Source organism: Pseudocitrobacter cyperus, assembly GCF_039889165.1.
Lineage (GTDB): Bacteria > Pseudomonadota > Gammaproteobacteria > Enterobacterales > Enterobacteriaceae > Pseudocitrobacter > Pseudocitrobacter cyperus.
The window spans coordinates 287775-345445 of sequence record NZ_JAYMYY010000004.1 but is presented as its reverse complement, the minus strand read 5'-3'; the positions used below and the strand labels follow the sequence as shown (position 1 = coordinate 345445).

Sequence of the window (57671 nt, the reverse complement as noted above, 5' to 3'; positions counted from 1 at the left end):
AGGCTGAGAGTGCTTACCTTTAGCGAGCGCCAGTCAGGGGCATTAAAGCAATACCGGTTGACGATGCGCCTGACCGGCATAATGTGGTTAATGTGGGTACTTACACTGCTAATGCGATAAAACACGCCCCGCAAATTGCGGGGCGCATTTTATCAGGCTTTCTGCACCGTAATACTCCAGGCTGCATCACCCGCCTGCTGAAAGTCGGTGACGATATGCCCCTCTTCCGCCGCCCACTGAGGAATGGCTTCCGTCGCCTGAGTACAGTCGAACTCAATGACGAGTTGATCTCCACTGGCCATTTCTGCCATTGCCGCTTTCGCTTCAATCAGCGGGAACGGGCACACCTGAGTGACCACATCGAGTTTTTTTACCGTCATACTATTACTCCCATTATGCCGTAGCGGCTTTCAGTTTTGCTTTACGCTGCGGACGCACATATAACATCCAGGACGCAGACCACACACCGAGGATCATAAAGACCAGTCCAACCCAGCCCTGCCAGGTCATCATCGCCGTCATCACCAGGCCATTACCAATAGAGCAACCGCCCGCAATGCTGGCGCCAAAGCCCATCAACACGCCGCCGGAGGCGCTGCGCAATGTGGTGCTGGCATCGGCTGCGCGGACGCGGAACTCACGACTGCCTTTAGCGGCGATAAAGGAACCGAGGAAGATCCCCAGTACCAGGAATACGCCCCAGTTAACATATTTGCTTTCGCCAGAAACGAGAAATTGCAGAATATTGGCGGTCGGTGAGGTAATGCCTAAACCGAACATACGCCCGGTGGCTTCGCTCAGCGGCCACGCCAGCAGCGCAATCAGACCAATCAGCACTGCGGTAACGAACGGGTGCCAGCGCTTTTCAAATAGCAGATGCGCCAGACCGGTACGCCGCGGCGGCAGTGAGGCCACTTTGAGCTTAGGCTTACGCAACTCTTTACTGACCAGCCAAACGGTGGCCACCAGCAGCACAGCAATCAGCGGCCATACGGAAATATTGAAGGTTTCCGCGATGCCGTTGTGCGCGGTGGTATGTTGGCCGAGAAACGCATTCAGCCCGGCCGCATGCGGCGAGCGCATCACCGCACTCATCACCATATAAGTGACCAGCGCAATCCAGCTACCAATCAGCCCTTCTCCGGCGCGATACCATGTCCCGGTGGCGCAACCGCCCGCATAGACAATACCAATACCAAAAACAAAACCACCGATAATGGTGCCAAGCCATGGGAACGCCCCTGCGTCGTACTGCACCAGCCCGGTTTGAATCAGGGCAAACACGCCAAGGCTTTGAACCGAAATGGCAATCAGTAAGGCATAAAACATGCGATTGTTTTTCGCGATATACATATCGCGAAAACCGCCGGTCAGGCAGAAGCGACCACGCTGCATCACAAACCCCAACAGCGCCCCGCAAATTATTCCGCTTACCATCATCTGCAACATAAAAATTAATCAACCTGGGAAATATCAATGGGTAAATTATTCCAGCCACTCCGGCCAGGAACCAATAACCAAAAACTCTATGTTATTCCGTTTGGTTATTTATTCGTTGTTTTTAAAACCCACACGAAATTAAGACATAAAAAAAACCGGAGGCATTTGGCCTCCGGTTTTCAGCGTAACGAAATGAATTACGCGATATCTTCGTACTGCGGAACCGGGTTACGGAAACGCTTAGTCACACACGCCAGATAAATCAGGCCGATGGTGCCCCAGATAAGACCCAGGATCATGGAGCTCTGCTCCAGGTTGACCCACAGCGCACCAACGGTCAGCGCGCCACAGCTTGGCAGCACCAGGTAGTTGATATGATCTTTCAGCGTTTTGTTGCGCTTTTCGCGGATCCAGAACTGCGAAATCACGGAAAGGTTAACAAAGGTGAACGCCACCAGCGCACCAAAGTTAATCAGCGCGGTTGCGGTAACCAGGTCGAATTTAATCGCCAGCAGCGCAATTGCACCAACCAGCAGAACGTTGAACGCCGGAGTACGCCATTTCGGGTGAATGTAACCGAAGAAGCTGTTCGGGAATACACCATCACGCCCCATCACATACATCAGACGTGAAACGCCCGCATGTGCTGCCATACCGGAAGCCAAAACGGTCACGCTGGAGAAGATCAGTACGCCCCACTGGAAGGTTTTACCTGCCACATACAGCATGATTTCAGGCTGAGAAGCGTCGGGATCTTTGAAGCGCGAGATGTCCGGGAAGTACAACTGCAGGAAGTAAGATGCACAAATGAACACCATACCGCCAATCAGCGCCGTCAGGAAAATCGCACGCGGGATCACGCGCTCAGCGTCTTTGGTCTCTTCAGAAAGCGAAGAGATGCCGTCGAAGCCGAGGAATGAGAAGCACAGAATCGTCGCACCGGTAATCATCGGTACCACATGTGCGCCCTCAGACCAGAATGGACGAGTGCTGGTCAACGTACCGGCGCCTTCACCGTGCATGACGCCATAGATGATAAGGCCAACGATCACCGCCACAATCCCCATCTGTAGTACCACGATCAGGGTATTGAAGTTCGCTACGGCTTTAATGCTACGCAGGTTGGAGACGGTCATAAAACCAACCAGCGCAACGACAAAGATCCACGACGGAACTGACGGCATCAGTGCTTCAAAGTAAATTTTCGCCAGCAGAATGTTGATCATCGGCATGAACAGATAGTCGAGCAGCGATGACCAGCCCACCATAAAGCCAACAACCGGGCTGATGGATTTCTGAGCGTAGGTATATGCAGAGCCTGCAGACGGGAAACGGCGAACCAGTTTACCGTAGCTCAGCGCTGTAAAAAGAATCGCGATCAGCGCAAAGGCATAAGCCGTTGCAACGTGACCGTCGGTAAGGCCTGATACGATACCGAACGTATCGAACAGCGTCATTGGCTGCATATAGGCAAGGCCCATCATGACAACCGGAATCAACGTAAGCGTTTTACGTAATTCCACGCGAGAGGTGTTTGGAGTAGCGTTATGCGACATGGTTATTCTCCTTACGGGTGAAAACCGTCGCAAAAACAAAAAATTGCCCCATTTTTTTGATTTCCTCAGCGACAACAACTGTCGTTTTTTAAGTAAGTATCTATCCGGTACGAAGCCCGGCCTCTTTTATTGAATGAGTTGTTTGATGCAAAAAAATAACCGACGCGTATTAAAACGTCGGTTAGTATCATTTTTTGCAAGCGGCATATTTTGCATCAAATTGACATAAAAATACAAGAGAATGTGAAGGCGATCGTTAAACTTCTCCATCTAACTGATTGATTATTCAACTGTGGTCGAATTATAGACCGCAGCTATAGCACTATTTGCTAAAACCGCATCTCGCCACCAGGCACTTGCGAGCCCGGCGGTCTGTTCATTCCAGCCAATCCAGACCGATTCGAAAGCGATATGGGCGTCGACGGATTTTTCAACCAGCGCCCCACTGTCGAGGTAGCGCTGCGCCAGATAGCGCGGAATATACCCGCAGCCCAACCCACTAATTTGTAATTCAAGTTTTGTTTTAAAATCAAAAACCGTAATGGCTTGCTGATCGTCAAGAAGTTGCTGAAATGTCGCACATTCCGGGGCCGTATTGTCACCGACAACAATAGCCCGAAAGCGTTTTATGGTACGCCGTGCTAACGGTTCCGGCATTTGCGCCAGTGGATGGTGAGCCGCCACGACAAAAACCTGCTCCAGCCGACCAAGCGGTGTAAAGCCAAAACCACTTAACAGCGGAGGGTCGCGAAGCGCGCCAACGATAATATCGGCTTTGCCCTGGGCCAGCGCCTGCCAGGAGCCGCCCAGTACACCATTAATAAATTTCAGCCGGGTAACGCTGTGATGGTGGTAAAAAGTTTCTATCAGCGGCGCTAATAAAGAGAAAGGGAAGGTATCATCGACGCCGATCACCAGCTCATTTTCCCAGCCCTCATGCAGCTTAATGGCTTGCTGTTCCAGCTCACGCACCGTGTGTAGCACCTCCCTCCCCTTTTCCAGCAGCATCTGTCCGGTACGGGTAAACGTTGCCCGGTGGCCGCTGCGATCGAGAAGTTGAATATTGAGGTCGCTTTCCAGCTTATGAACGGTGTAGCTGAGGGCTGACGGCGTTTTGTAGAGCTTTGCCGACGCCGCGGCAAAGCTCCCTTCTTTATCTAATGCATCAAGAATAATCAGCACATCCAGCAAAGGCTTCATCGTCGTCCCCTTGCATCAGGCTGAACGCCAAGGATGTATTACTCCATCGGCATTAACAGCGGATCAGGATGCTGGTACTCAAAACCCAGCTCATGGCAAATACGGTTGCCATCAATAATTTTGCCCGTGCCGCTGCCCGCATGTTGCGAAAACACCGGCGTCTCCAGACCCAGCTCCCGCGCCATTTGCGGGTAGAAAATTTCACGAGCCGGATGAAGGGGCGCACATATATTATAGATATGTCCGCCCCTGGGAGCCTGCAATAACAGCGTAATGGCGGAAATCACGTCATCCAGATGCACCAGATTCACACCATGCTGGCCGTCCGGCGCTGATTTTCCGGCAAAGAAACGCCCCGGATGACGCCCGGGGCCCACTAGTCCCGCCAGACGCAGGATGTCGACGGACGTGCCCGGCAAATGATGCAGCCAGTCTTCCAGCTCTTTCAGCACTTTCCCGCTGGACGTCACCGGTTCACGCGGGGCGTTCTCTTTCAACGTTCCCTGCGCGTTGCCATATACCGAAGTCGAGCTGGTAAAAATGATGCGCGGTATATGATGCACGAGAGCCGTATCGACAATCTCCTGCACCGCCTGCAGGTAAAAATCCTCACCCTCGCCGCTACGACGTGCCGGTAAGGTAATGACCAGCGCGTCAACATTCATTAAAGCATCTAAATCTTCGGCTTCACACACCAGTTGGGGTTCAAGGCGTAGCGGGTAGCCGTCAACCCCACACATCCGCGCCGCCTCCACCCCATCCTGCGTCGTTTTGCTGCCGGTGACCTGCCAGCCGCGCGCCGTCAGCGCCAACGCCAGTGGCATTCCTAACCAACCTAATCCGACAATCGCGACCTTCTTCATGCCTGCTCTCCTGGTTTCTGGCTATCCTTCTGCTATAAGGCTACGCCAGCCCGCGGAAACTGACAATTTATAGTGTGAATATGAAATGATTTAAAGTTTGAAAAAACCCCTTGCCTTCAAGGGCAAAAGTGGGCTAGGTTAAAAGACATCAAGTGAATACTCATTCAACGAGAAATTTATTATGTGCGTTCAATTTAAACACCACCATCATCACCATCATCCTGACTAGTCTTTCAGGCGATGTGTGCTGGGAGACATTTAGATCTTCCAGTGGTGCATGAACGCAAGAGAGCCCCCGGAAGATTTCTTCCGGGGGCTTTTTTTTGGACAAAATTCAGCACGGTAAGAGGAAATCAGAATGTTAGATAACAGCCGTTTACGCATAGCTATGCAGAAATCAGGTCGCCTGAGCGATGATTCACGTGAATTACTCGCCCGTTGCGGCATCAAGATCAATCTCCACACCCAGCGCCTGATTGCGATGGCGGAGAACATGCCCATCGATATTCTGCGCGTGCGTGACGACGATATTCCGGGGCTGATTATGGATGGCGTGGTCGACCTCGGCATCATCGGTGAAAACGTCCTGGAAGAGGAACTGTTGAGCCGCCGCGCACAGGGCGAAGATCCGCGCTACTTCACTCTGCGTCGTCTGGACTTCGGCGGCTGCCGCCTGTCGCTGGCCACCGCCGTGGATGAAGCCTGGGACGGCCCGGCCGGTCTGGACGGCAAACGCATCGCCACCTCTTATCCACACCTGCTCAAGCGTTACCTCGACCAGAAAGGCATCGCCTTTAAATCCTGTCTGCTGAACGGTTCCGTAGAAGTCGCCCCGCGTGCTGGCCTCGCCGATGCCATTTGCGACCTGGTCTCTACCGGCGCGACGCTTGAAGCGAACGGCCTGCGTGAAGTGGAAGTGATTTATCGCTCCAAAGCGTGCCTGATCCAGCGCGACGGCGAGATGAGCGACGCCAAACAGCAGTTGATTGATCGCCTGCTGACTCGTATTCAGGGCGTCATTCAGGCGCGTGAATCGAAATACATCATGATGCACGCGCCAACTGAACGTCTGGACGAAGTGATCGCCCTGCTGCCGGGCGCTGAGCGCCCCACTATTCTGCCGCTGGCGGGCGACCAACAGCGCGTGGCGATGCACATGGTCAGCAGCGAAACCCTGTTCTGGGAAACCATGGAAAAACTGAAAGCGCTGGGCGCCAGCTCGATTCTGGTGCTACCGATTGAGAAGATGATGGAGTAACGACCATGAGCTTTAACACCCTGATCGACTGGAATGGTTGTAATAAGGAAGAGCAGCAGGCGCTGCTGATGCGTCCGGCGATTTCAGCATCCGACAGCATTACGTGCACCGTCGCGGAGATCCTGGATAACGTTAAGCAAAACGGCGACCGCGCCCTGCGTGAATACAGCGCGAAGTTTGATAAAACGGAAGTGACGGCGCTGAAAGTCACCGAAGAGGAAATAGCCGAGGCCAGCCGCCGCCTGAGCGATGAACTGAAAGCCGCGATGAACGTCGCGGTGAAAAATATCGACACCTTCCACAGCGCGCAAATTTTGCCGGGTGTGGATGTTGAAACCCAGCCGGGCGTGCGCTGCCAGCAGGTAACACGTCCTATCGCCTCGGTGGGCCTCTATATTCCGGGCGGCTCCGCGCCGCTCTTCTCGACCGTATTAATGCTGGCAACACCGGCGCGCATTGCCGGTTGCCAGAAAGTGGTGCTCTGTTCCCCGCCGCCAATTGCTGATGAAATTCTTTATGCCGCACAGCTTTGCGGCGTGAAAGAGGTGTTTAAAGTGGGTGGTGCGCAGGCCATCGCCGCGCTCGCGCTTGGTACCGAGTCAGTTCCGAAGGTGGATAAAATCTTTGGCCCTGGCAACGCTTTTGTCACTGAAGCCAAACGCCAGGTTAGCCAGCGTCTGGACGGTGCCGCTATCGATATGCCTGCCGGCCCGTCTGAAGTGCTGGTGATTGCCGACAGCGGCGCGACGCCGGACTTTATCGCTGCCGATTTACTTTCGCAGGCGGAACACGGCCCGGACTCTCAGGTGATCCTGCTGACGCCGGATGCCGACATCGCGCGTGGCGTGGCGGAAGCCGTGGAACGTCAGCTTGCTTGTCTCTCGCGTGCCGACACCGCGCGCCAGGCGCTTTCCGCCAGCCGTTTGATTGTCGCCCGCGACATTGCCCAGTGCGTGGAGATTTCCAATGCCTACGGCCCGGAGCACCTGATCATTCAGACCCGCAACGCCCGTGAACTGGTGGACAACATCACCAGCGCAGGCTCCGTTTTCCTCGGCGACTGGTCACCGGAATCAGCAGGTGATTACGCCTCCGGCACCAACCACGTGCTGCCAACCTACGGCTATACGTCGACCTGCTCCAGCCTGGGGCTGGCGGATTTCCAGAAACGGATGACCGTACAGGAACTCTCCCGCGACGGTTTCGCCTCTCTCGCCGCCACAATTGAAACCCTGGCGGCAGCCGAGCGGCTGACCGCCCACAAAAATGCCGTCACCCTGCGCGTAAACGCCCTGAAGGAGCAAGCATGAGCATTGAAGAGTTAGCCCGCGAGAATGTGCGTAATCTGACGCCTTACCAGTCCGCTCGCCGCCTGGGCGGCAAAGGCGATGTCTGGCTCAATGCCAACGAATTTCCGACGCCGGTCGAATTTCAGCTTACCGCGCAAACGCTGAACCGCTACCCGGAATGCCAGCCGAAAGCGGTGATTGAAAACTACGCCGCCTATGCAGGCGTGAAGCCGGAACAGGTGCTGGTCAGCCGCGGCGCAGATGAAGGCATCGAACTGCTGGTGCGCGCGTTTTGTGAACCGGGTAAAGACGCGATTCTTTACTGCCCGCCAACCTACGGCATGTACAGCGTGAGTGCGGAAACCATCGGCGTAGAGTGCCGCACCGTCCCGACGCTTGCAAACTGGCAACTCGACCTTCCGGCGATTGCCGACAAGCTCGACGGCGTGAAAGTGGTTTACGTTTGCAGCCCTAATAACCCCACCGGGCAACTGATTAACCCGCAGGATTTCCGCACGCTGCTGGAGATGACGCGCGGTAAAGCGCTGGTGGTTGCCGATGAAGCCTACATCGAGTTTTGCCCGCAGGCGACGCTGGCGGGCTGGCTGAGCGAATACCCGAATCTGGTGATTTTGCGCACGCTTTCCAAAGCCTTTGCCCTCGCCGGCCTTCGTTGTGGTTTTACCCTGGCGAATGAAGAGGTTATCGCCCTCCTGTTGAAAGTGATTGCCCCTTATCCGCTTTCTACACCGGTTGCCGATATCGCCGCACAGGCGCTGGCGCCACAGGGCATCACCGCGATGCGCGAACGCGTGGCGCAAATTCTGGCGGAGCGTCAGTATCTGGTGGCGAACCTTGACGGCATCCCGTGCGTGGAGCAGGTCTTCGACTCTGAAACCAATTACATTCTCGTGCGCATTAAAGCCTCCAGCGCAGTGTTTAAATCTTTGTGGGATCAGGGCATTATCTTACGAGACCAGAATAAACAACCTTCTTTAAGCGGCTGTTTGCGTATCACCATCGGCACCCGCGAAGAGAGCCAGCGCGTTATTGACGCTTTGAATGCGGAGAATGTATGACCCAGAAGTTTCTCTTTATTGACCGCGACGGCACCCTGATTGCAGAGCCGCCGAGCGATTTCCAGGTTGACCGTTTCGAGAAGCTGGAATTTGAGCCGGACGTGATCCCGACGCTGCTGACGCTGCAAAAAGCGGGCTATAAGCTGGTGATGGTCACCAATCAGGATGGGCTGGGCACGGATAGCTATCCGCAGGCCGACTTTGACGGCCCGCATAATCTGATGATGCAGATTTTCACTTCGCAAGGCGTTAACTTCGAGGATGTGCTGATTTGCCCGCACTTCCCGGCGGACGACTGCGACTGCCGCAAGCCGAAAACGAAGCTGGTCACTGCCTGGCTGGCCGATGGAGTGATGGATAAAGCCAACAGTTACGTGATTGGCGATCGCGCCACCGATATCCAGTTGGCAGAAAACATGGATATCATCGGCCTGCGCTATAACCGCGAAACGCTGAACTGGGCGACGATTGGCGAACAACTGACCCGCCGCGACCGCTACGCCCACGTTGAGCGGAAAACCAAAGAAACCCAGATCGACGTCAAAGTATGGCTGGATCGCGAAGGCGGCAGCAAAATCAGCACCGGTGTCGGTTTCTTCGACCACATGCTGGATCAAATCGCCACCCACGGCGGCTTTCGCATGGAGATTGCCGTACAGGGCGACCTGTATATCGACGATCACCACACGGTGGAAGACACCGGGCTGGCGCTGGGCGAAGCGTTGAAACTGGCGCTGGGCGACAAACGCGGCATCAACCGTTTCGGCTTTGTGCTACCGATGGACGAATGCCTGGCGCGCTGCGCGCTGGATATCTCCGGGCGTCCGCACCTCGAATATAAAGCCGAATACACCTATCAGCGCGTCGGCGACCTGAGCACCGAGATGATCGAGCACTTCTTCCGCTCGCTCTCCTACACCATGGGCGTGACGCTGCACCTGAAAACCAAAGGCAAAAACGACCACCACCGCGTGGAAAGCCTGTTCAAAGTCTTTGGCCGCACCCTGCGCCAGGCGATCCGCGTGGAAGGCGATACCCTTCCCTCCTCAAAAGGAGTGCTGTGATGAACGTCGTCATCCTTGATACCGGCTGCGCCAACCTGAACTCGGTGAAGTCCGCCATCAGTCGTCATGGTTATGACCCGGTGGTCAGCCGTGACCCGGACGTGGTGCTGCGTGCCGACAAACTGTTTCTGCCAGGTGTGGGTACCGCACAGGCGGCGATGGATCAGATCCGCGAGCGTGAACTGGTCGAGCTGATTAAAGCCTGCACCCAACCGGTGCTGGGTATTTGCCTCGGGATGCAAATCCTCGGCAGCCGCAGCGCGGAAAGCAACGGCGTCGACCTGCTGGGCATCATCGACCAGGATGTGCCAAAAATGACTGACTTCGGTCTGCCTCTGCCGCACATGGGCTGGAACCGCGTCTACCCGAAAGCGGGCGACCGACTGTTCCGGGGCATCGAAGATGGCGCGTACTTCTATTTCGTCCACAGCTACGCCATGCCGGTGAACCCGTACACTATCGCGCAGTGTCACTACGGCGAACCGTTTACCGCGGCGGTGCAGAAAGATAACTTTTACGGCGTGCAGTTTCATCCGGAACGTTCGGGTGCGGCCGGGGCGCAACTGCTGAAAAACTTCCTGGAGATGTAATGATCATTCCAGCTTTAGATTTAATTAATGGCACGGTAGTGCGTTTGCATCAGGGCGATTACGCCCAACAGCGCGATTACGGCAACGACCCGCTGCCGCGTTTACAGGATTACGCCTCTCAGGGCGCGCAAGTGCTGCACCTGGTCGATTTAACCGGCGCGAAAGACCCGGCACTGCGCCAGATCCCGTTGCTGAAACAACTGGTGGCGGGCGTGAATGTTCCGGTACAGGTTGGCGGCGGCGTGCGCAGCGAAGATGATGTGGCGGCACTGCTGGAAGCGGGCGTTGAACGTGTGGTTGTGGGCTCGACGGCGGTAAAATCCCCGGAGGTCGTCAAAGGCTGGTTTACCCGCTTTGGCGCGGAGCACCTGGTGCTGGCGCTGGACGTGCGCATCGACGAACAAGGTACAAAGCAAGTCGCGGTTAGCGGCTGGCAGGAAAACTCCGGCGTCACGCTGGAAGAACTGGTCGAAACCTATCTGCCGGTTGGCCTGCAACACGTACTGTGCACCGATATTTCGCGTGACGGCACGCTGGCGGGTTCCAATATCTCGCTGTATGAAGAAGTCTGCGCCCGCTACCCGCAGGTGGCATTTCAGTCTTCCGGCGGCATCGGCTCGCTGGCGGACATCGCCGCCCTGCGCGGCACCGGCGTGCGTGGCGTGATTGTCGGCCGCGCACTGCTGGAAGATAAATTCACCGTAACGGAGGCCATCCAATGCTGGCAAAACGGATAATCCCCTGCCTGGACGTGCGTGATGGCCAGGTCGTTAAGGGCGTGCAGTTTCGCAATCACGAAATCATCGGCGACATCGTGCCGCTGGCAAAACGCTATGCCGACGAAGGCGCAGATGAATTAGTGTTTTACGATATCACCGCCTCCAGCGATGGCCGCGTGGTTGATAAAAGCTGGGTCTCACGCGTCGCAGAAGTGATCGATATCCCCTTCTGCGTCGCCGGTGGTATCAAATCCATCGACGACGCGGCGAAGATCCTCTCTTTCGGCGCAGATAAAATTTCCATCAACTCCCCGGCGCTGGCCGACCCGGAGCTGATTACCCGCCTGGCGGATCGCTTTGGCGTGCAGTGCATCGTGGTCGGCATCGACACCTGGTTTGACGCCGACAGCGGCAAATATCACGTCAATCAATACACCGGCGACGAAAGCCGCACCCGCGTCACCCAGTGGGAAACGCTCGACTGGGTGCAGGAAGTGCAAAAGCGTGGCGCGGGGGAAATCGTCCTCAACATGATGAACCAGGACGGTGTACGTAACGGCTACGACCTGGAACAACTGAAAAAAGTCCGTGACGTCTGCCATGTTCCGCTGATTGCCTCGGGCGGCGCGGGCACGATGGAACACTTCCTCGAAGCCTTCCGTGATGCGGATGTCGATGGCGCGCTGGCCGCCTCGGTATTCCACAAGCAAATTATTAATATTGGTGAATTAAAAGCGTACCTGGCCGCACAGGGCGTGGAGATACGGGTATGTTAACTGAACAACTGGACTGGGAAAAAACCGACGGACTGATGCCCGCCATCGTACAACACGCGGTCTCCGGCGAAGTCTTAATGCTGGGCTATATGAATCAAGAGGCGCTGGCACAGACACAGTCGTCCGGGAAAGTGACGTTTTACTCGCGCACCAAAGAACGGTTGTGGACTAAAGGTGAAACCTCCGGCCACTTCCTGAACGTGGTCAGCATCACGCCCGACTGTGATAATGACACCCTGCTGGTGCTGGTTAACCCGATTGGCCCGACCTGCCACAAAGGCACCTCCAGTTGCTTCGGCGACGCCAGCCACCAGTGGCTGTTCCTCTACCAACTGGAACAACTGCTGGCCGAGCGTAAAACCGCAGACCCGGAAAGTTCTTACACCGCGCGCCTGTATGCCAGCGGCACCAAACGCATCGCGCAGAAAGTGGGTGAAGAAGGCGTTGAGACGGCGCTTGCCGCCACGGTGAAAGACCGCTTTGAGCTGACGAACGAAGCGTCGGATTTGATGTATCACCTGCTGGTGCTGTTGCAGGATCAGGAACTGGATTTAACTACGGTGATTGAGAACCTGCGGAAACGTCACCAGTAAGTTTTCATCAGGCGTAAAAAAACCGGGCGAGCCCGGTTTTTTCTTATCTGGCGTAAGCGTTATGCTTTGGCTTTATAGTTACGCAGCGCGTTGCGGCCCAGCACAACACCAGCGCCAATCATCCCGCCCAGCAGCACAGCCAGAACCAGCGTCAGGCCACGTTTCGGGCTGTCGCGACGGATTGGCAACGTTGGCTTCATCACGTAGCGATAGACGTGGATAGTTTTCGGGTCAACTTTCAGCTTTTCGATATCGAGCAGATTTTTCTTCAGCGCGTAGTAACCTGCGCCAAAAGTCAGCGGACGGCTGGCTTCATTGGCAACCATTGAGCCCAGTGCTTCAGTGCCCAGCAGGAACATGGTCTCCTGGGTCACATCTTGCGTCTGCTGAAGCTGCGGTTTAGTGACGTTACTTTTTTGCGCATATTTCAGGGATTCGGTGATCTGCTTAATACGCAGGTCTTTTTGTTCCTGAGCAACGGTTTCCTGGTTTTCCAGGTCGTCCTTAATGTTCATCACACGTAATTTGACGGTGTCATTAAGGTCAAGCTCCAGCTCGTCCGCGATTTGCTCGTCGATTTTCTGGATGTATTCGGCAATGCCACGCTGGGCGGATTGGGCGGAGTCACTGACGTAAGTTACAGTTAGAGGCAGAGACTGGCCCTTAACCGCTGGCTCAATAGTCAGTTTTTCAGGTTCTTCCTGATTATCCAGCGCTTCTGTCAAAGCGATAAAAGCAGAATTAAAGCGGTTAATGACCTGGTTTTGAACATCAGACAAGGTTACCGATGAATCCAGGGTATTTACGGCATTGTGGTAGGTCGCAATCTGTGCCGCATCGGGGCGCGTGATAGTCGCGGTTGAAGTCCACTTCTCTTTCGCCAAAAAGACATAAGCCAGAGCAATTGCTATTGCGATGATAACACACACGATGATAGTCAACTTGCCACGCCAGAGCTGCATTAACAGATCGATGAGGTCGATCTGCTCCGACTCCCTGTCATACCCGCTACGCCCATTATTATTATCTTGAATCATAAAAACCTTATGTGACATCCAAACAAAAACCCCACGAAGGCACAAGTTTACCTACCGCATCCGGAATTTCTATAGGATTTTCACCAAAAACAGAGAAACCTGAAAAGAATCAGTAAAAAGTCTGAATGCCAGTTGCGAAGGCATTCAGATTGTCAATAATTTTAGTTAATCGTTGCCAAAAAGATCGCGGGTGTAAACTTTCTCAGCAACATCTGCTAACTCTTCCGCCATCCTGTTGGAGACGATAACATCCACCTCCTGTTTGAACGCATCAAGGTCACGCACCACCCGAGAGTTGAAGAACTCATCTTCTTTCATCACCGGTTCGTACACAATCACCGTTATCCCCTTCGCCTTCAGGCGTTTCATAATGCCCTGTACGGAGGACGCACGGAAGTTATCGGAACCGCTTTTCATGATCAGCCGATAGATACCAACAACTTTCGGCTTCCGCGCCAGAATGGCATCGGCCACGAAATCTTTTCTCGTGCGGTTAGCGTCAACAATTGCCGAGATAATGTTGTTTGGTACCGACTGGTAGTTGGCCAGCAACTGCTTAGTATCTTTCGGCAGGCAATAGCCGCCGTAGCCAAATGACGGGTTGTTATAGTGATTGCCAATACGCGGGTCGAGGCATACACCTTCGATTATCTGACGAGAGTTCAGCCCCAGCGTTTCAGCGTAACTATCTAATTCATTGAAGTAAGCGACGCGCATCGCAAGGTAAGTGTTGGCAAAAAGCTTAATAGCTTCCGCTTCAGTAGAATCAGTAAATAATGTAGGAATATTCTGCTTGATTGCACCTTGCTGTAGCAGTGAGGCGAATTTTTCGGCGCGGTCAGAACGCTCCCCGATAACAATTCTGGACGGATGGAGGTTATCGTAAAGGGCTTTACCTTCACGTAAGAATTCTGGTGAAAAAATGAGATTCTTGATTCCCAGTTTCTCTTTTATCGACTGTGTAAACCCAACGGGAATGGTCGATTTAATGATCATTACAGCATGGGGGTTAATATCAGTAACATCACGAATGACGGACTCTACACTAGAAGTATTGAAATAATTAGTTTTAGGATCATAATCAGTCGGTGTCGCAATTATGACATAGTCAGCATTCTGATAGGCATCATGCTTATCAGTGGTTGCACGAAAGTTGAGATCTTTCGTTGCCAGATACTCTTCAATCTCTTTATCGACGATAGGAGAACGCTTCTGATTAAGCATATCAACTTTAGCCTGCACGATATCAAGAGCAACCACTTCATGATTTTGCGCAATCAGAATGCCGTTCGAGAGACCTACATAACCTGTTCCTGAAATCGTTATTTTCATTAGCTCTGACTTCTATTAGTTAAACGTTTGCGGGATGACTCACCGACATAAAATACAATACCGGGTTTTTTTAACCCTTATATCTCCAGGCTGTCAAGAAATGTGTCGGTCAGAAAGGTCGAAATCCGTAGCCTGTAAACTGATTAAATTACACGTTTGCGCGGTGAACGCCCCATATTTAGTAATAAAAAAGCCCGGAAGAATGTCCCGGGCTTAAATTTTAGTTGACCATCAAATCAGACTAATCCAACCATTCGGTATGGAATACACCTTCTTTATCAGTACGCTTATACGTATGCGCACCGAAGTAGTCACGCTGAGCCTGAATCAGGTTAGCCGGCAACACCGCTGAACGGTAGCTGTCGTAATAGGCAACCGCTGCGCCAAATGTCGGAACCGGGATACCATTTTGTACAGCGTAGGCAACCACGTCACGCAATGCCTGCTGATACTCATCAGCGATATTTTTAAAGTACGGCGCCAGGAGCAGGTTAGCAATGCCCGCATTTTCCGCATAGGCATCAGTAATTTTCTGCAGGAATTGCGCACGAATGATACAACCGGCACGGAAGATCTTAGCGATTTCACCGTAGTTCAGATCCCAGTTGTATTCATCAGACGCGGCACGAAGCTGAGAGAAGCCCTGCGCGTAAGAAACGATTTTACCGAGGTACAGCGCACGGCGTACTTTCTCAACGAAAGCTGCTTTGTCGCCAGCCAGCTCCGCTTTCGGGCCAGAAAGCACTTTAGAGGCAGCAACACGCTGATCTTTCAGAGAGGAGATGTAACGCGCAAATACGGACTCGGTGATCAGAGACAGCGGTTCGCCGAGATCCAGAGAGCTCTGGCTGGTCCACTTACCGGTACCTTTGTTTGCCGCTTCATCCAGGATCACATCCACCAGGTAGTTACCGTCTTCATCTTTTTTGGTGAAGATGTCTTTGGTGATGTCGATCAGGTAGCTACTCAGCTCGCCTTCGTTCCACTCGGTGAAGGTTTTCGCCAACTCGTCGTTTGACAGGTTCAGGCCACCTTTCAGCAGAGAGTACGCTTCTGCGATCAGCTGCATATCGCCGTATTCGATACCGTTGTGAACCATTTTCACATAATGGCCAGCACCATCAGCACCAATGTAGGTCACGCACGGCTCACCATCTTCTGCAACCGCAGCAATTTTGGTCAGAATTGGGGCAACCAGTTCATAGGCTTCTTTCTGACCACCAGGCATAATGGATGGGCCTTTCAGAGCGCCCTCTTCACCACCGGAAACACCGGTACCGATGAAGTTGAAACCTTCAGCAGACAGCTCACGGTTACGACGAATAGTGTCCTGGAAGAAGGTGTTACCACCATCAATGATGATGTCGCCTTTATCGAGATACGGTTTCAGGGAATCAATCGCGGCATCAGTGCCTGCGCCTGCTTTCACCATCAACAGGATACGACGAGGTGTTTCAAGAGATTCGACGAACTCCTGTACCGTGTAGTAAGGAACCAGTTTTTTGCCTGGATTTTCGGCAACAACTTCTTCAGTTTTTTCACGGGAGCGGTTAAAGATGGAGACGGTATAACCACGGCTTTCGATGTTGAGCGCCAGGTTGCGCCCCATCACTGCCATACCGACTACGCCGATCTGTTGCTTAGACATTATGTACTCCTGTCAGGTGTGGTCACCACGGTTATGCCGTGGCTAAAATGTATTGAGATATTAACCCAAGAATAACAAACGTGTGTAGTCAATAAATGTGCTTATATTTCAGTGTTGACATGGCGTAGAAGAGCAAGATGAGCGTTAATTGAGCAAATTTTATTTCGTTTTATTATGCTTTTTATAGGCTTTCACCAAGTAAAAACTAAAATAATAAGCAGATTTAAATAGACTATATTTAAGATAGTCTCGATAAAACCCCCATTGGGACTTAAGAATTTTTAACTTGTTCGACGAGAGAGATTCATGCCCCTCTCTGTAATACGCAAGTACATCATTAAGGCACCAGGCATAGTCTATTTTTTCTAAAATTAGTAACCACAGAGCCATGTCTTGTCGTTTGCGGATGACTGGCATATATATTTTCCCAAGAAGTTCCGTATCGTATATAGCTGTTAAACAACCGATTACATTCGACTTAAGTAGATCGGAATAACACGTACGCATTGGAGGATAGATACTCCCCTTAAGATTATTATTACCGTCAATTTTCCGATACGCGGTATAAGTCAATGCATACTTATTGTCAAGCATAAACTTTATCTGCTTTTGCAGTTTTTTTGGATGCCATTCATCGTCACTATCCAAAAAAGCAATATATCTTCCACTTGCATGATATATTGAGTTATTCCTTGCTACTCCTGCGCCTCCATTTTCATTAAGTACAAATACTTTAATTCTTTCGTCCATTTCAGCATAATTTTTCAGGAGTGAAAGCGTATCGTCAGAAGATTTATCATCAGTAACAAGCAACTCCCAGTTATCATACGATTGTGCAATTATCGAATCAATACTGCGTCTAATTGTCTTTGAACTATTATAAGAAGGCATGATAATTGAAACAAGAGGTCTAAGTCGCATAAAATCTCACAAAAATATTTTACGGAAGTTTTTTACACAAAAAGCAATAAAAACTATAGGTGCTTGATAAAAGGGATAAACTCTTTTAAAACATATCCATCTAGTCAGTAATGCATACCGTGACTTCAAGGACTTACCTGAGGAAATACGGGGATGAATGCATAATGTCAAAGGAACATGATATCCAGCATTTTTTTTATCTTTTAACTTATTTATTATATTGGATAAATATACTGGCTCATCACAACAATATAACTTCTTCCCTGCACCCATATCCTCAGGGAAATTTACACCCCGGCATATGTCCATATTAACCGCGACCTCAATAGTCCCGACCTTCATTATACTAAATTTTGAGTGTCTGATAACAGTTTGAGGATATTGCTTCAGATTAATACCATTTTCATCTATGACGTTATATGTAAGAAAGGCGGCATCTGGGTTTTCTTCAAAAGAGGAAATTACCTTTGCCAAAGAACCTGGAACATATTGTATATCGTCATCACAGAATAAAGCATAAGGTGTGGTACAAGAATTGATACCAATATTTCGACTCGAGGTGACACCAACAGTGTTACTATATAATATTCTGGATCCATATGATTTTGAAAGGGATTGTAAATATTTTTTTATATCACCATCACAATGTCCTTGAACAATAATTATTGTATAACACGCAATGTCTACCGAGTCGAGTACGCTCTTTAGCCCGTAAACTCTGCTAGCTAAAGTGGATATCAGAATCGTAAGCTTCACATTATTTTCCCTTAGTATAATAGTAAGCCGCCCTCAAAATAACTTTATTATATAATTTACTTTTGAAGCAATAAAAAATAAAAGTAAACGCATTTATTTTTTTCTTAAGTAACAAATGTGAGAAAACACATGACTTACGAAGTTTCAATATTTTTGATTTTGCTTTTTTACTATTAAATTTACTTTTTAAAAAATAACCATCCCGCGTGATAGATTTAAAATATCTGGAACGACGGTACATTAATCGAGCATACATTTTCAAACATTTTCTACCAGAGATTGTAACTCCAGAAGTACGTCTGTATTTGACTAAAGGCTCCTCATAAAAGATAACTTTACCGATAAGCGCACCACGAAGACTAAGAGACTTATCTTCGCTAAAAGCAACTACCGCCAGAGAAAAATCGGAGATCAACTTGGTACGATATGCGGCCGAAGCGCCAAGCACACCAGCCTCATCATAGAGGCAACTTGTAATAGATATACCACCTAACCTCATATTTCTTTTATTGATAGTGTATCCATAATCACTACCCAGGCTGTTCCCAGCATCATCAATATCATACGTTGCGCTAAAACAAGCAGACACCTCATTGTTATCAAAAATTCTTTTAGTGACGGAAACTCTGTTAGCTAGTGATATATCATCACCAGCTTGAGTAATAAAAAAATCACCCACTACATATTGTAATGCCCTATTAAAGTTACCAACAATACCTATATTTACCTTATTTTCAAGAAAGATTACCTCAATATTATCCTTAATATTTTGCTTCAATACTTCTCGGATAATTATGTTCGTACCATCTGTACTCCCATCGTCACAAATTACTAAACGAAAATTATCGCAGTCCTGCTCAATCGCAGATTGTATTGACTCTCGGATAGTATCTGCTTGATTAAAACTAATAATAATAAAAGTACAAGTCATATCATTCATCTTTTAACCGCCAATACATTAAGAGCGGCCATAATGATAAAAATTGGTATCATAGCAAAACAAATATAATGCAGAAAGTATTTCAATGTTAAAATCTCAGCAAGAGAACGATTTACTGGATAAAAAGAAAAGAAAGAGATCGCAAGACTCGTAAATAAAATATGTCCATATTTTTTCATTCGCTCAAAACAATACATTTGAAGCCAAAATATTAATGCGCAAATGATAGGCGAAACGATCATTCCTGCCCAACCAAAGAAAGACCATGCATCACCAACGATAAACGTATTAACATTCACTAACGTTGCATTCCCCCAATAGTATGGAATGAAATCAATCACTCGTATATTAGGTGGTAGAATAGCTACACTATCTAGAGAGGAAAAATAGAAGTTATAAAAAAATCCATCAGTAGTAGGCGAAAGGAATTCTAGCATGTAATACATCCCTTGATTTTGCCCAAATATGACACGATCAAAAATACTTACGAATGAATCAAAAGGATTATCACTTCCAGTGATGAACACTACACACAAAGTTAATCCAGCAATCAATATAATACTAAAGGCCAATACCTTTATGTTAACCTTGTGATAATATACATAAATCAACAACATATTAATTAACATTAGAAAAACAGGTGCTTTTTGCAAATCTAAAGTGAGTGATATTGCACAGGCCATAAAGGCGATAATAAATTGTATAATGCAGATTCTGAATCTTAGAAAGATGATGAAATAGTAGTAAACGCAAACAATAGAAAAGCTTTTGAATACAGCACCGATATATGGAAAATCGATATTGTTCTCTTTTAACTGCGTCATTTGCCTGAGTCTTGCCGCCTGCAAAAGATCACCTTGCAATGCTGCAAAAAGAGGTGTCAACTTATAGAATGCGATCATGCGTAAGACAAGATAGCATAGCGACAATACAAATAGTACAGTCACTACAGTTTTCTCACGAATATCAATTCCATTATTTCTGGTATTGCTTTTACGACTAAATATAAACGGGACTAGTAAAATAAGTATCGAATATACTGTAAACAAAGTTATTAAGATTGAAGTTTGTAAGGAAATCCCTTCAAATCGAGGGCTGACGGTCAGAAAAAAAGGAGCAAAAATTACACCACTTAAAGTGCCAAACAAAAGCGTGTATACAAGATACGCATGATATTCAACCGGTTGTTTTTTTATTAGCCTTATTATAATTAGACTTATTACAACTAATGAAAAAAAAGCAAAAACACCATAAAAATACAGCATTAAAAGTTCCTTAATATATGCTCGCGTATTTTTTAAACATATTTATTAAAACCAAATCTAACCGCAACAAAATATAAAATATACGTGGCAGCATAAGCATAGTTGGCCCCCTCTATTCCATAATAATGTATGCACAAGTAAGAAACCAAAACAAAAATGAAAGCGAATGAAAGCTCAATTACTATAAATAGCTTAGTCATACCTTTTGCGAGTAGTACGTACGAATATAGCCATGCAAGCACTTTTATTACATCACCCACTAACTGAATTAAAAAAAGACGTCTAGCCTCTTTAAATTCTTCGGTAAACAGTACCTGTATGATAATATCTTTTAGAATAAATATTATAATCGCCATTAAGACTACAAGCGGGAAAACAAACATCAAATTATTTCTTACTTCCTTTTCAATTAATTTTTTGTCTGTAAGCTTTGAAATGGTCGGGAGATAATAAGTAGCTAAAGCCATAGTAATTATAGCAAGGTAGGCTTCAGATATTTTCCAAACCGCCTGCCATTCTCCCGTATCTTGCCAGCCACAATCGGCTATCATTATTTTCCGAATAAATACTAAGGCTGCAGGTAAAGCAAACGCACTAACTAACGCCATGAGCACATAATTTTTTATATCAATAAAATGATGTTTTTCAATCCGTCCCCATAGCAAAGTCACTTTTAGCCATCTCTGCTTTAATGACAAAAATATTATAACAACTCCAATTACTCCCAACTGTATTGAGGTTGCAATCAACGCACCTAAAATCCCTAACTTAAATGTTAGTACAATCATTACCAGACTTGAGACGAATACGGATGCAAAACCTATAGCTATATATTGCTTGTAATGCTGAAAACCATTTATGACAGAAGTTATAAATGTACCTATCCCACTTAAAGGTAATAACAACGAAATTACTATAATAAAATTCTTGTATTTGCTTTCTGAAAAAAGATACATGGATATATCTTCGGAAAACATTACAGTTAGGGGGATAATAATACTACATAATGCTAACAGCCAAACAAGCCCTGCTCGCCACCAATATGCACACATCGATATACCTTGAGCACTTTTTTCGGAGGTATATTTTACAATGCCTGGGCCTACAGGGGAGTTTGTTATTCCTGTTAATATACTAGCAATTCCTTGCAACTGTCCTATTACTGCCAAGCCTCCAGGGCCGGCATATATAGCAACAACTTTACCAATTGCAAACCCAGCCCCCATTTTGAAAAGAGTCAACAATCCAGTGAAAAAGGAAACGCTTACTATCTTCCTCATGGCTTAAATTCATTTATTGCAGTAATTACTTTATCAATTTGTTGCTTCTCTAAAGTAGGGTCCATCGGTATTGAAAGTACTTGCTCATGAATTTCCTCGGTAACAGGGAATTTAAACGTATTATATTCAGCATACGCTTCCTGCTTATGAGGAGGTAATGGGTAGTGTATTAAAGTACTAATCCCATTAGTCTGAAGATGCTGTTGCAAAAGAGACCTGTGCTTCGTCTTAATAACAAATAAATGCCAAACATGCGCATTTTCTCCGCCTTTTATTGAAGGCAGGGTTACAAAACTATTAGTAATTTCATCTAAATATCTATTTGCAATCTCACGCCTACGCTTTGTGTCCTCGTCAAGATATTTTAATTTTACACTAAGTATGGCAGCTTGTATTTCATCTAAACGACTATTAACACCCACATAGATATTTTTATATTTCTCTTTGGAACCATAATTTCGCAGCGCCATCAAAGCATCAGCTAATTCATCATCGTTAGTTGCTATCGCACCAGCATCCCCCATAGCACCTAGGTTTTTACCTGGGTAAAACGAGAAACCAGCAGCGTGTCCCCAGGCCCCGGCTTTAATACCATTCAAAGAACTACCATGAGATTGCGCAGCATCTTCCAAAATTAAAAGATTATTTTTTTCCGCAAATTTTACTATTTCAGCCATTTCACAGATCTGCCCATAGAGATGGACCGGTAAAATGGCCTTCACTCTCGTATCATAAACAGACTCAATAGATGTTACATTTATATTGAATGTATATGGATCTGGTTCACAAAAGATTGGTATTAAATTATTCTCTGATATGGCCAGCACAGAAGCAATATATGTATTAGCAGGGACAATTACACCATCACCATCTTTAAGTTTACCCTGAAGTTTCCATGCCTTTAATACTAAGTTCAATGCATCTAATCCATTAGCAACACCAATTACATGTTTAACATTACAGTATGCAGCAAAATCTTTTTCAAAATTTTTCAGCTCTTCTCCGAGAATATACCAGCCGGATTCAATGACACGCTTGCATGCAACTTCAATCTCTGAACTTAATCGAGAATTGATTTTTTTTAAATTTAGAAACTCAATCATCTTTGTTAACTCTTTTAATGAAAATAGCTGGATTACCAAAAACTAAAGTATACGGTTCAACATCCTTTGTAACTACCGCCCCTGCACCGACCATAGCTCCCTCGCCAATAGTGATCCCCGGGAGAATGGTAGCATTAGCGCCTATTGAAGCCCTACTTTCAATTATAATCTTGGTATATTCGGAAGGATAGTGTTTTGATTTTGGATATTTATCATTACAAAAAGTCGCATTTGGGCCAATAAACACATCGTCATGGACAGTAATTTCGTCCCATAAGAATACACCACTTTTTACAGTCACTCTATCGCCTAAAATAACTTTATTTTCAATTAGGCTATGAGCACAAATATTACAATCTCGACCAATAATGGCTCCCGGCATGATGACTGCATATTGCCATATTCTTGTTCCATCACCAATCTGAGTGCTTTTAACATCACTTAATTCATGAATCATCATAGTTCGGAAACCAATTTTAAAAAATCATCATAATTACGAATATAATCGTTTTCATCATAGTGGGAGTCAGCTAATACTACCAAAACACAATCGTCTGAGAAATCATACATCTCTCTCCAGATTAATGAATCAAGCAATAAACCTTGTGCTGGGTTATCTAATACAACTTCCACCCTTTCCTTTCCATCGTCTAATACAAATCGACATGTTCCTTTTAAAGCAATTACTAATTGCTTAAGTTTTTTATGAGCATGGAATCCTCTACGCGTGTCATTTCTAGTGTCATACATGTAGTACACACGTTTAATTGAGAATGGGATATTATTGGTTTCTTCAAGCGATACGAGATTACCTCTATCATCACCATGTGTTTGTAATGGTATAATATTAATATTCATTATTGCCTCTGAGACCGTTTAATAATTTGAAGAGGTATTTTCCATAATCATTTTTCTTTAACAGTTCACCTCTCAAAGCTAACTCTTCGTCTGATACCCATCCATTTCTCCATGCAATTTCTTCTGGGCAGGCCACCATCATCCCTTGACGTTTTTGCACAGTTTCAACGAAGCTACTAGCTTCAATAAGACTGTCATGAGTACCTGTATCCAACCATGCAAAGCCGCGTCCAAGCAATTCAACCCTCAATAAGCCTTTAGATAAGTAGAATTCATTTATTGATGTTATTTCTAACTCACCTCGTGCTGATGGTTGTATTTGCTTTGCTACATCTATAACTGTATTATCGTAAAAATAAAGTCCGGTGACAGCCCAACTGGATTTCGGTTCCGTAGGCTTCTCTTCAATACTGATTGCAGTATGGTTTTTATCAAATTCTACAACACCAAATCTTTCAGGATCCATTACCTGATAACCAAATACTGTTGCTCCTCTAACACCAATTGCCGCAGATTTAAGTTTGGGTGTGAAACCTTGGCCATAAAATATATTATCCCCCAGAACCAAACACACTGAATCTTTGCCAATGAATTTTTCACCAATAATAAATGCCTGGGCTAATCCATCAGGTGATGGTTGAACTGCATATTCAATACTGACTCCTAAATGGCTGCCATTACCTAATATGCGTATAAATCCTGCCTGATCTTCTGGAGTTGTAATAATTAGTATCTCATTTATGCCTGCTAGCATAAGTACCGATAAAGGGTAATAAATCATTGGCTTATCATATATAGGCAACAATTGCTTCGAGATACCCAAAGTAATCGGATAGAGTCTAGTGCCAGAACCACCAGCCAATATAATTCCTTTCATTTAACTATCCTCTCTTGCTCACGCCAATAGCTTCCATTTTGTACTCGTGTATACCACGGTTTATTATTTAAATACCACTGGATTGTTTTTTTAATACCACTCTCGAACGTCTCTTTGGGTTTCCACATCAGCTCTGCTTCAATCTTATCCGCATTTATAGCGTAACGACGATCATGTCCAGGTCGATCTGCTACAAAAGTAATTTGCTCTCGATAAGATTTTTCTTTTGGAACCAGTTCATCCAGTATGTCACAAATTGTCTCGACTACTTCTAGATTACGTTTTTCGTTATGTCCGCCGATATTGTAGGTACTTCCAATCTTACCATAATTAACTACTGTATATAAGGCGTTAGCATGATCCTCTACATACAGCCAATCTCGGATCTGATCGCCTTTACCATAAATTGGTAACTCCATCCCTTGTAAAGCATTTATTATTACGAGAGGAATCAGTTTTTCGGGAAAATGATAAGGTCCATAGTTATTTGAACAATTAGTTACGATTGTTGGTAGACCATAAGTTCTCATCCAAGACCTGACAAGGTGATCGCTAGATGCTTTTGACGCGGAATAAGGGCTACTAGGTGAATATGCCGTAGACTCTGTGAATAAAGGAAGATTAGTTCTTTCTTGACTATCATCAGGATGAAGAAGATCTCCATAGACTTCATCGGTTGAGATGTGATGAAACCGAAATTTCATTTTTTTTTCTTCATATAGTTGTGACCAGTACGCTCGCGCAGATTCCAACAAAACATATGTTCCCACTATGTTTGTTTGAATGAACGCTGCAGGACCAGTGATCGAACGATCGACATGGCTTTCTGCGGCCAGATGCATTACCACATCAGGCTTATGATGTTCAAAAATAGCATTGAGTGAACCTGCATCACAAATATCTGCTTGTTCAAAGTGATACCTAGAACTGTTAGAAACCTCGCTAAGTGAATCTAAATTTCCCGCGTAGGTTAATTTATCAACATTCACAACTGAATCTTCAGTATTGTTTATGATGTGTCGTACTAAAGCAGACCCAATAAATCCTGCTCCACCAGTAACAAGTATTTTCACGCTTCTATTCCGCTTTATTAAAACTTACTTTGAGCACCTGAAAAATGGTTTAATTGATGAGTAAAACTCACGCTACCGCCCCTGGCTCTACAGCTACCAGTGCACTAGAAAAACAGTTTTAAATGCATGCATGTGGCACAAAATTTAGATTCTACTGTCACAAGCTGTACAACGATTCTCTTTTTCAAGAGAATCGTTGTACAGGTAAACTAATCTAAATCATACGAGCCAAATTATTAAACATAAGCAATAGTTCACTATAAAACCTACAACTGAGTGTTTACCAAGTATGGTCAAGACAATCTAATGCCTTGATCAATCAAAAATTTTAGTTGTCAAGCAACTTTTCAATCCCTTTACGGAACTTCGCCCCTTCTTTCAGGTTACGAAGCCCGTACTGGACAAACGCCTGCATATATCCCATTTTCTTACCGCAGTCGTAGCTGTCGCCGCTCATCAGCATCGCGTCAACGGACTGTTTTTTCGCCAGCTCGGCGATAGCATCCGTCAACTGAATACGCCCCCAGGCACCCGGCGCGGTTTTTTCCAGTTCGGCCCAGATATCAGCAGAAAGAACATAGCGTCCCACGGCCATCAAGTCGGAATCCAGGGTTTGCGGTTGATCCGGTTTTTCGATGAACTCAACGATACGGCTCACCTTACCTTCGACTGTCAGCGGCTCTTTGGTCTGGATAACGGAGTATTCAGAGAGATCGCCCGGCATACGTTTCGCCAGCACCTGGCTACGCCCCGTTTCGTTGAAACGTGCCACCATTGCAGCAAGATTATAACGCAGTGGATCAGCGGTCGCCCCGTCAAGAATGATATCAGGCAGCACAACCACAAACGGATTATCTCCAACGATTGGGCGTGCACATAAAATTGAATGCCCGAGGCCCAGCGGCTGTGCCTGACGCACGTTCATGATGGTTACGCCCGGTGGGCAAATAGACTGAACTTCCGCCAGTAGCTGACGTTTAACGCGTTGCTCCAGCAGGGCTTCCAGTTCGTAGGAGGTGTCGAAGTGGTTTTCCACAGCATTCTTCGAAGCATGCGTAACGAGAACGATCTCTTTGATGCCCGCGGCGACGATTTCGTCGACGATATACTGAATCATCGGCTTATCTACAATCGGTAGCATTTCTTTAGGAATCGCTTTAGTGGCTGGCAGCATGTGCATGCCCAATCCTGCTACCGGGATAACTGCTTTCAAGTTCATTATAATATCGTCCACCTATAAGTAGTTGATGAAGTATAGACTTTCACAATGTGATAGTCAGCATTTCCTTCGCTTATCCTTGAGTGCCCAAAAGCATCTGGGACACGAATTTTACTACTACACTTCATCATCTCGCTATGTAGTCTCAGAAGATTCGGAAAGTGTCTTCATCGAGCGATTTTCACGTCCTCTTTCCGAATTTTCGCAACACTGCAAATTTTCGGGGAATTACTCGCTAACGAAAGTGATATCGTCCTTCTTATCGTGAACGAACTCGTACTTAAGCGTGCGATCCAAACCTTGAGAGAGTGAATACGGCGCGACAAAACCAGATGAATGGACTTTCGAAGCATCGAACTGCGTAGTTGCACAGAATTTTTTAACACGTACAGAGCTGATCGCAAATTTTTTGCCCGTGACCTTGCTCAGGATATCGAAGCAATATCCACCCAACATCCCCAATGCATAAGGCAAATGGGTGGACGGAATCTTTTTATTAAGGCTTTTTTCAACTTCTGAAACGAGTTCGTTCATGCTCAGATCTGGCTTGTCAACGTAGTTGTAAACTTCATAACCAGCATTCACATTCAGCAGCTTGTATTTTATGAACTCGACAATATTGCCAACATAAGCCATTGATTTATAGTTTGTCCCAGCACCAACCATCGCAAACTTACCACCTGCGATTTGTTTCAGTAAATTATAGACATTGCCGCGGTTACGCTCACCAAAGATAACGGTTGGACGAACGATTGTCAGGGAACGATCGGTTGGTGACTTATTAAACCATTCGCGTAAAACTTCCTCAGCCTGCCACTTGCTTTTACCATAGTGGTTAAAAGGAGCGTGAGGATGATTTTCGTCTGGGTTAGTCTTGTTCAAACCATACACTGCGACAGAACTAGTAAAGATGATGTTTTTGACACCATTTTTTTCCATTGCAGCAAGCACATTTTTTGTGCCCTGTACATTGACATCGTAGTAGAGCGAAACAGGGCTGACATCATCACGGTGCTCTGCAGCAAGCAGTACAACAGTATCGTAACCGGTCAATGCAGCGTCCAGAGACTCCTGATTACGAACATCACCAAGTTCAGTGATTTCAGGATGGAAGTGACTTTGTTGCTTATCGAGATTCTTTATTGAAAACTCGTTTTTAGCTGTCTCGATGAGTCGAGTTCCTACGAAACCAGATGCGCCAATAAAGCAAACTTTGTTGTTCATAATCATTTAATAAGTTTGATGCTATATGAATGTAGATAGATACCATCCCTGGGGAGAGACTATCGCCGGTGGACACAACGCTCATGACGGATTATAAGCTTTTGGCACGCGATATCCAGTAAGAAATTGGCAGGCATCCAGATGGACTTAGGCATGTCGGCATGCCCAATAGTCATCTCTTAGGTAGCGCAAAATTTAGACGCTCCGAATTTATAACCTCCTGATCTAAAAGGTCAATATCAACTGATTGCTCACCTTTTTCATTTGTTGCATTGACTGAGGCTAACGAAAGAAGTGTATCTTTTCGCGCCATGAACTTGCCACGAACATCTTTTCTCAGATCGAAATTTAATGTCAAAGCAGGCCCTCTTGTTGCATCCTGTATAATGTTGATATTACGCAGAAAAAGATGCTGTGGCTTGTTGTGAAGTTCAAGAGATGCTTGCTGTAGGTCGAGGTTAGTGAGCGACACAAACGACGGCGCATTGCCCGATGAGATCTGTATCCCCCGCAGCTTTTGCGTTAATTGGCGATTATCCATCCGCACATTATTTACTCTGAAATTCTGCGGTATCGACAGATATTTCCCTTTGATAACACCATAGCCAATTAACATACCCGCGCTATTAACCATGTCGACATTATCAATAACGAAGTTATCACATCCATATATTGCTACCGTTGCGTTATCAATTCCCGCTTTTTTGCTGTATGCCGGGGTGATATTTCTGGCTTTGATATTACGGATAATAAAGTGTTTTCCGTTTTCCACATGCACCAACTGGCGGCAATGGCTGCCGGTTATATTGGCGACGACAAAGTTCTTTACCGCCTGGTGCTCCGGGTAGTCGTTATCGTAAGTGCTTCCTGCCAGGCCAATACCAATCCCCCAGTTCGTCTTTCCATTGGTACAGTCGATATGGTCGATAACGTGATCGGATATCAGGATATTCTTGTCGTTAATCGCGACGTTCCACTCAATTGCGTCTCCCTGCAGATAGCTAAACTGACTGTCAGTGATTTTCACGCCATCGAGTTGATTATGAAATCCCTGCCGCAGGATACCGTAGTTTGCTTTCGTGACGGTGATACCGGTAATGGTTAAATTACGCATCATCCGCTTTTGTTTACCACCGATATAAATCTGCGTTACCGGGCCATATCCGCTCATCGTCAGACCTTCAATCGTGCAGTCAGAACCACGCACATCGAGCATAATATTGTTGAGGCTCCCCTGCCCCACCACTTTGCAGCCGTCCTGTAGCGCGAAACGTCCCCGACCACTACCTTTCAGGGCACCATTAACCTGTAACGTTTTTCCTGGCGGCATAATAATGCCGGTATTGATATTGTCGCAAACCACGCCTTTCGGCACTTCTATAATGTCAGCATCAGCGAAAGCCTGGCGGAATGCGCGTATCCAGTCCCCTCCCACCAGATAATTACGAATATCGACGGAGGTATTGCGCCCCAGCGCAAACGCGCCGGGGCTATGTAGCAGGGATGTCGCGGCAAGGGCAGAGCCTGCCGTTAAGAAATTTCGTCGGGAGATACGTTGTTTATCCATGCAACCTCATTAGCAAAGGGTTTGCAGCAGGCTGGCAAGCTGACGGTTGATCACCTGCTGGTTGAAATCGGTTTCGACTTTTTCGCGGGCACGCCTGAGCACCGGGCGCAGCGTCTGTTCATCGAGATGGCGCAGTTCGCTCAATTTCCCCGCCAGCGCCGGGGCATCGTTTTCAGCCACCAGCCAGCCGGAGGCATTTGCCTCAATCAGTTCAGGAATGCCGCTGTGTTCGGTCGACAGCACCGGAATACCGACCGCCATCGCTTCCATCAGCGCGACAGGGATGCCTTCCATATCGCCATCCGCGCCAGTAATAGAGGGGAGCAGAAAAATATCCGCCTCATCCAGCATCGCTTTGACCTCGTGGCTGGGCTTGAAGCCTGGCATCTCCACGTAGCCCTCCAGTTGATACTGTTCGATAAGCGTCCGCAGGCGTCGTTCCCACGGGCCAATGCCGAGGATGCGATAATGAAATGCCACACCGCGCTCTTTAAGCTGGCGGCAGGCTTCTATCGCTACATGCAGCCCTTTTTTCTCGGTCAGGCGGGCGACGGAGATAATTTGCAGGGTCTCACCGGGCGCTTTGGTTGGGCGCAGGGCGAAACGTTCCATATTCACGCCCATTCTTGAGACGACGATTTTTGCCCTCGGGCAGCCCATTCCCTGCAAGCGTTTTGCCCATAAATCACTGATGGGCAGCATCAGATCGCCGCGGTGGAACAGTTGTTGGTACTCCGGGGTGTAGTGGTTCAGCACGTCCCGGCTGGAGATATCGATGCCGTGAAAGACGGTGGCAATTTTACCGCGAATAACGCCTAACTCGCGCAATTTCGCGGCGGTTACGCCTGCCGGCCCGAAGTGAGCGATAAACACGTCCGCGCTGAATGGCCGTGCGTTATTGCCACAAATGGCGGAGAGGATCAGATTGCGCGCCTCATGACCATAGCGCTTCATATTCAGCGCCTGCCAGGTGGCCGGGCGATGTAATCCACGCAGGGTGCTAACGGCGCGATAGCGAAATTTTGCCCCGGCGCCTGAAGGTTCATCCTGCAACCAGCGGGTTTTCTCCGCCAGGTTGTACTGGGTATATGCCGCATGGGTATTGGTCATATCACCCTTTTGCAGGGCGATAATCTCCACATCGTGACCCATTTCGATAAAAGCCACAATCTGGTTAAGCACGAAGGTCTCAGACGAGAGCGGAAATTTCAGTAAGAAGAACCCAACCTTCATTTCCCCTCCCCGATACGCGTTAATACCGACTCGACCATCGCAAGCCCCGCCGCGCGTTCGCGCGCCACCGCTTCATTCAGGCGTGGTACCAGCGTGGAAAGCTGGCCCAGCGTATCTGCCGCCATCGCTTCCAGATCGCCGTTGAGCAGATGGCGAATATCCACTGCCATCTCTGGCATGCCAAGCTGCTGCATAATGCCTGCTGATTTGTGTTCGTAGTTAATCGCAATGGCCGGTGTACCGAAGTTCATCGAGATGATCGCCGAGTGAAGACGCGTACCGACCGTCAGGTCGCAGGCGCCCAGCAGTTTGCCCATTTCCAGATCGTTGAGTTCGTCCATCACCACGTGGTAGCGCGACGGATCCTGAATATATTTACGCAGGTTAAGTGCCACCATGCGGTCATCTTTGTTGTAGCTATCGATACCCGTACAGGTAGACAACGCCATCACCTGCCAGCCGCTGGCGATAATGCGGTTTACCACGCCCGCAAAAGCTTTTTCATAGGCTTCCTGCGTGGTGCCGAGGCGCTTGTCGAACGGTGCCAGTTCGCGCAGAGTAATCGCGACGGTATTCTGCTGTTTCGCGATATTAAGCCAGTGCGCAACGGCATAACTTGCCTCGAAGCTCGCATCGTGATGATCCACAAGCCAGGCCGTATCGACACCCTTTTCAACTTTGGAAGTGTCGATATCGCTGCGTTTCATCAGGTCGAGACTGACGGACTCACGCAGGAACAGCGCGTCGCAGTGGCCAAAAACGTAGTTCGCCATCTGATTAAACGCTGGCGCCTGGAATGGGCCGACGCTATGGCCAACCATGTAAATCGGTTTTTTCGCCATAAAGGTACAGAGCGCATGCTCAAACTGGGTCACGCCATATAAATCAACGAAGAAAGAGCCCCCGACCTGAATAATCGCGTCATACCCTGACAGCAGGCGCACAAAATCGGTAAAGCCCTGGGCTATGGCGATATTGCGCAGCTTGCCGCTATCGGTGACGCGAGAGAGCAACACCTGGTGCTGGTAGCGTCGGCGCAGCACTTTTTTTACTCGCCCGACCATTCCCGGCGCGTTGTTGTGTTCTTTCATCTGCAAATAGAGCGGGTCGCCCATCACCGGGCGATTCAATAGCCAGGAGGAGCTCACCGGGTAGCGGCTCATCACATCCACTTCAGCATCAGGCGAGAGCGTGTTGATGGCATCTAAAAGCCCGCGCAGAATGGCGCTATCGCCACGGTTGCCGCAGGTGTGGTTGCCAAGAATCAATAATTTCATAATGACCTCAAAAAATTAGCCTGCGCGAAGCAGCGTTTTCATTTTCTCGTTACGGCAGAGCTGACGCTTCATCTCCACCACCAGCGGGTGGCGGGAGAGCACAATCATCGCGCCAAATGCCAGTACGCCTGCGGCAATCTGCACCGCCAGCAGCAGTGCCAGCGACAAATGACCGCGCAGCACCCACCCCAGGCCATAGCTCATCACGAGCGTTGGAAGGGAGAGATAAAACGGCAGCCACAGGCTGAGAATATATTCACGGTAGCTGGAGCCCAGAATGGGTTTAATCAGCACGAAATAGCTCAGAATGGTGTTGATAATCTGCACCAGCAGGAAGCCCAGCGTAACGCCAATAGCGCCGCCCAACTGGCCGCCGACGATGATCGCCGGAATAAACAGACAGGTTTTAAATACGTTGAATTTAAAGCTAATATCGACGCGCGCCTTCGCCATCAGCAGCGAGCCTATCGGGTTACCGACCGAACGCAGCAGGCCCACTACGCACAGCAGTTGCAGCACCGGAATAATGCTCGCCCACTTGTCGCCAAACACCAGCGGCACAAAGTTGTTGCTCACCACCATCAGCCCCAGCAGCGCCGGGAAGTTGATAATACCCACCACGGAAAGCAGCTTGTAGAAGTTCACCCGCAGCTTGCTGGTGTCGTCCTGAATTTTGGCGAACGCCGGGAACAGCACGCGGGTGATTATCGGGTTGAGCTTCATCGGCGGTACCACCGCCACGTTGTAGGCCAGGTTGTAGCCCCCCGCTACGCCGGCGCCGAGAATACGTGCCAGCACCAGCGTTGAGAGGTTGGTGTTCACATAGTTGATGACGCTGTCTGCCGTCAGCCATGCGCCAAAACGCAGATTAGACGACACGCTCTTCAGTGAGAAATGCAGCCCCGGTCGATAAATTTTACGGCCGAAATAGCCAAACAGCAGAGTGCGAACCGCGCTGTTGACCAGATAACCAAGGATCGCGGTCATCGCCAGCGGCCAGAAGTGCGCCGACACCACCGTGAAGGTGAACCCCGCCAGCACCGAGCTGGTTTCAATCAGGCCAATCTTGTTGAACTCCAGCTCTTTTTGCATCAGCGCGCGGAACTGCTGCCCATGGGGGATAACAATAAACGCCAGTGACAGGGTCTGCATCAGCGGCCGTAAATCCGGGTTATGCAACACATCCGCAATGGCACCGCTCAGGGCAAAAACCGCCGCGCACACCACCACGCCAAGCCCAACATTCAACCAGTACAGGGTGGTCAGTTCGAGGTGACTAATCTCTTTGCGCTGAATAATTGAGTTGGCGATACCAAAATCGGACAGCGTATCGGCCAGCGCAATAATCACCAGTGAAACGGTCAACAGACCAAACTGGTGATTATCGATAATGCGCGCCAGCACTGTCATCTGCACCAGCCCAAGGCCGATAATGATGACGGTGGCCAGCGCCGACCACTTCGCGCCGCTGATGGTTTTTTCTCTCAGGCTCATACCCGTTCCTCAATACGCCGTTTTGCTGACGAAGCCTTTGAACACCGTCAGGAAAACAATTTTGATATCGAACCACAGGCTCCATTCGCGAATGTATTCCAGGTCGAACTCAACGCGTTTTTCCATTTTTTCCAGCGTATCCGTCTCGCCGCGCCAGCCGTTAATCTGAGCCCAACCGGTAATGCCCGGTTTCACTTTGTGGCGCAGCATGTAGCCTTCGATTAACTGACGATACTGTTCGTTATGCGCCACCGCATGGGGACGTGGGCCGACAATCGACATGCCGCCGGTCAGCACGTTGATAAACTGCGGCAGTTCATCGAGCGAGGTGCGGCGCAGAAAGTTGCCCACCGGCGTAACGCGCGGATCGTTCTGCGTGGCCTGCGTCACCACCGCATCGTTTTCCATGACTTTCATGGAGCGGAATTTCCACACTTTGATAGGCTTACCGTCCATGCCATACCGGGTCTGACGAAAAATGACGGGGCCGGCGGAGGTCAGTTTCACCGCCAGAGCGATACAGCACAGCGCGGGGGAAATCAGCAGCAGGATCATGCTGGCCAGCACGATATCTTCCAGCCGTTTGATGATGCGGTTAACGCCAGAAAGCGGCGTGTCATACAGCGGTACCACCGGCACACCGTTCACTTCTTCGATGCGGGAATGGAGAATATTAAAGGTGAAGACGTCCGGGATAATCAGCACCGAGCAGGTGGTATCCGCCAGTTCGCGCATCAGCTTTTTAATCAGGCGCTCTTCCTGCATCGACATCGCGATATAGACGTTATGGATTTTTCCCGCTCGCGCATCATCCAGCAGTTGCTGAATATTCCCCGCCCAGTCGGCGCTAACGCCCCCCGGTTTAGCATCGTGATAGGTTCCGACCACGTCATAACCCAGCCAGGGCTGATTACGGAAGCTCTCCAGCAGTGCCTGCCCCTGCGGGAGATCGCCCGCAACGGCGACATAACGGGTGTTATAACCGTGATTACGCAGCACCCCCGCCCCATAACGAATAAACGCCCGGCTGGCTAACATGCCGCAGCTTGACAGCAGATACCAGGCGAGCCAGACGCTAACATGGGTGCTGAAATCATCATCAAATGCCAGCAACCCGGCGCTGAACACCAGGCTCAGAGTCCAGTTTTGCAATAACAGCAACAGTTCGGTTGTAATGCGCACACCGCGCCATGAACGATAGAAATCAGTAATACCGCCAATCATCTGGAAAACGACCAGCGTCACCAGCGCCATCAGCAGATGGAGATAAAGAAATGGCAAAGCGGCGGCCTTACACACCAGCCATAGCCCGCCAAGCATAATGGTGATATCAGAAAAACGCTGCACCATTGAGATTAACGATGCATTCGTTTTGGCTCGTTCGCGCTTTTTTAGAGTCGTCATCGTTGTTCCTTTTTCATCGACAGTCACCCTCACCCTAACCCTCTCCCTCAGGAAGAGGGAACCGATCGCGCCATGGGTTAAGTGTGTGCGGTTTTCTCCCTCTCCCTGGGGGAGAGGGCGGGGTGAGGGAGTGCCCTTACTGCTTAAGCAGCGCCAGAATATCCTGCGTTCGCGCCTGCATCAGCGACGTATCGCCGCGAGACTCCACGTTCAAACGCACCACCGGTTCGGTATTGGATGAGCGCAGATTAAAGCGCCAGTCGGCAAACGCCAGGCTGATACCATCGGTACGGTCGATCTCCAGCGCCTCGTGGGCAAAATGCTGTTCGACACGGGCAATCGCGCGGGCAGGCTCTGCCAGCTTGCTGTTGATCTCCCCGCTTGCCGGGAAGGCCGCCATGCGGTCACGCACCAGTTCACCCAGCGATTTTCCTTTCAGGCACAGCAGTTCACTCACCAGCAGCCACGGGATCATTCCACTGTCGCAGTAGGCAAAATCGCGGAAGTAGTGATGGGCGCTCATCTCCCCGCCATAAATGGCGTCGTCTTTGCGCATGCGCTCTTTGATAAAAGCGTGACCGGTTTTTGACATCACCGGCGTGCCGCCCGCCGCCGTCACCACATCGACCGTGTTCCAGGAAAGACGCGGGTCGTGGATAATTTTGGCGCCCGGATTTTTCTCCAGGAACGCTTCCGCCAGCAGGCCGACAATGTAGTAGCCCTCAATAAACTGGCCGCTTTCATCGAACAGGAAGCAGCGGTCAAAATCGCCGTCAAAAGCGATGCCCATATCCGCACCGTGTTCAATCACCGCGTTGCGAGTGTCATCGCGGCATTCAGGTAACAGCGGGTTGGGAATACCGTTGGGGAAATTGCCGTCCGGGGTGTTGTGCACTTTAATCAGCGTCACCGGCACGTTCAGCGTCTTAAAGCGAGCTTCCAGCGCATCGATCACCGGCCCTGCTGCGCCGTTACCAGCGTTGATCACAAGCTTGAGCGGCGTCAGGTTTTTCACGTTGATGTACTGCAACAGATGGTCAATATAGGCATCACGCAGGTCGATTCTCTGGTAGCTGCCGCGCTTTGATTCCTCTACCGGCGGGAAATCATTGGCTTCAGCCAGGCGCTGCACATCGCGCAGGCCGGTGTCGCCGCTGATCGGACGCGCGCCTTCACGCACCAGCTTCATACCGTTGTAATCCATCGGATTATGACTGGCAGTCACTTCGATACCGCCGTCAATACCGAGGTGGAAAGTGGCAAAATAGATCTCTTCGGTGCCGGAAAGGCCGATATCAAGTACATCAACGCCCGCATCGCGCAGGCCACGCGCCAGCGCCAGCTTCAACGCTTCGCTGGTCAGACGCACATCGCCGCCCAGCACAATGGTTTTCGGCTGCAAAAACTCGCCATAGGCGCGGCCAATACGCCACGCAATATCTTCATTCAGCTCTTCGCCTAATTTGCCGCGAATATCATAGGCTTTGAAACAGGTTAATTTTTTCATGTTTTACCCTTCTTCAGGCAACAGTGAGCCCTGGCCTGTGATGGCCAATATTTTCATTGTTTTATTAGCGGATGGCTTATACGCGCCCGTAACGATCCGCGAAACGCACCACGTCGTCCTCTTCCAGATAGGAGCCGGAGCGAACTTCAATTAAATCGAGCGGGATCTTGCCGGGGTTTTCCAGGCTGTGGGTCGCGCCGAGCGGGATATAAATAGATTCGTTTTCACCCAGCAGTTTGACCTCATCATTGATGGTCACTTTGGCGGTGCCCGCGACCACAATCCAGTGCTCAGCCCGGTGATGATGCATCTGCAACGACAGCCCTTCGCCCGGCTTAACGGTGATCCGTTTCACCTGATAGCGCTCGCCTTCATCAATCGAGTCATATTTCCCCCACGGGCGATACACTTCCCGGTGGATATGGTGCTCGTGACGACCATCGGCTTTAATCTGCTCGACCACTTTTTTGACGTCCTGCACCGAACCGCGATCGGCTATCAGCACCGCGTCTTTGGTCTGCACCACAACAAGATCCTTTACGCCCACAGTCGTCACCAGCCCGGATTCCGCATAGACGTAGCTGTTCTCGGTTTTATGGCTGATGACATCACCGTGATGCACGTTGCCTTCCGGCGTATGCTTGCTGATTTCCCACAGCGAGGACCAGGAGCCCACATCGCTCCAGCCTGCGTCCATCGGCACCACCACCGCATCGGCGGTCTGCTCCATCACCGCGTAGTCAACAGACTCTTCCGGGCAGGCGAGGAACGCCGCTTCATCAACGCGAATAAAATCGAGATCCGGGTCGGTAACGTTCATCGCCTTCTCGCAGGCCTCGAGAATATCCGGGCGATACTTTTTCAGCTCTTCCAGGAAGCGCCCGGCGCGGAACAGGAACATGCCGCTGTTCCAGTAGTATTCACCGCTGGAGACATACGCCTGGGCTGTTTCCAGATTGGGTTTTTCGACAAACTGCGCCACATCGAAGGCCACGGCGTCTTTTTCACCGGGGCTCACCTCGCCACGGCGAATATAGCCATAGCCGGTTTCCGGCAGGTCGGGCACGATACCAAATGTCACCAGCTTTCCGCTTTCGGCGTAAGGCGTGGCGTTGCGTACCGCCTCGCGGAACGCCTCTTCATTCTGAATGACGTGGTCAGCCGCCAGCACCAGCATCAGCGGGTCACACCCGGTGTCGCGACGCACGGCGGCCAGCGCCGCGAGGGCAATGGCGGGCGCGGTATTACGCCCGACAGGTTCGAGAATGATATTTTCGGTCAGCTTATTCATCTGGCGCAGTTGTTCGGCGACGATAAAGCGGTGTTGTTCATTACAGATAACCACCGGGCTTTCGCACTGGACGCCGTTCAGGCGGTTGACCGTCGCCTGCAACATGGTCAGTTCCCCTTTCAGACACAGGAACTGTTTGGGATAAAGCACTCGGGACAGCGGCCACAAACGGCTGCCGGAGCCACCGGCCATCACTACCGGAAAAAGTGTTGATTGACTCATCGTTTAACCCCGAATATCAGCAATAAATTGACTCAGCACGTTCTCTTTATCGAGCGTGCGTTCCGCGTAGGCCAGCGCCTGCGCGTTGCGTTTTGGCATCGCTAATGCCTGTTCAATACCTTCCATCAGCGCCGGAACCGATTCCGGCTCCACGCAAACGGCGATCCCCGGGTCGTTCTGGCACAGTTGCCCCAGTTCGGTTTCCGCTTCGGCGGTGATCACCGCATTGCCGCCAACCGCGAGGATATTGGTCAGTTTGGACGGCAGAACCGCATCTGCCGCGCCGCGTTTTTGAATAACCAGATGGCAATCGGCCATGGATAACAGCGCCGGCAGCGCGTCGTAAGATTGCAGCGGGAAGAAGCGCACATTGTCTAAACCGCGCTCAAGCGCCTGTTTTTCCAGCCGGGCTTTACCGCCCCCCTGGCCGACAATCACAAACAGCCACGGCTTATCGCGCAACTGTTCAGCCGCTTCAATCACGCTCTCCAGCCCCTGCTTTTCGCCGATGTTGCCAGAGTAGAGGATCAGTTTACGATCGTCCGGCAGGCCGAGCTGTTCGCGCAGAACAGCAACATGCGTGCTGTTCACCTCGCGAAAACGTTCCACTTCCGACCAGTTGGGGAAGAAAATGACCTTCTCCGGCGCAACCCCCTTCTCGCAGGCTTTTTTCATCATTGAGCGTGAGATGGTTGAAACGTTGTCGACGTTGTGCAGGCCGCTGCGCTCAAAGGCGCTGGCGAGTTTCGCCACTTTGCCAGGCTTGCCTTTGCCCGCCATCCCCAGACCGAGCATGGCGTCTACTTCATAATCCTGAATATGCAACAGGGTGCGCGCACCGGAGAGTTTTGCCAGCAGGCGCATCCCCGGCGTGCAGAACAGCGTTGGCACCACGCCGATGATGCGATCCGGCTTCCAGCGACGCTGGGCCAGCAGCGGGAAAAAGCTGCTGGCGGCAAAACTGCCTAAATGGATCAGGCGCTTGAGCGTAGAAGGCTGTTTCGGAACGTACAGCGGGCAGCGCCAGACGGTCGCCGCGCCCTCTTCCCGGCGGTAGCGCCAGGCCGAGTAATGCTCGCCCACCTGCCATTGCGGGTAGTACGGCGGTGCGGTGATCACCCGCACCTCATGGCCCTGGCGCGCCATCCACTCCACCATCTCACCGGTGTATTTGCCGATGCCCGTCAGTTCCGGTGAATAATTGATGCCATAAACCAGTATTTTCATAATCCCGGAACCCCGGCACGCCGCGCATCCTGGAAGTAAGCACGGCTGTTATCGTGCACATTGTCAGCCGCCAGCAGCGCGGAAGGCGTCCACCAGCGGTATTCATTGTGTTGTTCATCCGACAGCGCCAGCGCGCTTTCCTCTACGCGCAGACGAAAAGCGAGCACGATGTAATGGGTGGAAAAATCCTCTCCCGAGAAATTATCGGCATAGAAATGCTGCCAGACGCCATCGAACTGGCCTGCCGTTATCGGCAGACTCAGCCCGAGCTCCGCCTGCGTTAAGCGGGCGAAGGCATCGGCAAGCGTTTCATCTTTCTGCACGCGACCGCCGGGAACAAACCAGAACCCTTGCGCCGGGCGGTTGGTGCGTTTGCCAAGCAGATATTCGCCCTGCGCGTTCTCGACGATCAAATCGATAGAGCTAAGCGGCGTCGAACGCACTACGGTGGCAAAATCCTGCGTGCTCAGAAACATGCTCTACCCCCGGAAATGGTGCTGGTTTTCAAGAAACCACTGGTAAGTGCTGGCAAGGCCAGCTTCCAGAGTGATTTCGTGATACCAGCCCAGTTGATGCAGGCGGGAGACGTCGAGCAGTTTGCGCGGCGTACCATCCGGTTTTGACGCATCGAACACGACGCGACCTTTAAAGCCGACAACCTTCGCCAGCGTCTGCGCCAGTTCGCGAATGGTGCAATCAATGCCGGTTCCAACGTTGATGTGCGACAGCATCGGCTGGGTATTCTCCAGCCACACATCGCGATCCAGCTCCATCACGTGGATGCTGGCAGCCGCCATATCGTCCACGTGGAGGAACTCGCGCATCGGCGTACCGCTGCCCCAGACAACCACGTCCGACGCATTCTGCTGCGCAGCTTCATAGAAGCGGCGCAGCAGCGCCGGGATCACATGCGAGTTACTCGGGTGGAAGTTGTCATTCGGCCCGTACAGATTGGTCGGCATCACCGAGCGATAATCCCGGCCATACTGGCGGTTATAGGATTCGCACAGCTTGATCCCGGCAATTTTGGCGATGGCGTAAGGCTCGTTAGTCTCTTCCAGCGTGCCCTGCAGCAGCTCACTTTCAGCCATTGGCTGCTTCGCCAGCTTCGGGTAAATGCAGGATGACCCGAGGAACAGCAGCTTATTCACGTTGTGCACATGCGCGGCGTGAATAATGTTGCTTTCCATCATCATGTTTTCGTAGATGAAATCCGCCGGGTAAGTGTTATTCGCCACAATACCGCCGACTTTCGCCGCCGCCAGATAAACCTGGTCTATCTGCTCGGTGGCAAAAAATTCATCCACCGCCTGGCTGTCCAGCAGGTTGAGCTCGTCACGGGTACGCAGAATCAGATCCACGTTTTCTCGCTGCTCAAGCTGGCGGACAATGGCCGAACCGACCATTCCCCGGTGGCCCGCCACAAAAATACGTTGTCTGCTCATACTCAGGACTCCAGCGCGATCGCCACATCGTAACCGTGTGATTTCAACAGCGAGTGTTTCTTCGCCGCTTCCAGGTCTTTGGCAACCATTTCAGAGACCATCTCCTGCAAGGTGGTTTCCGGTTTCCAGCCCAGGGTTTCGTGCGCTTTGGTCGGGTCGCCCAGCAGGGTTTCCACTTCCGCCGGACGGAAGTAGCGCGGGTCAACGGCGATAATCACATCACCCGGTTTCACACCCGGCGCATCGTGCCCGGTAACGGAAACGACAATGCCCTTCTCTTCCACGCCTGTGCCTTCAAAGCGCAGTTTGATACCCAGTTGCGCAGCCGCCATTTCGACAAACTGACGCACGGAATACTGCACGCCGGTGGCGATGACGAAATCTTCCGGTTTGTCCTGTTGCAGCATCATCCACTGCATTTTTACGTAATCTTTGGCATGGCCCCAGTCACGCAGGGAGTCCATGTTGCCGAGATACAGGCACGACTCCAGCCCCTGGGCAATGTTGGCAATCGCGCGGGTAATTTTACGGGTGACGAAGGTTTCGCCACGACGCGGGGATTCGTGGTTGAACAGAATGCCGTTACAGGCGTACATGCCATAGGATTCGCGATAGTTTACGGTAATCCAGTAAGCGTAAAGCTTGGCCACCGCATACGGAGAGCGCGGGTAGAACGGCGTGGTCTCTTTCTGCGGAATTTCCTGCACCAGGCCATACAGCTCGGAAGTCGAGGCCTGATAGAAGCGAGTTTTCTTCTCAAGACCCAGGAAGCGGATCGCTTCCAGCAGACGCAGCGTCCCCATCGCATCAACGTCGGCGGTGTATTCCGGCGATTCGAAGGAGACCGCAACGTGGCTCATCGCCCCCAGGTTATAGACCTCATCCGGCTGCACTTCCTGCAGGATGCGGGTCAGGTTGGAGCTGTCGGTCAGGTCACCGTAGTGCAGGTGGAATTTAGGGTTGCTGGTGTGCGGATCCTGGTAGATATGGTCAACACGTTCCGTGTTAAAGGAGGATGCGCGACGTTTAATACCGTGAACTTCATAGCCTTTTTCCAGCAGAAGCTCTGCAAGGTAAGAACCGTCCTGCCCGGTTACGCCGGTGATGAGAGCGACTTTTGACATGTTTATATCCTCTGTACTTATCAGAAATTATTCAGTTTCAACGCGTTCGCGTATCACCACTGCGGGGTTGCCACGGCAAATCGTGTTTGCCGGAAGCGATTTAAAAACACTGCTTCGCGCACCGACTACGGTGCCGTCGCCAATCGTGATGCCGGGTGCGACAAAAACATCCGTCGCCAGCCAGCATTTCTCGCCAATCACAATCGGTGTGGCGGTAATATCGAAATATTGACTCTGGAAGTCGTGGCTTCCGGTACATAAATAACACTTTTGCGATACCACTGAATTTTCACCAATGGTGATATCACCTAATGTATATAAAACAGCGTCATCACCGACCCAGGCGTTATCACCGAGGGTCAATTTCCACGGATAGGTAATTTTTACCGACGGGCGAATGACTACGTTTTTTCCTATTTTTGCGCCAAACAGACGTAATAAAAATGCACGCCAACGGTAGAGTATTTGCGGAGACCAGGCAAACAGTGTTGATTGCACCGCCCACCATAATTGCACTTTAAACCCTCCCGCTCCGCGGAAATTTTTCGGCACGGAGAAGCCAGATAAATCCTGCATACTTTTCCCTTATATTTAAGATTTGTTATATAAGGCTTTGGTTTTCCCGGTGGTACGTAACCGTAATAAATAAGACAATTCTGTCAGCAGCTTTGGCATGCGTAATATTTCTCGCTGAACATTTTTTGCATCCTGACACAACTGTAAATTATTGGTGGTTGACACGCCGCCCATCGAAAATTCAGAAACGATCCCTTTAATACGCTTAAAGGCATAACCTGATTTATACAATTTTGCCGCCAGCGCATAATCCGATGACACACGATATTGCATATCATAAGGATTTTGTTGCAACCCTGCGCATGGGAAAAAGATAGCCTGATGGCTGGCCGGTAAACTGTGATAAATATACCACCCCCTTTTCGCCCGACGCGTCAGTTGTGTGCCGTCACCAAAATCAAGGATGGCATCACCAAGGTACATAGCATCATCTTTTTTATTGCGTAATTGACGCACAAATTGTGATACATCCTGGTGAAAAACATCACCCGAATTGAGGAACAGCGCGAACCGGCCTTGCGCCATAGCGATACCTTTATTCATGGCATCATACAGGCCATTATCTGGCTCGCTGACATAGCGTAAGTTATACTGGCCATTACGTTTTTGCAGAAACTCCGCCGTACCGTCAGCCGACCCGCCGTCGACCACAATCCACTCAAACTGGATGCCAGGATCGTTCGCCAGATGCGCCAGTGAACGCCAGGTTTTGACCACACCGTCGTGGTTGCGAAAAGCTACGGTAATCACACTCAGCAGCATTGTTTTTCCACCTTATCAGCTATCTGTAATATTTAGTGCTTTACGCAGAATAAATGGACAGACAATTAAAAACGCATATTCCGGGCTAAATATCGAACCGGTAAAAAACAGCGATATCGGCGTAAAAAGAAACAACTGAACTCTGAAGTTACGATTATTCCCAAAAGCGTTTATTGTCATCTTTCCGACATTAAACAGATACCAGGCCGTCAATATCACTGCGAACCAGGAAAAATAAATAATTAGCAGATACAACCCATTGTCTATTGTTTTTCCGACGTCCGCACCGTTAAAGATTCCGAATGATGCCACATATTCGTAAAGAGAACCGAAGCGAACCACACCATCAATATTGGTCAGGGAGTAACCGACCATCACGAGCGGGCCGATAATACGGTAATAAGATGACGAACCTTCCGTCCCCAAATCGCCCAGACGCTCAGAAATATACGGAAATGCAAATATCAGGCCGACTAAAAAAACGGCCAAAGAGATAATCGCTAACGGCAGTTTTTTCCGAATTGCTTCTTTGTTCAGGTACTGGAAAGCCCATTCCAGTAAATAGAACAAAATAAACGTCATGACTCCGGAAAATGATCCTGAAAGAATTATCCCTGCCAGAATCATAGCATCTGCCTTAGGGGTTTTGATACCAAACTGTTTGATACAAAGCCAAATTGAGATTAACGCCAGAGCGAAAAACGCTGGTTCAAAATAGAGTGCAGTGGTTCGCTTACCGCCGAACTTGATAAAGTTCAGAACATAACTGTTGCTGTATATCAGATATTTCGAAATTATCTCCATCAGGCTACTGCCGCCAGAGACAATAATTTGCAGCATCTCAACGGCCGCCAGCATGACAATCACGCCGATCACCATATAAAAGCCACGCAGGATCTTCCGATGGTTGTGTGGAGAAATAACTTTGAAGCGAATACTCCACACCATGCCGACGATAATCACGATATAGACAAACAGCATCGTCGAGGTGACGTACTTGCTGGCGTCATAAGACTGACCGAAGAGATAGTTAAAAAGCGTCAGCCCTACCCCCGCACCGAGGGCAATCATCAGTTTTTTAAGGTTAATCAGGTCAACGTAGAGTAAAAGCAGCAACGGCAAAAAGGTCACGATAGTTATCGGGAAGCTCTCGCCGAGCTGGGCAATTTTTACGTTAACCAGCAGATAGATTAACGGTAGCAGCAGATAGCTACAGATTCTGATAGAACGAGACATACTCCTCCAGCATCTGTTGACCACTGTAGGCCTGACGACTGCGGGCGCTGAACTGTGCAAGCGTGGTGCCAAAAATCGCCTGTGCAATCTCCTCTTTTGGCCGTTGCGCCAGCGCCAGCACTTCGCCATCATCAACCGTGCGGCCGCCCGATTTATTCAGCACTTCCTGCGCCGCTTCGCTATGGGTGGCAATGACCGGCACACCTATCGACAGCGCTTCGCAAAGAATTAACGGATAGTTATCCACGCGAGAACTGAAAAGCAGCGCATCCATGGCATTGAGCTTGCCCATCAACTGGCGTTTGTCGGTAAGAAAGCCGTGGTTGACCACGTTGTCGGCGCTGAAGGGGGAGAATTTGCCAAACGTATGCACTTCAACCTTATCGCCCAGCGCGATAAGGTCACGCACCAGTTGCTGGTTAGTTTTGCCGTCGTAGCGCAGATCGTGCGCCACAACGGCTATTTTCGGGCGCTGCGTGCTGACACTCATCGGCGCAAGATCCGCCAGAATAGTCTCTGTCGCCACGTCAATGCCGTTATTAATCACCCGGCAACGCCCCTGCCCGTACAGACTGTTGAAAGCATCAGCGACATGATGACTTGGCGAAATGAAATGGCAGCCCAGCGCCAGCATCTGGCGAAACAGCGCGCGCTTTTCATCAAGCTGTTGATGGGCGCGGTCGACCTTCACCGGCGGATAGTTACTGAGCGTCGGGCACTGCGCGCAGCCTCGCTTCCAGCCTTCGCAGCCGTCGAGAAAGGCGCAACGTCCGGTGACGCTCCAGTGATCGTGCAGCGTCCAGACAAAAGTGACGTCACGTTTATCAGCCCTGACGCGCTCGCAAAATTTCACCACTTCCGCCAGATTCAGCCAGTAGCTGTGCATCACATGAAAGTGCAGCACCACCGGGCCGGACGTCCGGCTAACCGTGCGGAAAAGACCGTTCAGGTTGCCGAAGAGATCCCGGTTGAAGAGACGAAACAGCGCCAGATTGGCGATGGAGGTAACGCGCGGCGTATGTTTAATGACGTTCGGGTAGCGGTCATGGCTTTCGCTCTTTTTGCCGCCTTTACCGTAGCCATAGACAAACTGCGACTTCAGCCCCTGCTGTAGCGCTCGCTGATGTAAATCAAGCGCCACGCCTGCCGCCCCGCCTTCTGCGAGACGCACGTTAAATTGCATAATATTCATTTCAGTACCTTCACCCGCGCTTTCTCACCCACGACCAGCGCATGGTCAGGAATGTTATCCAGCACAATGCTGCCTGCGCCGATAGTGACCTGATTACCGATAGTGATATCGCCGATAATCACCACGTTGGCGCCGAGTTCCACCCCGTTGCCAATGACCGGACACGCCAGGCTGCCGGGCCCGCGATTGCCGATGGTCACACCATGGCGAATAGTAAAATCATCCCCCGCCACCACATTTTTGTTGATGACCACCGCATAGCCGTGGTGGATGGTGAAGCGACGCCCAATGGTGGCGGCGGCCTGAATTTCGTAACCAAACAGGCATTCGGTAACAAAGCGATAGAGCAGCAGCAGCGGCGCGGCCCACAGATTATTCAGCACATTTTTTTTGCGCCAGACGGAACAAAAATGCGCGATGCGGTAGGCCATCACCATGCAGCACGGACGCAGGCTCCAGCTATTGGCGCGTAAATCTTCCAGCATGGTTATTTCCCTCGCAGCCCATCAGCCAGGCGTTTGCCGTTGCGGATGGAAAACAGCGTCCACAGCGTCCGCCAGTTCATGCGTTTATTGCGGATCTGATACAGGGTGAAGAGTTGGTATTTCTTGCTCGCCCGGTCAAATTTGTCTTTGTGTTTACGGTAAAAATGGAAGTAGCCGGAAAACTTTTTCGGCGAATTGGTGATTTGCATCTCGCCGTGGTTGATGTGCAGGATCTGCGTAGCTTCTTCGATTTTCCACGGTTCGCCCCAGGCCACCACCATGCGCAGGAAGATGTCATAGTCCTGAGCCGCCTTCAGTTGCGTATCAAACAGGCACTCTTTAAACCGCCACGCCGAGGTAAATACCTGGTTGCCGACAATGTTGCGCTTATAGAACAACTTGCGGGAAAACGGCGACTTCGGGTAAAGCGGCAGGCTCGCTGGCTGCGAGTACACTTCGCCCTGACACAGATAGTCATTGGCGTAAAGAAACGCGTGAGTCACCAGTTGGTGCTTCTGTTCAAGAAACACCGATAAACGGTTAGGTGTCCACTCGTCATCGTCATCGATACCAGTGATGAACTGGCCTTTTGACTGCCTGATGGCCTGGTTACGCACCGCGCATGCCCCGGAATTGACGTCGTTATGGATGTAACACACACGCGGGTCATTCAGTTCGGCGATAAATTGCGCAAGCTGTTCGTAAGATTCGGAGCAGTCATCAACGATGATCATCTCCCAGTTCGGGTAATCCTGGCGCAGCACCGATTTAATGGCGCGGATGGCCAACTGTTGCCGATTCCAGGTCGGCATATAAATAGAGATCAATGGATTTTCTGTAGTCATGAGGATCTCCCGAAGAAGTAAAGTCCTGGCATTTTTCTCCCCTTCCCTCAGCCCTCTCCCTGAGGGAGAGGGTTAGGGTGAGGGCAAACACACCTTATTTAGAATCAGATTTATATTCGTATTCGTAGTAGCCATAATCCTGATAGCCCGTCGCGCGACGGAAGATAGAGTTCAGGATCACCCCTTTCACTTCGATACCGTTTTGCTCAAAGCGGCCGAGGCTGGTTTCCACTTCTTTAAGGGTATTCACCGCGTAGCGTGCGACCATCAGCGTGGTTCCCGCATGGCGGCCGACAATTGCCGCATCCGTAACGGCCAGAATCGGCGGGGTATCAATCAGGATCAGGTCATAGTTGGCGCTGGCCCAGGCCATCAGTTCGCTGAATCGTTCGCTCATCAGTAGCTCGGAAGGATTCGGCGGCACCTGACCGCGCGGCACCAGGTCAAAGTTGTTGATAGACGTGGGCTTCGCACAGGAGGCGATATCCGCTTTACCCACCAGCACTTCCGACAGCCCGTTATCATTGCTGGTGCCCAGCAGCTCGTGGGAGTACCCCTTACGCATATCGCAGTCGATCATCAGCACCCGCTTCCCGGTCTGGCTGATCACCGCCGCCAGGTTGGCGCAGACGAAGGTTTTACCGATCGATGGGCTGACACCGGTCATCATCAGCACTTTATTACCGGCCTGCATCATGGCGAAGTGCAGGCTGGTACGCAGACTGCGCACCGCTTCAATCGCGAGATCGGTCGGGTTGCCCACCGCCAGCAACTGGCTCTGCTTATAGCGCTTAACGCCTTTAACGGTTTTGACGCTGTCGCGCGCTTTTTGCCACTCAGAGAGCGGAATGCTGGCATAGACGTTGATCCCATGCTCTTCCAGCACCTGCGGGCTTTCGATACCGCGGTTGAATAGCGAGCGCAGCAGCACGCCAACGATAGAAAGCATCAGGCCAAGGATCAGGCTGCCGAGAATAATCAGCGCTTTCTTCGGCTTCACCACGCCCGGTTGGGCAATCGCCGGGTCGACGATGCGCACATCGCCCACGGTACTGGCTTCGGTTATCTTCAGCTCCTGCTGTTTATTCAGCAGTTGCATATAGACCTGTTGACCCGATTCCACATCGCGCGTTAATCGCAGGATCTCCTGCTGCGTTTTCGGCATCGCCGTCACGCGTTTTGACAGACGTCCCTTCTCCTCTTCCAGCGCCCGGCGTTTTTCAAGCAGCGTGCGGTAGGCCGGGTGAATGCGGGTGTAGAGTTTAGAGATTTCCGCTTCTTTGAAGGTCAGTTCATTAAGCTGGGCGTCGATGTTCACCATCGAATCGAGCACCGATTTCGCTTCCAGCGGCAGGTCGACAGAGTCTTTCTGCTGGCGATAGGCGTTGAGATTATTTTCGGCAACGTCAAGATTGTGGCGAACTACCGGCAGTTGTTTATCGAGGAAGGCCAGGCTTTTCGCCGCTTCTTCCGATTTACGCGCCACGTTCTGTTCAAGGTAGTTCCGCGCAATACTGTCGAGTATTTTGCGGATCTGCTCTTTGTCTTCCCCGGTAATGCTCAGGGTCAACACGCCGGAATCTTTCCCATCCTCAGTGACGCTGAGGCTGTTTTGCAGGGAATTAATCATACCCAGCGTCGAGTAACGGGTGACGGTAAAAGAGGCGCCTTCATGCGCGGCAATAGATGTCACCAGCAGGGACACGCCGTTTTTCTCCAGCGGTTTACCCACTTCACCCTGCGCACTGAAACCATCGTCATTGCTGAACTGGTAGCGTGTCGGGCTGAGAACTTCCAGCGTAAAGGTGCTTTCTCCCATGGATGACGGACGGTTAAAAGTCGTTACCTTTACCGTTTCGTTTTTGCGCCCCATCAGGCGATCCCACCCGGCACCTATCAGCGGAATGTTGTTCTTCTCCACCGCGATGTCGAGGTCAAGATCGTCCACGGTTTTACCCAGCACCAGACGCGAGGTGATCATTCTGATCTCCGCATCGGAAGCCGGGGGCTTATTACTCAGGGCGCTGCTGATGTCCTGCACCAGCGCACTCCCCTGATTCTGTTCAATGCGCACCAACGCATCGGCGCTGTAAATTGGCGTGGCAAACAGGGTGTAGACAATTCCCACCAGCGCAAACAGCGCAGTGATGCCGAGCACCCACCATTTCGCTTCAATAACCGTGCCAACCAGGCGGCCGATATCAATTTCATCACCGCCCGTGGCCTGCGGGGCTATCTGTTTTACTTTTTCTGTCATTGTTATCCCTGCTGAGCTTTCAGTGCCTGCGCCCACTGTTGAGCAGACCGGTCGAGTAACTGATACACCGCTTCAAAGGCTTCGCGGCTTTTGCGATAAGGGTCAGGGATGTCGCGTTCATTATCCCAGTGCCCAAACAACATCACCTTGCCGCGCATTTCCGGCGCGATATCATGCAGTTTCGAAATGTGACGGCGCTCCATTGCCAGAATCAGGTCATATTCCCGGCACATCGCACCGGAGATTTGCCGGGCGCAGTGCCCGTCGAGGGAAATCTGATGATCTGCCGCCACGCTTATCGCGCTGGCATCCGCCCCCTTCCCGACCAGCGCGCCCAACCCGGCGGACGCGATGGTCAGCGTTGGCAGATGACTTTTCAGCAGACGCTCACCCGTAGGGGAACGGCAAATGTTCCCCACGCATACCACAAGAATTTTGTTAAACATGTCGGCTTACCACGTATGAACATCTTTTGCCGTGTCCGTCATGTAGCGAACGCCACTGATGGTCGGCAACAGTTGGTTGATCAGGCGGTTCCAGCGAGTCACCGGCGCGGTCGTCACGTAGACAACGTCATAAGGTTGCAGCACAAAGTTGGTCGCCATAACCAGCGAGGTCGCATCAGACATATCAAGCTGATAAATATTGGCCATCTTGCCGTTGTTGCCCTCTTTGGTCGGTCGAATGACGAAGATACCGCTGGCATCCGACGACGTGAGATCCAGCCCTTCCGCCTGGCCGAGCGCTTCGGTGAGCGTCATGCCGCTGAAGTCCATTTTGAGGGTGCTCTGTTTCTTCACTTCGCCCATGACGAACACTTTCAGGTCGTCGTTACGCGGTACAAAGAGGATATCGCCCGGATAAAGCAGTCGGTTCTGTTTGAGGTCGCCGTTTTGCATCAGCGCCTGAATGGAGATTCGTTCTTCACGACCATTGTGGGTCAGCACAACGTTGCGCCAGTCGGCCATATCGGTCAGGCCGCCTGCGGCGTTGATAGCATCCAGAATCGTCAGCGGCACGTTGGTGATAGCCTGTTGCCCGGATTTATTCACCTGCCCTGAGACGTAAACTTTCTGCGAGCGGAAAGCCGCGACGTTGACATCCACCTGTGGGTCAGTGATGTAGGCTGCCAGGCGCTGGCTGACAATCTGGCGAATTTCCGAGAGGGTTTTGCCCTTCACATCCACTTTACCAACGTAGGGGTAGAATATAGTACCGTCAGGCTGCACCCAGTTCCCCGTGTCGCTGGAGCTACGGTACTGGCCTGCCGGAGTGGTGAGTTCCGGGTGATCCCAGACGGTGACGTTCAGCACGTCGCCTGGCCCCACGCGATACTGGTAATTGCTTAACTCCTGATCCAGCGATGTGTTCGGTTGCGCGACATTCGGTCGCGGACGCAATTGTTCAATCAGTCGCGGGGTCAGCGGATAAACATTCACCATCCGGTCGATATCAAAGTCAGCATCTTGCTGCTTAATGACATCTTTTCCATAGGTAGACATATTGCTGCCGGGAAGGACGGTGCAACCACTCATAAAGGTTACAGACACCAATAATGGCATCAATTTTAGTTTGGATTTCATCATTGATTATTTATCACTTTGGCAGAGAAATTGTCCTGTGCGAATTAAATAAATCCGAACATCTCCATTACCTGAACATTCAGAATGCATTTAATCATTCGTGAATATAACTGGCATATATCCTAAAAAAGATCGTATTCATCCGCAGGCTATTGACAGAATAATCCAGGCTGATTATCACGCTTCAGGCACGCTACCGCCCTTGGTCTTTAGCTACCAATTCACCTAAAATTCAGAATGTTAGAAAGAGGCTTTCGTTTATTGCAATGAATAAAGAATATTCCTGGCGCAATACTCATCTGACGTTAAATTTCGTGCCAATGGGTATATTTGCTATTTATCATTCAATGCCGGAAGAATTGTTACAGCAATGCAAACAGCAGGCAAGGTAACGACGGCTTAAAAATAGTTTTTAAGAATAATATTAAGCGCCACAAAAACGATATTTTAGGATTTTATTTATATTGACAGAATGACATTATCTGTCGCCCGAGAATTAATTCTCCCATCGGCTATTGGCTCCTCTTATAATAAACGCGAGAAACAATAGGGGTTTCTTGTTGTTGATAATTCTGTTTTGGTCGGACAAATCTCAGTGAAACATTGCAATTTGCCCCAGCTTTATCCATGATCGAAGTGTGACAAATGTCATATGACTTAAGGTATTAAACTACGTATGGAATGGATTGCCGATCCCTCAATCTGGGCGGGTCTTATCACACTTGTCGTCATCGAGCTCGTTCTCGGGATTGATAACCTGGTGTTTATCGCTATTCTGGCCGAAAAGCTGCCTCCCGCGCAGCGTGACCGTGCTCGCGTCACTGGCCTGATTCTGGCAATGTTGATGCGTCTGGTGTTGCTGGCCTCAATCTCCTGGCTGGTCACGCTCACTAAGCCACTTTTTGTCTTCCGCGATTTAAGCTTTAGCGCCCGTGACCTCATTATGCTCTTCGGGGGTCTCTTCCTTCTCTTTAAGGCAACCGTCGAACTTAACGAACGGCTGGAAGGCAAAGACAGCGATAACCCCACTCAGCGCCGCGGCGCGCGTTTCTGGGGCGTGGTTGCGCAGATTGTGGTACTGGACGCAGTCTTCTCGCTGGACTCGGTAATCACAGCGGTAGGGATGGTGGATCATCTGGCGGTGATGATGGCGGCCGTGATTATCGCTATCAGCTTGATGCTGCTGGCCAGTAAAGCCCTCACCCGTTTTGTGAACAGCCATCCAACGATTGTGATCCTCTGCCTCAGCTTCCTGCTGATGATTGGTTTCAGCCTGGTGGCAGAAGGTTTTGGTTTCGCCATTCCAAAAGGCTATCTGTACGCCGCAATTGGCTTCTCTGTGATGATCGAATCACTCAACCAGTTGGCTATCTTTAACCGCCGTCGTTTTCTGTCGGCCAATCTGACGCTGCGCCAGCGCACGACTGAAACCGTCATGCGCTTGCTGAGCGGGCAGAAAGAGGATGCAGAGCTCGACGCTAACAGCGCCTCCATGATTGCCGATCACAATGACGATCAAATCTTTGAGCCGCAGGAGCGGTTGATGATTGAGCGGGTGCTCAATCTGAATCAGCGTAGCGTCAGCAGTATTATGACCTCGCGGCATGATATTGAGCACATCGATCTGAGCGCCCCGGAAAGCGAAATACGCGCATTGCTGGAGAAAAATCAGCACACGCGGCTGGTCATTACCGGCGGCGATGATGAAGAAGAGTTGTTGGGGGTGGTGCACGTTATCGACCTGCTGCAACAGTCTCTGCGCGGCGAAACGCTGGATATTCGCGCCTTAATCCGCCAGCCGCTGGTGTTCCCGGAAACGCTGCCGCTGCTTTCGGCGCTGGAACAGTTCCGCAACGCACGTACCCACTTTGCCTTTGTGGTGGATGAATTTGGCTCTGTCGAAGGGATTGTCACCCTCAGTGACGTGATGGAAACCATCGCCGGTAATCTGCCTAATGAAGTGGAAGGGATTGATGCCCGTCACGATATTCAGCGTAATCCGGACGGTTCCTGGACCGCTAACGGCCATATGCCGCTGGAAGATCTGGTGCAGTACATTCCACTGCCGCTGGATGACAAGCGCGAGTATCACACCATTGCCGGGCTGCTGATGGAACATTTGCAGCGCGTACCGAAAGCCGGCGAAGAGGTGCAGATTGGCCCGTGGACGCTGAAAACGTTACAGGTTGAAAGTCACCGCGTACAAAAAGTACAAATCATCCCGCCCGTTCAGGAGCAGGATGAACTCGATTACGAAGTGTAATTATCGGGGGCTGATTCCTGTCAGCCCCTAATCTTGTTTTCTATCAATTTTCCCGCACATTTCTTCCCTCCTTCCCGGCGCATTTGCCCTACGCTTATCAATGACACTTTTTTCAGTGTTTGCGATCACCGCGTTTATTGATGAGACAACATTATGGAATTAAAGGATTACTACACGATTCTGGGGGTTAAACCAACGGACGATCTGAAGACTATCAAGACCGCCTACCGCCGCCTGGCGCGTAAATACCACCCCGATGTCAGTAAAGAAAACGATGCTGAAGCCCGCTTTAAAGACCTCGCCGAAGCCTGGGAAGTGTTGAAGGACGACGAGAAACGCGCCGAGTACGATGAACTTTGGGCGCATCGTAACGATCCGCAATTTGGCCGTCAGCAAAAGGGCCATGCACAGAACCATAGTCAGCAGGATTTCGATGATATCTTCTCATCGATGTTTGGCCAGCAGGCCCATCATGCCCGACGCCAGCGCGCATCGCGGGGTCAGGATCTGGAAATTGAAGTAGCGGTGTTCCTTGAGGAGACGCTGGCTGAGCAGCCGCGCACCATCAGCTATAAAGTCCCTGTGTATAACGTCTTCGGTATGGTTGAACAGGAGATCCCAAAAACGCTGAACGTGAAGATCCCCGCAGGCGTCAGCGATGGGCAACGTATTCGCCTGAAAGGCCAGGGGGCGCCTGGCGAAAACGGTGGGCCAAATGGCGATCTGTGGATGATTATTCACATCGCGCCGCACCCGCTGTTTGATATCGTGGGCCACAATCTGGAGATAGTCCTTCCGTTAGCTCCATGGGAAGCCGCGCTGGGCACCAAAGTCGAAGTACCGACGCTTAAAGAGAATATTCTGCTGACTATTCCGCCGGGTTGTCAGGCTGGGCAGCGCCTGCGTATTAAGGGTAAAGGGCTGGTCAGCAAAACCGTCACCGGCGACCTGTTTGCGGTGATTAAAATCGTGATGCCGCCAAAAGCGGATGAGAAAATCAGTGCGCTGTGGCAGCAACTGGCCGAGAGTCAGGCCAGCTTCAACCCGCGTAAAAACTGGGGGAAAGCATAATGACTACCGTTACCGTAACATTGACCGTAACCGAGTTTTGTCTGCGCACAGGCGTGTCGTCTGATGAGCTGGATGAAATTGTGGGGCTGGGAATGATTGAACCGCACCTCTCCCAGGCGCAGGAGTGGCTGTTTGATGACCATGCGGCGGTGGTGGTGCATCGCGCCATGCGTTTGCGTCATGAGCTGGAACTGGACTGGCCGGGGATCGCCGTGGCGTTAACGCTGTTGGATGAAAATGCGCGACTGGCGCGGGAAAATGAACGGCTGAGGCAAAGGCTGGAGCGGTGGTAGTCCGAACCCCTCACCCTAACCCTCTCCCCAAAGGGGAGAGGGAACCGCTCGCGCAGCGATTAAAGAACTGCGCTGGTTTTCACCCTCGCCCCTTCGGGGAGAGGGCCGGGGATCGCCGTAGCGTTAACGCTGTTGGATGAAAATGCGCGACTGGCGCGGGAAAATGAACGGCTGAGGCAAAGGCTGGAACGGTAGTAGTCCGAACCCCTCACCCTAACCCTCTCCCCAAAGGGGAGAGGGAACCGCTCGCGCAGTGATTAAAGAACTGCGCTGGTTTTCACCCTCGCCCCTTCGGGGAGAGGGCCGGGGATCGCCGTAGCGTTAACGCTGTTGGCTGTTGGATGAAAATGCGCGACTGGCGCGGGAAAATGAACGGCTGAGGCAAAGGCTGGAACGGTGGTAGTCCGAACCCCTCACCCTAACCCTCTCCCCAAAGGGGAGAGGGAACCGCTCGCGCAGCGATTAAAGAACTGCGCTGGTTTTCACCCTCGCCCCTTCGGGGAGAGGGCCGGGGTGAGGGGGGACATGTTTTAATGACTCTCTAAAAACTGCTTCACATCCTTCCCGGACTGCCTGTCTTTATTCTTATCCGCCCACTCATTGAGACGACGGCGCGCTTCGCTTTGCAGATGTTTGCGTAGCGCCTGATCCACCTGAAGGCTGTAGTTGAGCGCCTGCCATTTGCCATATACGCGCAGCGGAATGGCGGTTTGTTTGAGGATCTCAACCAGCGAGCTCTGCCCCTGCCAGCCATCCACCACGCGGACGTTAAACTGCATATCGCCCTCTTCCGCGACCAGATCCAGCGAACCTTTACCGTCAACGGCCAGCAGTGGCGATTCACCCTGCAGGTCAGTAAGCATCAGTTTGCCATGGTCGAGATTAAACGCCGTGGTCAGATTATCCAGTCGCGTTGCGCTGTCGTAGCTCTCTTTGGCTTTGACATCGGCGCTGCGCTCAACTGCCTGTTGAACCAGTTGCTGGAAGTTCAACCCTTCAGCGCGGACGTCTTTCAGAGAGAGAGAAGCCTGCCCTTCCCAGTTGCGGCGGAAACTTTCCGCATCAATCGCTGAACCGGAGAACTCGCCTCCGAGCGTTAAGCGCCCGGTCAGCTCAATAGGATAGTTAAAGGCTTTCAGCAGGCTGCCAATCTGCACGTTTTCAAGCTGCGGATGGAACGCTGCCCGAGGGACAGATTCCCGCGCATCAAGCTGGCCTGGCAAGGCGATTTTGCCGCCATCCAGCGTACCTTCCAGTTGCGTAATGTCGAGCAAACCGCGTTCATTACGAGCCTTGTGCAGCACATCGGTAAAATTCAATCCGCGCCAGATGACCTGCTTTGCCGCCATGGACAGAGAACCGTCAAAACTCTTCAGGCCGCTGTACTGCGGAAGGCTATCGCTATTGGCAATTACCGGACGCGTCTGCTTCGGGGCGCTCTGCGCTTGCTGGGCACCGTTCGCATCGGTCATTGCCGCACTGCGGGTTAACAGATTGTCGAGATTGAGCTTATCGGAGCTTAAATCAAGCGCCCATATAGGGTGATCGCTCAGCACCACGCTGCCGGAGCCGCGCAGAGAGCTGTCGTTAGCGGTAAAGTTGATATCGCTGAAGCTCAGGGTTTTCTGTTCTTCCTGCCAGCGCGCATTCACGCTGCCCGTCCCGCTTATCCCCTGCGAAGGAAGATCGGCGCCCTGAAGCTGCCAGTTAATTTGTGAAAGTTGCGCATCCAGGCGGTGCGGGTAATCCCCGGCTTGCACCTGCGCGGAAAAACGTAAGGCTAAATCACGCTGGTCGCGATTCACGCGCCCGGAAAAATCGACGGTCGCCAGATGGTGATCGTCCTGTTCCATATCAAGGCGAATATCGCGCACGGTAACCTGTTCATCATCAGCGTGCTGGAAAACCAGTACGCTATCCGCCACCTTCAGTTGTGCGATATCAAACGACCAGCCACGGTCTTCCGGCACCAGCGGCAAGGTATTCTCTTTCGGCGCGACAGGCGCGCTATCGTTTCGCACGGCTTCGCTCTGAGGCGTCAGTTGGATCACCGCCCCTTTCAGCATCACCTGGCGAACCTGCAACTGATGTGAGAGCAGCGGCAGAAGCGCCACGTCCAGACGCATGTTGTCAGCGCGTACCAGCGGCTCTGTGGCACCCGGGGCAGTCAATCGCATTCTGCCGGACAAAATGCTCAACTGCGGCCAGACATGCCAGCGCAGCGGGCCATCAAGCTGAAGCTGATAACCGCTACGCGCCTCGACCTGCCGCACCATATAACTGCGGAAGTCGTTGGGGTTGACTAATAAAACCAACGCAGAGAGGCCGGCGATAAGCACCACCAGCAGAATCATCAGCGTCGTTAGTATACGTCTCATGGTATCCTCACCAGACCAGCGACAACTCAGTCTTTATCGATACGACTGGCAACCGCGCCCTGCTGGTCACGGTATTTCGCATCTTCACGACGGTTGTAGGGACGCGCCGCCGGGCCGGAAAGCGGCTCGAAGCTCAGTGCGCCAATTAGCATCCCCGGACGCAGCGCCAACGGCAGCTTTCCTGAGTTATAAAATTCAAGCACGATGCAGCCAGACCAGCCCGGGTCGATACGGTGCGCGGTCACGTGAACCATCAGGCCCAGACGCGCCAGTGAAGAGCGCCCATCAAGCCAACCGACCAGATCCGATGGCAGCGTAACGGACTCCAGCGTCACCGCCAGCGCCAGTTCACCCGGATGCAGATAAAAGGCATCGCCTTCATTAAGCACGATTTCTTCGCTCATTACCCGATCGAGCGCTGCGCTCACTTCTGCTTTCGGGCCGCTTAAATCAATATAGGCGGCAGTATGACCGCTGAAGGTACGAAATTTATTGCCAAGGCGTACATCAACCGTCGCGCCATTGATACGCTCAACGGGAGGGCGTGGGTTTATCGCCAGTCGGCCGTCATCCAGCCAGGCTTCAATATCTCGGTCACACAGACGCATGCCATTCTCCTTATGCTACAAACCTGCCCCCATAGACAGATGCTCTGGGGCGATTACTGCACGTTACACAATTCGCGTGAGTTATTCAAAAAACTGACTAATTTTCGCTTTCAGGATATCAATCGCAATACGGTTTTTTCCGCCTCGCGGCACAATGATGTCGGCATACTGTTTAGAAGGGTCGATAAACTGCAGGAACATCGGACGTACCGTTTTCTGATACTGCGCCATTACCGAATCCATCGAACGGCCACGCTCGTTAACATCACGCTTGATACGACGCATCAGGCAGATATCCAGCGGAGTGTCGACGAAAATCGAAAAACTCATCTCTTCGCGCAAACGCGCTTCCGTCAACAGCAAAATACCTT

The 57671-nt window shown here is 50.6% G+C and carries 56 protein-coding genes, 2 pseudogenes and 1 other annotated feature (2 of these 59 cut by a window edge); of the genes and pseudogenes, 14 read left to right on the top strand and 44 right to left on the bottom strand.

All coding sequences use genetic code 11. From position 1 onward, the window contains the following. Window positions 1–120, top strand: partial view of a hypothetical protein gene (locus tag VSR74_RS15450; RefSeq protein ID WP_347795533.1) — the end only. Its footprint begins 129 nt before the window's first position; only the last 120 of its 249 coding nucleotides appear in the window; the start codon falls outside the window, past its left edge; its stop codon occupies window positions 118–120. Between the two features lie 32 nt (window positions 121–152). On the opposite strand, the gene tsuB is transcribed toward VSR74_RS15450, so the two are convergent. The 6 genes and pseudogenes from tsuB to VSR74_RS15425 all read right to left on the bottom strand — a co-directional run bounded on the left by tsuB (window position 153) and on the right by VSR74_RS15425 (window position 5059). Then, complete coding sequence (tsuB, locus tag VSR74_RS15445) at window positions 153–380, bottom strand: thiosulfate utilization sulfurtransferase TsuB/YeeD (RefSeq protein ID WP_108475163.1); 228 nt, start codon at window positions 378–380, stop codon at window positions 153–155. A 13-nt stretch (window positions 381–393) separates the two neighbouring features. Beyond that, window positions 394–1449 carry a thiosulfate utilization transporter TsuA/YeeE gene (tsuA, locus tag VSR74_RS15440; RefSeq protein ID WP_347795532.1) on the bottom strand — a complete coding sequence of 352 codons (1056 nt, stop codon included), beginning with the start codon at window positions 1447–1449 and terminating at the stop codon, window positions 394–396. Between the two features lie 188 nt (window positions 1450–1637). Next, a complete protein-coding gene (locus tag VSR74_RS15435) occupies window positions 1638–2996 on the bottom strand; it encodes an APC family permease (protein WP_347795531.1) in 1359 nt (452 codons plus the stop codon). Continuing rightward, the gene (gene yoeI, locus VSR74_RS23255) at window positions 2986–3048 is read right to left on the bottom strand and encodes a membrane protein YoeI (RefSeq protein WP_108475379.1); all 63 of its coding nucleotides are present in this window, start codon (window positions 3046–3048) and stop codon (window positions 2986–2988) included. Before yoeI ends, VSR74_RS15435 begins: the two co-directional genes overlap by 11 nt. Window positions 3049–3211: 163 nt before the next feature. Next, window positions 3212–4196: pseudogene (locus tag VSR74_RS15430) on the bottom strand (LysR substrate-binding domain-containing protein). Between the two features lie 38 nt (window positions 4197–4234). Next, a complete protein-coding gene (locus VSR74_RS15425; protein WP_347795529.1) occupies window positions 4235–5059 on the bottom strand; it encodes an SDR family oxidoreductase in 825 nt (274 codons plus the stop codon). A 178-nt stretch (window positions 5060–5237) separates the two neighbouring features. Between VSR74_RS15425 and hisL the strand changes: the two genes are divergently transcribed. The 9 genes from hisL to hisIE all read left to right on the top strand — a co-directional run bounded on the left by hisL (window position 5238) and on the right by hisIE (window position 12427). Continuing rightward, window positions 5238–5288 carry a his operon leader peptide gene (gene hisL, locus VSR74_RS15420; RefSeq protein ID WP_113857321.1) on the top strand — a complete coding sequence of 17 codons (51 nt, stop codon included), beginning with the start codon at window positions 5238–5240 and terminating at the stop codon, window positions 5286–5288. Beyond that, window positions 5264–5384 (top strand) — a sequence feature (His leader region). It overlaps the preceding gene by 25 nt. 33 nt (window positions 5385–5417) lie before the next feature. Then, window positions 5418–6317, top strand: a complete 900-nt coding sequence (gene hisG / locus VSR74_RS15415; protein WP_347795528.1) for an ATP phosphoribosyltransferase — start codon at window positions 5418–5420, stop codon at window positions 6315–6317. A 5-nt stretch (window positions 6318–6322) separates the two neighbouring features. Continuing rightward, window positions 6323–7627: a histidinol dehydrogenase gene (hisD, locus tag VSR74_RS15410; protein ID WP_347795527.1), complete on the top strand. Its 1305-nt coding sequence runs from the start codon at window positions 6323–6325 to the stop codon at window positions 7625–7627. Further along, on the top strand, window positions 7624–8685 hold the full coding sequence (hisC, locus tag VSR74_RS15405; protein WP_347795526.1) for a histidinol-phosphate transaminase: 1062 nt from the start codon (window positions 7624–7626) through the stop codon (window positions 8683–8685). The genes hisD and hisC overlap by 4 nt, the downstream gene beginning before the upstream one ends. Beyond that, window positions 8682–9749 carry a bifunctional histidinol-phosphatase/imidazoleglycerol-phosphate dehydratase HisB gene (gene hisB, locus VSR74_RS15400; RefSeq protein WP_347795525.1) on the top strand — a complete coding sequence of 356 codons (1068 nt, stop codon included), beginning with the start codon at window positions 8682–8684 and terminating at the stop codon, window positions 9747–9749. The genes hisC and hisB overlap by 4 nt, the downstream gene beginning before the upstream one ends. After that, a complete protein-coding gene (gene hisH, locus VSR74_RS15395; RefSeq protein WP_347795524.1) occupies window positions 9749–10339 on the top strand; it encodes an imidazole glycerol phosphate synthase subunit HisH in 591 nt (196 codons plus the stop codon). Before hisB ends, hisH begins: the two co-directional genes overlap by 1 nt. Continuing rightward, window positions 10339–11076, top strand: a complete 738-nt coding sequence (hisA, locus tag VSR74_RS15390) for a 1-(5-phosphoribosyl)-5-[(5-phosphoribosylamino)methylideneamino]imidazole-4-carboxamide isomerase (RefSeq protein ID WP_347795523.1) — start codon at window positions 10339–10341, stop codon at window positions 11074–11076. The genes hisH and hisA overlap by 1 nt, the downstream gene beginning before the upstream one ends. Then, window positions 11058–11834 (top strand): imidazole glycerol phosphate synthase subunit HisF, encoded by a 777-nt coding sequence (gene hisF / locus VSR74_RS15385; RefSeq protein WP_347795522.1) that lies wholly within the window; start codon window positions 11058–11060, stop codon window positions 11832–11834. The genes hisA and hisF overlap by 19 nt, the downstream gene beginning before the upstream one ends. After that, a complete protein-coding gene (gene hisIE, locus VSR74_RS15380) occupies window positions 11828–12427 on the top strand; it encodes a bifunctional phosphoribosyl-AMP cyclohydrolase/phosphoribosyl-ATP diphosphatase HisIE (protein WP_347795521.1) in 600 nt (199 codons plus the stop codon). The genes hisF and hisIE overlap by 7 nt, the downstream gene beginning before the upstream one ends. A gap of 59 nt (window positions 12428–12486) precedes the next feature. Here hisIE and wzzB read toward each other — a convergent pair whose 3' ends face one another. The 35 genes from wzzB to VSR74_RS15205 form a co-directional block, all read right to left on the bottom strand. Next, window positions 12487–13461 (bottom strand): LPS O-antigen chain length determinant protein WzzB, encoded by a 975-nt coding sequence (wzzB, locus tag VSR74_RS15375; RefSeq protein WP_347795619.1) that lies wholly within the window; start codon window positions 13459–13461, stop codon window positions 12487–12489. Between the two features lie 168 nt (window positions 13462–13629). Further along, window positions 13630–14796: a UDP-glucose 6-dehydrogenase gene (gene ugd, locus VSR74_RS15370; RefSeq protein ID WP_347795520.1), complete on the bottom strand. Its 1167-nt coding sequence runs from the start codon at window positions 14794–14796 to the stop codon at window positions 13630–13632. Window positions 14797–15037: 241 nt separating this feature from the next. Beyond that, window positions 15038–16444 (bottom strand): NADP-dependent phosphogluconate dehydrogenase, encoded by a 1407-nt coding sequence (gndA, locus tag VSR74_RS15365; RefSeq protein ID WP_001572820.1) that lies wholly within the window; start codon window positions 16442–16444, stop codon window positions 15038–15040. Between the two features lie 159 nt (window positions 16445–16603). Beyond that, window positions 16604–17365, bottom strand: coding sequence for a glycosyltransferase family 2 protein (locus VSR74_RS15360; RefSeq protein ID WP_347795519.1), 762 nt, complete (start codon window positions 17363–17365; stop codon window positions 16604–16606). Window positions 17366–17371: 6 nt separating this feature from the next. Then, window positions 17372–18121 carry a glycosyltransferase family 2 protein gene (locus VSR74_RS15355; protein WP_347795518.1) on the bottom strand — a complete coding sequence of 250 codons (750 nt, stop codon included), beginning with the start codon at window positions 18119–18121 and terminating at the stop codon, window positions 17372–17374. Between the two features lies 1 nt (window position 18122). Further along, window positions 18123–19061, bottom strand: a complete 939-nt coding sequence (locus VSR74_RS15350) for a glycosyltransferase (RefSeq protein WP_347795517.1) — start codon at window positions 19059–19061, stop codon at window positions 18123–18125. Next, the gene (locus VSR74_RS15345) at window positions 19058–20326 is read right to left on the bottom strand and encodes a hypothetical protein (protein WP_347795516.1); all 1269 of its coding nucleotides are present in this window, start codon (window positions 20324–20326) and stop codon (window positions 19058–19060) included. Before VSR74_RS15345 ends, VSR74_RS15350 begins: the two co-directional genes overlap by 4 nt. Before the next feature lie 32 nt (window positions 20327–20358). Continuing rightward, the gene (locus tag VSR74_RS15340) at window positions 20359–21606 is read right to left on the bottom strand and encodes an O-antigen translocase (protein WP_347795515.1); all 1248 of its coding nucleotides are present in this window, start codon (window positions 21604–21606) and stop codon (window positions 20359–20361) included. Then, window positions 21603–22709, bottom strand: a complete 1107-nt coding sequence (locus tag VSR74_RS15335; protein ID WP_347795514.1) for a DegT/DnrJ/EryC1/StrS family aminotransferase — start codon at window positions 22707–22709, stop codon at window positions 21603–21605. Before VSR74_RS15335 ends, VSR74_RS15340 begins: the two co-directional genes overlap by 4 nt. Then, complete coding sequence (locus VSR74_RS15330) at window positions 22702–23169, bottom strand: acyltransferase (protein WP_347795513.1); 468 nt, start codon at window positions 23167–23169, stop codon at window positions 22702–22704. Before VSR74_RS15330 ends, VSR74_RS15335 begins: the two co-directional genes overlap by 8 nt. Further along, window positions 23166–23567, bottom strand: a complete 402-nt coding sequence (locus VSR74_RS15325) for a sugar 3,4-ketoisomerase (protein WP_347795512.1) — start codon at window positions 23565–23567, stop codon at window positions 23166–23168. The genes VSR74_RS15330 and VSR74_RS15325 overlap by 4 nt, the downstream gene beginning before the upstream one ends. Further along, window positions 23557–24444, bottom strand: coding sequence for a glucose-1-phosphate thymidylyltransferase RfbA (gene rfbA, locus VSR74_RS15320; protein WP_347795511.1), 888 nt, complete (start codon window positions 24442–24444; stop codon window positions 23557–23559). Before rfbA ends, VSR74_RS15325 begins: the two co-directional genes overlap by 11 nt. Beyond that, a complete protein-coding gene (gene rfbB / locus VSR74_RS15315; RefSeq protein WP_347795510.1) occupies window positions 24441–25517 on the bottom strand; it encodes a dTDP-glucose 4,6-dehydratase in 1077 nt (358 codons plus the stop codon). Before rfbB ends, rfbA begins: the two co-directional genes overlap by 4 nt. A 328-nt stretch (window positions 25518–25845) precedes the next feature. Next, the gene (gene galF, locus VSR74_RS15310) at window positions 25846–26739 is read right to left on the bottom strand and encodes a GalU regulator GalF (RefSeq protein ID WP_347795618.1); all 894 of its coding nucleotides are present in this window, start codon (window positions 26737–26739) and stop codon (window positions 25846–25848) included. A gap of 225 nt (window positions 26740–26964) precedes the next feature. Continuing rightward, complete coding sequence (locus VSR74_RS15305) at window positions 26965–27960, bottom strand: NAD-dependent epimerase/dehydratase family protein (protein ID WP_347795509.1); 996 nt, start codon at window positions 27958–27960, stop codon at window positions 26965–26967. A 172-nt stretch (window positions 27961–28132) separates the two neighbouring features. Further along, window positions 28133–29527, bottom strand: coding sequence for a colanic acid biosynthesis protein WcaM (gene wcaM, locus VSR74_RS15300; RefSeq protein ID WP_347795508.1), 1395 nt, complete (start codon window positions 29525–29527; stop codon window positions 28133–28135). A 9-nt stretch (window positions 29528–29536) separates the two neighbouring features. Beyond that, window positions 29537–30760, bottom strand: coding sequence for a colanic acid biosynthesis glycosyltransferase WcaL (gene wcaL / locus VSR74_RS15295; RefSeq protein WP_347795507.1), 1224 nt, complete (start codon window positions 30758–30760; stop codon window positions 29537–29539). Continuing rightward, window positions 30757–32037: a colanic acid biosynthesis pyruvyl transferase WcaK gene (gene wcaK, locus VSR74_RS15290; RefSeq protein ID WP_347795506.1), complete on the bottom strand. Its 1281-nt coding sequence runs from the start codon at window positions 32035–32037 to the stop codon at window positions 30757–30759. The genes wcaL and wcaK overlap by 4 nt, the downstream gene beginning before the upstream one ends. Before the next feature lie 15 nt (window positions 32038–32052). Further along, on the bottom strand, window positions 32053–33531 hold the full coding sequence (wzxC, locus tag VSR74_RS15285; protein WP_347795505.1) for a colanic acid undecaprenyl disphosphate flippase WzxC: 1479 nt from the start codon (window positions 33529–33531) through the stop codon (window positions 32053–32055). 9 nt (window positions 33532–33540) lie between these two features. After that, window positions 33541–34935: an undecaprenyl-phosphate glucose phosphotransferase gene (gene wcaJ / locus VSR74_RS15280; protein WP_347795504.1), complete on the bottom strand. Its 1395-nt coding sequence runs from the start codon at window positions 34933–34935 to the stop codon at window positions 33541–33543. A gap of 136 nt (window positions 34936–35071) precedes the next feature. Further along, window positions 35072–36442 (bottom strand): colanic acid biosynthesis phosphomannomutase CpsG, encoded by a 1371-nt coding sequence (gene cpsG, locus VSR74_RS15275; protein WP_347795503.1) that lies wholly within the window; start codon window positions 36440–36442, stop codon window positions 35072–35074. 76 nt (window positions 36443–36518) lie between these two features. Continuing rightward, the gene (cpsB, locus tag VSR74_RS15270; RefSeq protein WP_347795502.1) at window positions 36519–37955 is read right to left on the bottom strand and encodes a mannose-1-phosphate guanyltransferase; all 1437 of its coding nucleotides are present in this window, start codon (window positions 37953–37955) and stop codon (window positions 36519–36521) included. Between the two features lie 3 nt (window positions 37956–37958). Then, entirely contained in the window at window positions 37959–39182 is a 1224-nt protein-coding gene (wcaI, locus tag VSR74_RS15265; RefSeq protein WP_347795501.1) for a colanic acid biosynthesis fucosyltransferase WcaI, read from the bottom strand. Then, the gene (locus tag VSR74_RS15260; RefSeq protein WP_347795500.1) at window positions 39179–39658 is read right to left on the bottom strand and encodes a GDP-mannose mannosyl hydrolase; all 480 of its coding nucleotides are present in this window, start codon (window positions 39656–39658) and stop codon (window positions 39179–39181) included. Before VSR74_RS15260 ends, wcaI begins: the two co-directional genes overlap by 4 nt. 3 nt (window positions 39659–39661) lie before the next feature. Further along, window positions 39662–40627, bottom strand: coding sequence for a GDP-L-fucose synthase (fcl, locus tag VSR74_RS15255; RefSeq protein WP_347795499.1), 966 nt, complete (start codon window positions 40625–40627; stop codon window positions 39662–39664). A 2-nt stretch (window positions 40628–40629) separates the two neighbouring features. Continuing rightward, complete coding sequence (gene gmd, locus VSR74_RS15250) at window positions 40630–41751, bottom strand: GDP-mannose 4,6-dehydratase (RefSeq protein WP_347795498.1); 1122 nt, start codon at window positions 41749–41751, stop codon at window positions 40630–40632. 27 nt (window positions 41752–41778) lie between these two features. Continuing rightward, the gene (gene wcaF / locus VSR74_RS15245) at window positions 41779–42327 is read right to left on the bottom strand and encodes a colanic acid biosynthesis acetyltransferase WcaF (RefSeq protein WP_347795497.1); all 549 of its coding nucleotides are present in this window, start codon (window positions 42325–42327) and stop codon (window positions 41779–41781) included. Window positions 42328–42342: 15 nt separating this feature from the next. Further along, window positions 42343–43089 carry a colanic acid biosynthesis glycosyltransferase WcaE gene (gene wcaE, locus VSR74_RS15240; RefSeq protein WP_347795496.1) on the bottom strand — a complete coding sequence of 249 codons (747 nt, stop codon included), beginning with the start codon at window positions 43087–43089 and terminating at the stop codon, window positions 42343–42345. 15 nt (window positions 43090–43104) lie between these two features. Beyond that, entirely contained in the window at window positions 43105–44325 is a 1221-nt protein-coding gene (gene wcaD / locus VSR74_RS15235) for a colanic acid polymerase WcaD (protein ID WP_347795495.1), read from the bottom strand. Continuing rightward, on the bottom strand, window positions 44300–45517 hold the full coding sequence (gene wcaC, locus VSR74_RS15230; protein ID WP_347795494.1) for a colanic acid biosynthesis glycosyltransferase WcaC: 1218 nt from the start codon (window positions 45515–45517) through the stop codon (window positions 44300–44302). Before wcaC ends, wcaD begins: the two co-directional genes overlap by 26 nt. Beyond that, window positions 45514–46002 (bottom strand): colanic acid biosynthesis acetyltransferase WcaB, encoded by a 489-nt coding sequence (gene wcaB / locus VSR74_RS15225; protein WP_347795493.1) that lies wholly within the window; start codon window positions 46000–46002, stop codon window positions 45514–45516. The genes wcaC and wcaB overlap by 4 nt, the downstream gene beginning before the upstream one ends. A 2-nt stretch (window positions 46003–46004) precedes the next feature. After that, the gene (gene wcaA, locus VSR74_RS15220) at window positions 46005–46847 is read right to left on the bottom strand and encodes a colanic acid biosynthesis glycosyltransferase WcaA (protein ID WP_347795492.1); all 843 of its coding nucleotides are present in this window, start codon (window positions 46845–46847) and stop codon (window positions 46005–46007) included. Window positions 46848–46941: 94 nt separating this feature from the next. After that, window positions 46942–49104 (bottom strand): tyrosine-protein kinase Wzc, encoded by a 2163-nt coding sequence (wzc, locus tag VSR74_RS15215; protein WP_347795491.1) that lies wholly within the window; start codon window positions 49102–49104, stop codon window positions 46942–46944. 2 nt (window positions 49105–49106) lie between these two features. Beyond that, a complete protein-coding gene (gene wzb / locus VSR74_RS15210; RefSeq protein ID WP_347795490.1) occupies window positions 49107–49550 on the bottom strand; it encodes a low molecular weight protein-tyrosine-phosphatase Wzb in 444 nt (147 codons plus the stop codon). A gap of 6 nt (window positions 49551–49556) precedes the next feature. Continuing rightward, window positions 49557–50690 carry a polysaccharide export protein gene (locus VSR74_RS15205; RefSeq protein ID WP_347795489.1) on the bottom strand — a complete coding sequence of 378 codons (1134 nt, stop codon included), beginning with the start codon at window positions 50688–50690 and terminating at the stop codon, window positions 49557–49559. A gap of 673 nt (window positions 50691–51363) precedes the next feature. Here VSR74_RS15205 and VSR74_RS15200 point away from each other — a divergent pair. The 4 genes and pseudogenes from VSR74_RS15200 to VSR74_RS15185 form a co-directional block, all read left to right on the top strand. Further along, window positions 51364–52950: a TerC family protein gene (locus VSR74_RS15200; protein ID WP_347795488.1), complete on the top strand. Its 1587-nt coding sequence runs from the start codon at window positions 51364–51366 to the stop codon at window positions 52948–52950. A 153-nt stretch (window positions 52951–53103) separates the two neighbouring features. Next, a complete protein-coding gene (gene cbpA / locus VSR74_RS15195; RefSeq protein ID WP_347795487.1) occupies window positions 53104–54021 on the top strand; it encodes a curved DNA-binding protein in 918 nt (305 codons plus the stop codon). Then, the gene (cbpM, locus tag VSR74_RS15190) at window positions 54021–54314 is read left to right on the top strand and encodes a chaperone modulator CbpM (RefSeq protein WP_347795486.1); all 294 of its coding nucleotides are present in this window, start codon (window positions 54021–54023) and stop codon (window positions 54312–54314) included. The genes cbpA and cbpM overlap by 1 nt, the downstream gene beginning before the upstream one ends. A gap of 105 nt (window positions 54315–54419) precedes the next feature. Beyond that, a pseudogene (locus VSR74_RS15185) lies at window positions 54420–54509 on the top strand (chaperone modulator CbpM); the annotation flags it as partial. Window positions 54510–54844: 335 nt separating this feature from the next. Here the strand turns inward: VSR74_RS15185 and asmA are convergent. The 3 genes from asmA to udk all read right to left on the bottom strand — a co-directional run. Continuing rightward, complete coding sequence (asmA, locus tag VSR74_RS15180) at window positions 54845–56692, bottom strand: outer membrane assembly protein AsmA (protein ID WP_347795485.1); 1848 nt, start codon at window positions 56690–56692, stop codon at window positions 54845–54847. A 26-nt stretch (window positions 56693–56718) separates the two neighbouring features. Further along, window positions 56719–57300: a dCTP deaminase gene (dcd, locus tag VSR74_RS15175; RefSeq protein ID WP_347795484.1), complete on the bottom strand. Its 582-nt coding sequence runs from the start codon at window positions 57298–57300 to the stop codon at window positions 56719–56721. 81 nt (window positions 57301–57381) lie between these two features. Then, window positions 57382–57671 carry the 3' portion of a uridine kinase gene (udk, locus tag VSR74_RS15170; RefSeq protein ID WP_347795483.1) on the bottom strand. Its footprint extends 352 nt past the window's final position, so 290 of the gene's 642 nt are visible here — the last part of the coding sequence; its start codon lies off the right edge, out of view; the stop codon is at window positions 57382–57384.

Coding starts and splice junctions, on each gene's coding strand:
- tsuB (WP_108475163.1), bottom strand. CDS start 380: ATGACGGTAAAAAAACTCGATGTGGTCACTCAGGTGTGCCCGTTCCCG.
- tsuA (WP_347795532.1), bottom strand. CDS start 1,449: ATGTTGCAGATGATGGTAAGCGGAATAATTTGCGGGGCGCTGTTGGGG.
- VSR74_RS15435 (WP_347795531.1), bottom strand. CDS start 2,996: ATGTCGCATAACGCTACTCCAAACACCTCTCGCGTGGAATTACGTAAA.
- VSR74_RS15425 (WP_347795529.1), bottom strand. CDS start 5,059: ATGAAGAAGGTCGCGATTGTCGGATTAGGTTGGTTAGGAATGCCACTG.
- hisG (WP_347795528.1), top strand. CDS start 5,418: ATGTTAGATAACAGCCGTTTACGCATAGCTATGCAGAAATCAGGTCGC.
- hisD (WP_347795527.1), top strand. CDS start 6,323: ATGAGCTTTAACACCCTGATCGACTGGAATGGTTGTAATAAGGAAGAG.
- hisC (WP_347795526.1), top strand. CDS start 7,624: ATGAGCATTGAAGAGTTAGCCCGCGAGAATGTGCGTAATCTGACGCCT.
- hisB (WP_347795525.1), top strand. CDS start 8,682: ATGACCCAGAAGTTTCTCTTTATTGACCGCGACGGCACCCTGATTGCA.
- hisH (WP_347795524.1), top strand. CDS start 9,749: ATGAACGTCGTCATCCTTGATACCGGCTGCGCCAACCTGAACTCGGTG.
- hisA (WP_347795523.1), top strand. CDS start 10,339: ATGATCATTCCAGCTTTAGATTTAATTAATGGCACGGTAGTGCGTTTG.
- hisF (WP_347795522.1), top strand. CDS start 11,058: ATGCTGGCAAAACGGATAATCCCCTGCCTGGACGTGCGTGATGGCCAG.
- hisIE (WP_347795521.1), top strand. CDS start 11,828: ATGTTAACTGAACAACTGGACTGGGAAAAAACCGACGGACTGATGCCC.
- ugd (WP_347795520.1), bottom strand. CDS start 14,796: ATGAAAATAACGATTTCAGGAACAGGTTATGTAGGTCTCTCGAACGGC.
- gndA (WP_001572820.1), bottom strand. CDS start 16,444: ATGTCTAAGCAACAGATCGGCGTAGTCGGTATGGCAGTGATGGGGCGC.
- VSR74_RS15360 (WP_347795519.1), bottom strand. CDS start 17,365: ATGCGACTTAGACCTCTTGTTTCAATTATCATGCCTTCTTATAATAGT.
- VSR74_RS15350 (WP_347795517.1), bottom strand. CDS start 19,061: ATGAATGATATGACTTGTACTTTTATTATTATTAGTTTTAATCAAGCA.
- VSR74_RS15345 (WP_347795516.1), bottom strand. CDS start 20,326: ATGCTGTATTTTTATGGTGTTTTTGCTTTTTTTTCATTAGTTGTAATA.
- VSR74_RS15340 (WP_347795515.1), bottom strand. CDS start 21,606: ATGAGGAAGATAGTAAGCGTTTCCTTTTTCACTGGATTGTTGACTCTT.
- VSR74_RS15335 (WP_347795514.1), bottom strand. CDS start 22,709: ATGATTGAGTTTCTAAATTTAAAAAAAATCAATTCTCGATTAAGTTCA.
- VSR74_RS15330 (WP_347795513.1), bottom strand. CDS start 23,169: ATGATGATTCATGAATTAAGTGATGTTAAAAGCACTCAGATTGGTGAT.
- VSR74_RS15325 (WP_347795512.1), bottom strand. CDS start 23,567: ATGAATATTAATATTATACCATTACAAACACATGGTGATGATAGAGGT.
- rfbA (WP_347795511.1), bottom strand. CDS start 24,444: ATGAAAGGAATTATATTGGCTGGTGGTTCTGGCACTAGACTCTATCCG.
- VSR74_RS15305 (WP_347795509.1), bottom strand. CDS start 27,960: ATGAACAACAAAGTTTGCTTTATTGGCGCATCTGGTTTCGTAGGAACT.
- wcaM (WP_347795508.1), bottom strand. CDS start 29,527: ATGGATAAACAACGTATCTCCCGACGAAATTTCTTAACGGCAGGCTCT.
- wcaL (WP_347795507.1), bottom strand. CDS start 30,760: ATGAAGGTTGGGTTCTTCTTACTGAAATTTCCGCTCTCGTCTGAGACC.
- wcaK (WP_347795506.1), bottom strand. CDS start 32,037: ATGAAATTATTGATTCTTGGCAACCACACCTGCGGCAACCGTGGCGAT.
- wzxC (WP_347795505.1), bottom strand. CDS start 33,531: ATGAGCCTGAGAGAAAAAACCATCAGCGGCGCGAAGTGGTCGGCGCTG.
- wcaJ (WP_347795504.1), bottom strand. CDS start 34,935: ATGACGACTCTAAAAAAGCGCGAACGAGCCAAAACGAATGCATCGTTA.
- cpsG (WP_347795503.1), bottom strand. CDS start 36,442: ATGAAAAAATTAACCTGTTTCAAAGCCTATGATATTCGCGGCAAATTA.
- cpsB (WP_347795502.1), bottom strand. CDS start 37,955: ATGAGTCAATCAACACTTTTTCCGGTAGTGATGGCCGGTGGCTCCGGC.
- wcaI (WP_347795501.1), bottom strand. CDS start 39,182: ATGAAAATACTGGTTTATGGCATCAATTATTCACCGGAACTGACGGGC.
- VSR74_RS15260 (WP_347795500.1), bottom strand. CDS start 39,658: ATGTTTCTGAGCACGCAGGATTTTGCCACCGTAGTGCGTTCGACGCCG.
- fcl (WP_347795499.1), bottom strand. CDS start 40,627: ATGAGCAGACAACGTATTTTTGTGGCGGGCCACCGGGGAATGGTCGGT.
- gmd (WP_347795498.1), bottom strand. CDS start 41,751: ATGTCAAAAGTCGCTCTCATCACCGGCGTAACCGGGCAGGACGGTTCT.
- wcaF (WP_347795497.1), bottom strand. CDS start 42,327: ATGCAGGATTTATCTGGCTTCTCCGTGCCGAAAAATTTCCGCGGAGCG.
- wcaE (WP_347795496.1), bottom strand. CDS start 43,089: ATGCTGCTGAGTGTGATTACCGTAGCTTTTCGCAACCACGACGGTGTG.
- wcaD (WP_347795495.1), bottom strand. CDS start 44,325: ATGTCTCGTTCTATCAGAATCTGTAGCTATCTGCTGCTACCGTTAATC.
- wcaC (WP_347795494.1), bottom strand. CDS start 45,517: ATGAATATTATGCAATTTAACGTGCGTCTCGCAGAAGGCGGGGCGGCA.
- wcaB (WP_347795493.1), bottom strand. CDS start 46,002: ATGCTGGAAGATTTACGCGCCAATAGCTGGAGCCTGCGTCCGTGCTGC.
- wcaA (WP_347795492.1), bottom strand. CDS start 46,847: ATGACTACAGAAAATCCATTGATCTCTATTTATATGCCGACCTGGAAT.
- wzc (WP_347795491.1), bottom strand. CDS start 49,104: ATGACAGAAAAAGTAAAACAGATAGCCCCGCAGGCCACGGGCGGTGAT.
- wzb (WP_347795490.1), bottom strand. CDS start 49,550: ATGTTTAACAAAATTCTTGTGGTATGCGTGGGGAACATTTGCCGTTCC.
- VSR74_RS15205 (WP_347795489.1), bottom strand. CDS start 50,690: ATGATGAAATCCAAACTAAAATTGATGCCATTATTGGTGTCTGTAACC.
- VSR74_RS15200 (WP_347795488.1), top strand. CDS start 51,364: ATGGAATGGATTGCCGATCCCTCAATCTGGGCGGGTCTTATCACACTT.
- cbpA (WP_347795487.1), top strand. CDS start 53,104: ATGGAATTAAAGGATTACTACACGATTCTGGGGGTTAAACCAACGGAC.
- cbpM (WP_347795486.1), top strand. CDS start 54,021: ATGACTACCGTTACCGTAACATTGACCGTAACCGAGTTTTGTCTGCGC.
- asmA (WP_347795485.1), bottom strand. CDS start 56,692: ATGAGACGTATACTAACGACGCTGATGATTCTGCTGGTGGTGCTTATC.
- dcd (WP_347795484.1), bottom strand. CDS start 57,300: ATGCGTCTGTGTGACCGAGATATTGAAGCCTGGCTGGATGACGGCCGA.